The organism is Pseudomonas sp. SLFW (assembly GCF_009905615.1).
GTDB lineage: Bacteria > Pseudomonadota > Gammaproteobacteria > Pseudomonadales > Pseudomonadaceae > Aquipseudomonas > Aquipseudomonas bambusae.
The window spans coordinates 56,055-111,887 of the sequence record NZ_JAAAKW010000017.1; the positions used below are offsets into that span (position 1 = coordinate 56,055).

The 55,833-nt window shown below is 61.0% G+C and carries 46 protein-coding genes and 2 pseudogenes (1 of these 48 cut by a window edge); 19 read left to right on the forward strand and 29 right to left on the reverse strand.

All coding sequences use genetic code 11. The features are described 5' to 3' along the window. The 6 genes and pseudogenes from glgX to glgA form a co-directional block, all read right to left on the reverse strand. On the reverse strand, positions 1-1,177 hold the 5' portion of the coding sequence (gene glgX, locus GVN17_RS23740) for a glycogen debranching protein GlgX (protein WP_166597706.1). It extends 1,010 nt beyond the left edge of the window; only the first 1,177 of its 2,187 coding nucleotides appear in the window; the start codon lies at positions 1,175-1,177; its stop codon lies beyond the left edge, outside the window. Between the two features lie 174 nt (positions 1,178-1,351). After that, positions 1,352-1,756, reverse strand: coding sequence for a DUF2934 domain-containing protein (locus GVN17_RS23745; RefSeq protein ID WP_166597707.1), 405 nt, complete (start codon positions 1,754-1,756; stop codon positions 1,352-1,354). A 17-nt stretch (positions 1,757-1,773) separates the two neighbouring features. After that, entirely contained in the window at positions 1,774-4,572 is a 2,799-nt protein-coding gene (locus GVN17_RS23750) for a malto-oligosyltrehalose synthase (RefSeq protein WP_166597708.1), read from the reverse strand. Then, positions 4,569-6,641, reverse strand: a complete 2,073-nt coding sequence (gene malQ / locus GVN17_RS23755) for a 4-alpha-glucanotransferase (protein ID WP_166597709.1) — start codon at positions 6,639-6,641, stop codon at positions 4,569-4,571. The genes GVN17_RS23750 and malQ overlap by 4 nt, the downstream gene beginning before the upstream one ends. Next, positions 6,631-8,443, reverse strand: a pseudogene (gene treZ / locus GVN17_RS23760) (malto-oligosyltrehalose trehalohydrolase). The gene malQ and the pseudogene treZ overlap by 11 nt, the downstream one beginning before the upstream one ends. Before the next feature lie 26 nt (positions 8,444-8,469). Continuing rightward, positions 8,470-10,056 (reverse strand): glycogen synthase GlgA, encoded by a 1,587-nt coding sequence (gene glgA, locus GVN17_RS23765; RefSeq protein ID WP_166597711.1) that lies wholly within the window; start codon positions 10,054-10,056, stop codon positions 8,470-8,472. A 603-nt stretch (positions 10,057-10,659) separates the two neighbouring features. On the opposite strand from glgA, the gene GVN17_RS23770 reads away from it, so the two are divergent. Both GVN17_RS23770 and GVN17_RS23775 read left to right on the forward strand, forming a co-directional pair. After that, a complete protein-coding gene (locus tag GVN17_RS23770) occupies positions 10,660-11,151 on the forward strand; it encodes a GNAT family N-acetyltransferase (RefSeq protein WP_166597712.1) in 492 nt (163 codons plus the stop codon). Between the two features lie 463 nt (positions 11,152-11,614). Continuing rightward, a complete protein-coding gene (locus tag GVN17_RS23775; protein WP_166597713.1) occupies positions 11,615-13,174 on the forward strand; it encodes a TerC family protein in 1,560 nt (519 codons plus the stop codon). Between the two features lie 78 nt (positions 13,175-13,252). Here GVN17_RS23775 and GVN17_RS23780 read toward each other — a convergent pair whose 3' ends face one another. Together GVN17_RS23780 and GVN17_RS23785 are read right to left on the reverse strand one after the other, a co-directional pair. After that, complete coding sequence (locus GVN17_RS23780) at positions 13,253-14,998, reverse strand: phosphoethanolamine transferase CptA (RefSeq protein ID WP_166597714.1); 1,746 nt, start codon at positions 14,996-14,998, stop codon at positions 13,253-13,255. Between the two features lie 344 nt (positions 14,999-15,342). Then, positions 15,343-15,513 carry a DUF6026 family protein gene (locus tag GVN17_RS23785; RefSeq protein ID WP_166597715.1) on the reverse strand — a complete coding sequence of 57 codons (171 nt, stop codon included), beginning with the start codon at positions 15,511-15,513 and terminating at the stop codon, positions 15,343-15,345. Between the two features lie 314 nt (positions 15,514-15,827). Here GVN17_RS23785 and gnd point away from each other — a divergent pair, with 314 nt between their 5' ends. The 4 genes from gnd (at position 15,828) to GVN17_RS23805 (ending at position 21,053) form a co-directional block, all read left to right on the forward strand. Beyond that, on the forward strand, positions 15,828-16,805 hold the full coding sequence (gnd, locus tag GVN17_RS23790) for a phosphogluconate dehydrogenase (NAD(+)-dependent, decarboxylating) (protein WP_166597716.1): 978 nt from the start codon (positions 15,828-15,830) through the stop codon (positions 16,803-16,805). Then, on the forward strand, positions 16,805-18,328 hold the full coding sequence (zwf, locus tag GVN17_RS23795) for a glucose-6-phosphate dehydrogenase (RefSeq protein WP_166597717.1): 1,524 nt from the start codon (positions 16,805-16,807) through the stop codon (positions 18,326-18,328). Before gnd ends, zwf begins: the two co-directional genes overlap by 1 nt. Further along, positions 18,325-19,143, forward strand: a complete 819-nt coding sequence (locus tag GVN17_RS23800; protein ID WP_166597718.1) for an HAD family hydrolase — start codon at positions 18,325-18,327, stop codon at positions 19,141-19,143. The genes zwf and GVN17_RS23800 overlap by 4 nt, the downstream gene beginning before the upstream one ends. Positions 19,144-19,232: 89 nt before the next feature. Beyond that, a complete protein-coding gene (locus tag GVN17_RS23805) occupies positions 19,233-21,053 on the forward strand; it encodes a glycoside hydrolase family 15 protein (protein ID WP_166597719.1) in 1,821 nt (606 codons plus the stop codon). A 98-nt stretch (positions 21,054-21,151) separates the two neighbouring features. Here the strand turns inward: GVN17_RS23805 and alkB are convergent, their stop codons facing one another. From alkB to GVN17_RS23820, 3 genes are all read right to left on the reverse strand, one after another. Next, entirely contained in the window at positions 21,152-21,829 is a 678-nt protein-coding gene (gene alkB, locus GVN17_RS23810; protein ID WP_166597752.1) for a DNA oxidative demethylase AlkB, read from the reverse strand. A 16-nt stretch (positions 21,830-21,845) separates the two neighbouring features. Then, complete coding sequence (locus GVN17_RS23815; RefSeq protein WP_166597720.1) at positions 21,846-22,025, reverse strand: hypothetical protein; 180 nt, start codon at positions 22,023-22,025, stop codon at positions 21,846-21,848. Positions 22,026-22,106: 81 nt separating this feature from the next. Beyond that, positions 22,107-22,412: a DUF1883 domain-containing protein gene (locus tag GVN17_RS23820; RefSeq protein WP_166597721.1), complete on the reverse strand. Its 306-nt coding sequence runs from the start codon at positions 22,410-22,412 to the stop codon at positions 22,107-22,109. Between the two features lie 170 nt (positions 22,413-22,582). On the opposite strand from GVN17_RS23820, the gene GVN17_RS23825 reads away from it, so the two are divergent. Further along, a complete protein-coding gene (locus tag GVN17_RS23825; RefSeq protein ID WP_166597722.1) occupies positions 22,583-22,939 on the forward strand; it encodes a hypothetical protein in 357 nt (118 codons plus the stop codon). 39 nt (positions 22,940-22,978) lie between these two features. Here GVN17_RS23825 and GVN17_RS23830 read toward each other — a convergent pair whose 3' ends face one another. Continuing rightward, the gene (locus GVN17_RS23830; RefSeq protein ID WP_166597723.1) at positions 22,979-23,260 is read right to left on the reverse strand and encodes a hypothetical protein; all 282 of its coding nucleotides are present in this window, start codon (positions 23,258-23,260) and stop codon (positions 22,979-22,981) included. A 161-nt stretch (positions 23,261-23,421) separates the two neighbouring features. After that, positions 23,422-23,607 (reverse strand): hypothetical protein, encoded by a 186-nt coding sequence (locus GVN17_RS23835; protein WP_166597724.1) that lies wholly within the window; start codon positions 23,605-23,607, stop codon positions 23,422-23,424. A 362-nt stretch (positions 23,608-23,969) separates the two neighbouring features. Between GVN17_RS23835 and galU the strand changes: the two genes are divergently transcribed. The 3 genes and pseudogenes from galU to GVN17_RS23850 all read left to right on the forward strand — a co-directional run. Further along, a complete protein-coding gene (gene galU / locus GVN17_RS23840) occupies positions 23,970-24,839 on the forward strand; it encodes a UTP--glucose-1-phosphate uridylyltransferase GalU (RefSeq protein WP_166597725.1) in 870 nt (289 codons plus the stop codon). Between the two features lie 109 nt (positions 24,840-24,948). Then, the gene (gene gorA / locus GVN17_RS23845) at positions 24,949-26,304 is read left to right on the forward strand and encodes a glutathione-disulfide reductase (RefSeq protein WP_166597726.1); all 1,356 of its coding nucleotides are present in this window, start codon (positions 24,949-24,951) and stop codon (positions 26,302-26,304) included. 170 nt (positions 26,305-26,474) lie between these two features. After that, positions 26,475-28,109, forward strand: a pseudogene (locus GVN17_RS23850) (response regulator); the annotation flags it as partial. Here GVN17_RS23850 and GVN17_RS23855 read toward each other — a convergent pair. Then, positions 28,106-28,822: a DNA-binding protein gene (locus GVN17_RS23855; protein ID WP_166597728.1), complete on the reverse strand. Its 717-nt coding sequence runs from the start codon at positions 28,820-28,822 to the stop codon at positions 28,106-28,108. The pseudogene GVN17_RS23850 and the gene GVN17_RS23855 sit on opposite strands and share 4 nt — an antisense overlap. A 313-nt stretch (positions 28,823-29,135) precedes the next feature. Here GVN17_RS23855 and ahpC point away from each other — a divergent pair, with 313 nt between their 5' ends. Beyond that, complete coding sequence (gene ahpC / locus GVN17_RS23860) at positions 29,136-29,699, forward strand: alkyl hydroperoxide reductase subunit C (protein ID WP_166597729.1); 564 nt, start codon at positions 29,136-29,138, stop codon at positions 29,697-29,699. A gap of 146 nt (positions 29,700-29,845) precedes the next feature. Continuing rightward, positions 29,846-31,408 carry an alkyl hydroperoxide reductase subunit F gene (ahpF, locus tag GVN17_RS23865; RefSeq protein WP_166597730.1) on the forward strand — a complete coding sequence of 521 codons (1,563 nt, stop codon included), beginning with the start codon at positions 29,846-29,848 and terminating at the stop codon, positions 31,406-31,408. A gap of 205 nt (positions 31,409-31,613) precedes the next feature. Here ahpF and gloA read toward each other — a convergent pair whose 3' ends face one another. Further along, positions 31,614-32,135, reverse strand: coding sequence for a lactoylglutathione lyase (gloA, locus tag GVN17_RS23870; RefSeq protein WP_166597731.1), 522 nt, complete (start codon positions 32,133-32,135; stop codon positions 31,614-31,616). Between the two features lie 157 nt (positions 32,136-32,292). Between gloA and GVN17_RS23875 the strand changes: the two genes are divergently transcribed. Next, positions 32,293-32,835: a DUF4946 domain-containing protein gene (locus tag GVN17_RS23875; RefSeq protein WP_371928608.1), complete on the forward strand. Its 543-nt coding sequence runs from the start codon at positions 32,293-32,295 to the stop codon at positions 32,833-32,835. A 471-nt stretch (positions 32,836-33,306) separates the two neighbouring features. Here the strand turns inward: GVN17_RS23875 and GVN17_RS23880 are convergent, their stop codons facing one another. Continuing rightward, positions 33,307-33,669, reverse strand: coding sequence for a histone-like nucleoid-structuring protein, MvaT/MvaU family (locus tag GVN17_RS23880; protein WP_166597733.1), 363 nt, complete (start codon positions 33,667-33,669; stop codon positions 33,307-33,309). A gap of 370 nt (positions 33,670-34,039) precedes the next feature. Further along, positions 34,040-35,137: a hypothetical protein gene (locus GVN17_RS23885; protein WP_256665360.1), complete on the reverse strand. Its 1,098-nt coding sequence runs from the start codon at positions 35,135-35,137 to the stop codon at positions 34,040-34,042. Between the two features lie 395 nt (positions 35,138-35,532). Between GVN17_RS23885 and GVN17_RS23890 the strand changes: the two genes are divergently transcribed. Next, positions 35,533-36,819 (forward strand): nitrate regulatory protein, encoded by a 1,287-nt coding sequence (locus GVN17_RS23890; protein WP_256665361.1) that lies wholly within the window; start codon positions 35,533-35,535, stop codon positions 36,817-36,819. Here the strand turns inward: GVN17_RS23890 and moaA are convergent. The 9 genes from moaA to GVN17_RS23935 form a co-directional block, all read right to left on the reverse strand. After that, positions 36,816-37,814, reverse strand: a complete 999-nt coding sequence (moaA, locus tag GVN17_RS23895; protein ID WP_166597734.1) for a GTP 3',8-cyclase MoaA — start codon at positions 37,812-37,814, stop codon at positions 36,816-36,818. The two genes, GVN17_RS23890 and moaA, sit on opposite strands and share 4 nt — an antisense overlap. A gap of 415 nt (positions 37,815-38,229) precedes the next feature. Then, on the reverse strand, positions 38,230-39,579 hold the full coding sequence (locus tag GVN17_RS23900) for a sodium:proton antiporter (protein WP_166597735.1): 1,350 nt from the start codon (positions 39,577-39,579) through the stop codon (positions 38,230-38,232). A 325-nt stretch (positions 39,580-39,904) separates the two neighbouring features. Further along, entirely contained in the window at positions 39,905-40,957 is a 1,053-nt protein-coding gene (locus tag GVN17_RS23905) for an ABC transporter substrate-binding protein (RefSeq protein WP_166597755.1), read from the reverse strand. A 5-nt stretch (positions 40,958-40,962) separates the two neighbouring features. Continuing rightward, positions 40,963-42,159, reverse strand: a complete 1,197-nt coding sequence (locus tag GVN17_RS23910; protein ID WP_166597736.1) for an FAD-binding oxidoreductase — start codon at positions 42,157-42,159, stop codon at positions 40,963-40,965. After that, complete coding sequence (locus tag GVN17_RS23915) at positions 42,156-43,517, reverse strand: NAD(P)/FAD-dependent oxidoreductase (protein WP_166597737.1); 1,362 nt, start codon at positions 43,515-43,517, stop codon at positions 42,156-42,158. Before GVN17_RS23915 ends, GVN17_RS23910 begins: the two co-directional genes overlap by 4 nt. Next, on the reverse strand, positions 43,514-43,804 hold the full coding sequence (locus tag GVN17_RS23920) for a (2Fe-2S)-binding protein (protein WP_166597738.1): 291 nt from the start codon (positions 43,802-43,804) through the stop codon (positions 43,514-43,516). Before GVN17_RS23920 ends, GVN17_RS23915 begins: the two co-directional genes overlap by 4 nt. Positions 43,805-43,847: 43 nt before the next feature. Continuing rightward, positions 43,848-44,642, reverse strand: coding sequence for an ABC transporter permease (locus GVN17_RS23925; protein ID WP_166597739.1), 795 nt, complete (start codon positions 44,640-44,642; stop codon positions 43,848-43,850). A 3-nt stretch (positions 44,643-44,645) separates the two neighbouring features. After that, positions 44,646-45,509, reverse strand: coding sequence for an ABC transporter permease (locus GVN17_RS23930; protein WP_166597740.1), 864 nt, complete (start codon positions 45,507-45,509; stop codon positions 44,646-44,648). Then, entirely contained in the window at positions 45,506-46,546 is a 1,041-nt protein-coding gene (locus tag GVN17_RS23935) for an ABC transporter ATP-binding protein (RefSeq protein ID WP_166597741.1), read from the reverse strand. Before GVN17_RS23935 ends, GVN17_RS23930 begins: the two co-directional genes overlap by 4 nt. A gap of 262 nt (positions 46,547-46,808) precedes the next feature. Here GVN17_RS23935 and GVN17_RS23940 point away from each other — a divergent pair, with 262 nt between their 5' ends. Together GVN17_RS23940 and GVN17_RS23945 are read left to right on the forward strand one after the other, a co-directional pair. Next, positions 46,809-47,648, forward strand: coding sequence for an IclR family transcriptional regulator (locus GVN17_RS23940; RefSeq protein WP_166597742.1), 840 nt, complete (start codon positions 46,809-46,811; stop codon positions 47,646-47,648). Between the two features lie 298 nt (positions 47,649-47,946). Further along, complete coding sequence (locus tag GVN17_RS23945) at positions 47,947-49,566, forward strand: methyl-accepting chemotaxis protein (protein ID WP_166597743.1); 1,620 nt, start codon at positions 47,947-47,949, stop codon at positions 49,564-49,566. 86 nt (positions 49,567-49,652) lie between these two features. On the opposite strand, the gene GVN17_RS23950 is transcribed toward GVN17_RS23945, so the two are convergent. Next, a complete protein-coding gene (locus GVN17_RS23950) occupies positions 49,653-50,591 on the reverse strand; it encodes a class I SAM-dependent methyltransferase (RefSeq protein ID WP_166597744.1) in 939 nt (312 codons plus the stop codon). 106 nt (positions 50,592-50,697) lie between these two features. Here GVN17_RS23950 and GVN17_RS23955 point away from each other — a divergent pair, with 106 nt between their 5' ends. Then, positions 50,698-51,228 carry an N-acetyltransferase family protein gene (locus GVN17_RS23955; protein ID WP_371928606.1) on the forward strand — a complete coding sequence of 177 codons (531 nt, stop codon included), beginning with the start codon at positions 50,698-50,700 and terminating at the stop codon, positions 51,226-51,228. A gap of 6 nt (positions 51,229-51,234) precedes the next feature. On the opposite strand, the gene GVN17_RS23960 is transcribed toward GVN17_RS23955, so the two are convergent. After that, positions 51,235-52,491, reverse strand: a complete 1,257-nt coding sequence (locus GVN17_RS23960; RefSeq protein ID WP_166597745.1) for an MFS transporter — start codon at positions 52,489-52,491, stop codon at positions 51,235-51,237. Positions 52,492-52,723: 232 nt separating this feature from the next. Here GVN17_RS23960 and hemB point away from each other — a divergent pair, with 232 nt between their 5' ends. After that, the gene (gene hemB, locus GVN17_RS23965) at positions 52,724-53,698 is read left to right on the forward strand and encodes a porphobilinogen synthase (RefSeq protein ID WP_166597746.1); all 975 of its coding nucleotides are present in this window, start codon (positions 52,724-52,726) and stop codon (positions 53,696-53,698) included. Positions 53,699-54,150: 452 nt separating this feature from the next. Here hemB and GVN17_RS23970 read toward each other — a convergent pair whose 3' ends face one another. After that, on the reverse strand, positions 54,151-55,056 hold the full coding sequence (locus GVN17_RS23970; protein ID WP_166597747.1) for a LysR substrate-binding domain-containing protein: 906 nt from the start codon (positions 55,054-55,056) through the stop codon (positions 54,151-54,153). A 219-nt stretch (positions 55,057-55,275) separates the two neighbouring features. Here GVN17_RS23970 and GVN17_RS23975 point away from each other — a divergent pair. Next, a partial coding sequence (locus GVN17_RS23975) for a transporter substrate-binding domain-containing protein (protein WP_166597748.1) occupies positions 55,276-55,833 on the forward strand: 558 nt, incomplete at its 3' end.

Here is a 55,833-nt window from a genome sequence, read left to right on the forward strand (position 1 = left end):
CCTGACGGCAGGCGACGAGGAAACTGTGACGCTCTTCGAACCCATCGTGGTAACGACCGAGAATGGTCGCGAGGTCGAAACGGAAACCATCGACGTGCATCTCGCTGGCCCAGTAGCGCAGGGAGTCGGTGACCATTTGCAGCACGCACGGGTGGCTTAGGTCCAGCGTATTGCCGGTACCGGAATCGTTGATGTAGAAACGTTTGTCATCGGGCATCAGGCGGTAGTACGACGCGTTGTCGATGCCACGCATAGACAGGGTCGGGCCGCGCTCGTTGCCTTCGGCGGTGTGGTTGTAGACCACGTCCAGAATCACTTCCAGACCGGCGTGGTGCATGTGCGCGACCATTTCCTTGAACTCGGCGATCTTGCCGTGGGCCAGGAAACGCGGATCAGGGGCAAAGAACGCGATGGTGTTGTAGCCCCAATAGTTGGTCATGCCTTTTTGCAGCAGGTGCTGGTCGTTGACGAAGGCGTGGATCGGCAGCAGCTCGATCGAGGTCACGCCCAGCCCTTTGATGTGCTGGATCACGTCATCGACCATGAGGCCTGAGAACGTGCCCTTCAGCTCATCGGGAACGGACGGGTGACGCATGGTGAAACCCCGAGTGTGGGTTTCGTAGAAAATGGTTTTCTCCCACGGCACGTTCACCCGCTGATCGCGGCCCCAGGTGTAAGCGGGGTCGATGACCTTGCACTTCGGCACGAAGGGCGCGCTGTCGCGCTCGTCGAAACTCAGGTCGTCATCGGGGTGGCCGATGGTGTAGCCGAACAGCGCTTCGGACCATTTCAGCTCGCCGACCAGTTGCTTGGCGTAGGGGTCGATCAGCAGTTTGTTGTGGTTGAAACGGTGACCGTTTTTCGGGTCGTACGGGCCGTACACGCGGTAGCCGTAGACCAGCCCGGGGTGGGCGTCGGGCAGGTAGCCGTGGAAGATTTCGTCGGTGTATTCGGGGAGTTCGATACGTTCCAGTTCGGTCTCGCCGGTGGAGTCGAACAGGCACAGCTCGACCTTTGTCGCGTTGGCGGAAAAGATCGCGAAGTTAACCCCCAGGCCGTCCCAGTTCGCACCGAGCGGGAAGGGCAGGCCTTCGCGGATGCGCGACGCGGTGACTTCCGGGCTGTCGGCCTTGCTGGATTCATTCTTGGGGGCGGTGGTGTTTTCTTGCTTGCTCATGGGGATTCCTGACGTTCGAATGATTTCCTGAAGGCGAACAAAGCCTTTGTCGCAGGCTGGGACTGCGCCATTGGTGAAAACAGGCAAAGGGGTTGCCGCAGGGGGAACATCGTTTTCAGGCGATCCCTGCGGTCGAGGTTTGCTACGCGACCAGTCTTCGGTATACCCGAAGACTCATGGCGCGGGTGGCTTGGCAGCCGCGGGTGTCTTCTTGGCCGCTGGTTTTGCGGCAGGCTTGGCAGCGGGCTTCGCAGCTGACGCGCCGTCAGCCGCAGCGGCTTTCGGTTTGGCTGGGGCCTTGGCCGCCGGTTTAGGCGCAGGCTTGGCCGCCGGTTTTTCAGCGGCTTTCGCAGCAGGCTTGGCGGCAGGCTTTGCAGCAGGTTTGGCTGCGGCGGCCTTGGGTTCAGCCTTGGGTTTGGCCGCTGCCTTGGGGGCAGCCGCTTTTTTAGGCGCCTTGGCTTCGGCGTCCGCCAGCTTGCGGGCCTGTTCCCAATGAACGGCGTCCTTTCCGTGAGGCTTGCCTTCAGATTCCCAGATCTGATGGGCGAGCTCTTTGATTCGTTTTTCGTCGGCACTCATCTCGACACTCCCGGGTATTACAAGGTTTGAATAAGCAGATTGACGGAAAATTCCTTGAGCGCTGCGCTGAGCGACAATTCCTTGTTGTCTGTGACTGTAGCTTGCGCGAAAAGTCCCTTCCAATTTGGATTTGAATCAGCGAACGGCAGGAGGATTCGTGTATCGCCCCAATGTGCTGCATTGATGAATGGAGTTTGCGCAGTGCCCAATAGTTCAGCCGGCAAACGTGGTATCACAACGATAGCCCGCAAATCCTCCTTTTCCCGGGCAAATGCAAGGACGTGTGCGGCGTGTTCGCCGACCACTTCCAACGGTTGATAGCGGCCCTCACTGAACAGTGTCGGATAGAGATTGCGCAACCTGAGCACCTGCGCGATCAACGCCTGTTTGATGCGACCGTCCTGCCACTGGGCAAGCAGCTCGGCGAGCGTCGTGAAGTCACTCAGCGCGCGTTGGCGAGCGGGGTAATCCACCGGACGACGGTTGTCCGGGTCCACCAGGCTGAAGTCCCAGAATTCAGTGCCCTGATACAGATCAGGAACACCGGGCACGGTCATGCGCAGCAAAGTTTGCGCCAGACTGTTTAACGCCCCGGCAGGCGCGATGCGGTTGGCGGTGGCACCGATGGACTGACGCAAGGCGACGGTGTCCGGGCTCAGCAGCAACTGCTGGAGAAACTCGCGGCAGGCGCTCTCATAGGGCTCGTTCGGCGCGCTCCAACTGCTCTGCAACTTGGCTTCGCGCAGGGCTTTTTCCTGCCATTGCGTGAGGCGTTTGGCGTAGTCCTCGAAGGCGTCTTCACCCTCCATGTTCAGCGGCCAGCTGCCCAGAATCGCTTGATAAAGCATGAGCTCGTCGCTGGGGCTGATCGCCTGATCACCCTGTTTCAGCGGTGTCGATAACTGCTGCCAGCGCTCCACCTGTTCGGCATACCAAGGCGCCACTTCGCTGAGCACCGCCAGACGAGTCCGGGTGTCTTCGCCGCGCTTGTGATCATGGGTCGCAGTGGTCAAGAGGTTGTCCGGAAAGCTTGCACCGCGAGTGATGCACACTTCGTGAAACGCCTCGGGCGGTGCACTGAAATGTTGCGGATGAAAGCCCACGTCGTTGCGCGACAAGAGCACGGCGGAGCGGTAGAACGAGGTGTCTTCCACCGACTTTGCAGCCACCGGCGAGGTCAGTTGCTGGAAGCGGTTGCACGCCTTGCGGCGCATCTCGCGCAATGGCCCGTTCGGGTAATCCCGCAGGCTCTCACCACCCAGCCAGCGGGCCAGATAATCCAGCACGGGCCAGTCGCCTTCGTTGAGCATTTCACGCGCACCGGTCATGGCTTGCTGGAAATACCGCTCGTCCTCGGCCGAGCGTCCACGCGCGGTGATGTAGGTGCGATAGACCGGGAAGTTGCCCACCAGCGCCAGCAGCGCACGGCGGATGGCATTGAGGGTCAGGTCGCGACTCATCACGTCGCTGCGGGCCACCTGTAACAGCGCTTGTGCCAGGTTCTCGAAATCGCCCGCCAGGGTGCCGTGCAGCACCAGGTCCCGCGCTTCGAGCACTTCCTGATTGAAGTCCGCGGTGCGGCCGCTGATGCGGCTCCACAGCTCGCCAAGGACTTCTTCGCCCTTCGGATCATGTTGAAGCAGCGACACCTGGTTCATGAATTCATAACCGGTGGTGCCGTCGACGTTCCAGTCTTTACGCACCTGCTCGTCGGAACCGAGAATCTTCTCGACGAAGATCGGCACATGGCTCAGCTCGGTGCCTGCCGGACGCTGGCTGAGCAGGCTTTCGACGCGGCGATGCAGCTTGCGGCAGTAACCCCGAGGGTCGGCCAGGCCATCGATGTGGTCGATGCGCAGGCCGTCCACCAGGCCCTCTGCGATCAGCTGGAAGATCTTGCCGTGGGTGGCCTCGAACACCTGCGAGCGCTCGACCTTGAGGCCGCCCAGCTCGTTGATGTCGAAGAAACGCCGCCAATTGATGTCGTCTCCCGCCGTACGCCAACTGGCGAGGCGATAGTCCTGGCGTTCCAGCAACTGATGAAGCCGTTTGAAACCTTCCGGGTCCTTGCCGTCGAACTGCTTCAGGCCGTGTTCGATGGCGTCAATCAGGTCGGGGTTGTCCTTCACACACTTGGTCAGTTCGGCCTTGGCAGCCACGGCCAGGTCGTAGGCGTCGGGACTTTCATCCAGTGCAGAGAAGCGGCTGGCCAGGGCGTCCAGTTCAGGGCGTTTGGCCGCCTTCAGCAGCGGCGCGTAGGTGCCCGGATTGATCGGGAAGTGATGCTGATAGTGCTCGACACGGAAGCTGCCGTGCTCTGCATCGAACAGCAGCGGCACGTCGCCGTTTTGCAGCACGGTGCCGTAATCGGTGCTGAGGAAGGGCAGCAGCAATTGGCCCTTGAGCAGCGGGTCGGGGGAATTCCACTGAATGTCGAAGAACTTGGCGTAGGGGCTGCGTTGGCCCCATTCGATCAGGTCCAGCCACCAAGGGTTATCGGCGCCACCAACGGCCATGTGGTTGGAGACGATGTCGAGAATCAGCCCCATGCCATGCTTGCGCAGCTCGGCCACCAAACGACGTAGCGCCGGTTCGCCACCCAGTTCAGGGTTGATGACGCGAGGGTCGACCACATCGTAGCCGTGCATCGAACCGGCGCGGGCCTTGAGCAGAGGGGAGGCGTAAACGTGGCTGATCCCCAGTTCGGCGAAGTAGGGGACCAGTGCGGTCGCGTCATCGAGGGTGAAGTCTTTGTGAAATTGCAGTCGCTGGGTCGCGCGCAGTGATTTGATGGGTGAGTTGACTGGGTGATTCATTGATCGCGCTCCGCGGCCTGTTGACGTGCTGCGGCAAGGATTTCCAGACGACGCGCCGCGTTGGCGTTGTCCAGCAATGAGGCGGTGTCGCCGGGTAAGCGCCGACGCCAGTTAGGGTGGCTGTCGATGGTGCCGGGAAAGTTGGCCTGCTCCTCGATACCCAAGGCGTCCTCAATGGGCAGCAGCACCAGTGGAGCGCGTGTATGGCCCAAGTAGCGCACGCTGCCATCGATCACGTCGCTTTCATTGCCGAGCGGGGCGTGCTCATAGTTAAGCTTCAACGCGGCACGCAATCCTTCGCGTTCACGCTCGCGCTCACCCCGCCAGCGGCGCTCGGCCTCGTCGTCGATATGGCCCAGGGTCTTGTTCCACTCGATGTCCAGTTCGCTGAGCCAGCCGGTCAGCGTCGGCAGGTCGTGGGTGCTGGTGGTGGCCAGGGCGTCGTCGGACCATTTGATGATGGGCTTGAAGTGCGCGTTGTCCTGTTCGAACAACAGCACGCGCATGCCGAGAATGCCGCGGGTCGAGAGTTTTTCGTGCAGGCCTTCAGGCACGGTGCCCAAGTCTTCGCCGAGGACCACGGCCTTGTGGCGCCACGATTCCAGGCACAACAGGCGCAGCATGTCGTCGATCGGATAATTCAGGTAGGCACCTTCACTGGGCGGAGAGCCTTCGGGCACGACCCACAGGCGTTGCAGCCCCATGACGTGGTCGATGCGCAGGCCACCGGCGTGGGCGAAGTTGGCGCGCAGCATTTCGATGAAGGCGCGGAAACCGTTGCGTTTCAAACCGGTGGGCGAAAACGCGGAAATACCCCAGCTTTGTCCTGCGCGGTTGAGGATGTCCGGGGGCGCACCGACGGTCAGCGACGACAGCAATTCATCTTGACGGCTCCAGGCCTGACTGCCCGTACCGTCGGCGCCCACGGCGAGATCACCGATCAGGCCGACACTCATGCCGCTGCTGCGTGCGGCCGTCTGGGCGCGTTCGAGACCACGGGCGATCAGCCATTGGGCGAAGGCGTGAAAGCCGATCTGTTCGCGATGGTCGGCGGCGAACGCCTCAATGACGCCACTGCGCGGATTCTTGTAATCGTCCGGCCAGTCATGCCAATTGCCGCTGATGCCAAGCACGTCGCACTGGTCGCGCAGGGCCTCGAAGCGGCAGTGGTTTTCCAGCGCTTCGCCACCCGCGTGGCGAAAGCTGTTGAAGTCCTGATGAAGCGGGTGGTCGCTGGCGATGAACGCTGCGTACAACGCTCGGTACAGTTTCCATTTGGCCGCCGCTGCGGCGGGCCAGTCGATCAGTGGCAAGTCTTCCAGACGCTTGAATTCATCCGCCAGCCCTGTTTCTTCCAGGGCTGCGCGCACGGCACGCTCGCCCAGAATCGTGCCCGGCGCGGCATACAGTGCGTTGAGAAACAGGCGGCTGGACGGCGAGTACGGACTGAAACGCTCGCTGTCGTTAGAGAACATCGCGTGCACCGGGCTGATGGCGATGGCTGCGGCGCCGCGCTCACCGGCCGAGCGGGCGAAGGTTTCAAGCGCCTGGGTGTCGCCGAAGCCGCCATCGCCTTCCCGGCGCAAGTAATACAGCTGCAAGGTCAGGCCCCAGGTGCGAGGGACGCTGACGTCCGCCGCCATGGCCAGGGTGTAGGCAGTTTTTGGCGCGACGGCGATCGTCAAGTGTTGGCCTGCAATCGCCAGCTGCTGATAACCCACTGTGGCCAGCGCGGGCAGTTCGGCCTTGGCGGTGAGCCTGGCGTCCAGACGCGATCCGTCTTCCAGCTCCAGCACGAACGGCGTTTCGGGCTTGAACCACGCCGAGAGGTCAAGATTGCTGCCGTGGTCGACGGTCAACAGCGGTGGCGGGGTGGTGGAGAGGCTTTGATCCTGCAAGCGTTCGAGGCTGGCAGCGATGTGTTCGTCGTTCTCGGCGGGGTAACCCAGCCCGTCGAGGACCTTGCGCAGGACCTCGGGGCTGACGCGCTGCGGGCGTGCGTTGGCGTCCTTCCAATCGACTGACAGCCCGGCTTCGGCTGCCAGCATTTCCAGTTGCTCATTGCTCATCCTGTTCCTCCAACGTCACTCGATATCAGGCTGACAATGGCCGTGTAGGGATTGAGGGTGCCGCGCGAGGAAAGTTCTGCCGATTTTGGGTGGGACTCATGCAGCACGTGCTGCACGCTGTGTTCGTCGACCTGCACCGCGTGCTCGCTCAGGTTCAGGTCGATGCGCAAGACCTGTCCGTCGCCCATCTCCCAGCGTGCGCTGACGGCCTTATCGGCGAGCACGTCTGCACCCAGGGCTTTGGCGCCCTCCAGCCGAGGCACGATGTGCTCGCGACGAATCGCCAACAACTCGCGGTACAGGGCCAGCCAACTGCGATGATCCTGGCCGAGGTCGGTTTCCAGCAGCAAGGCGTCGAAAGCCGGGCGAGAGGCCTCGAAAGTCTTCAGCGCATTCGGATCAGGGATCTGCTCACGCTTGGCCGGGTCGGCGAACGCCGCGAAATCCGCGAATTCCCCCCGGCGACCTTCGCGCACGGCGTCGGCCAGTTCGTCATGGAAGTCGGTGAAGAACAGGAACGGCTCACTTGCGCCCCATTCATCGCCCATGAACATCAGCGGGATCATCGGCGACAACAGCAACAGCGCCGTGGCCGCTCGCAGCGCGTGAGGCGGGCTCAACTGAACGAGGCGCTCGCCCAGCGCACGGTTGCCGATCTGGTCGTGGTTCTGCAGGAACAACACGAACGAAGTCGGCGACAAATGCGCGCTCGGTTCGCCCCGGGCGTGGCCGTGACGGGTGGACTCGCCCTGATAGACGAAGCCTTCGCCCAGCAGGCGTGCCAACTTGTGGGTTGGCTGTTCGGCGAAGTCGGTGTAGTACGCGTCGGTTTCGCCGGTCAGCAACACGTGCAAGGTGTTGTGGCCGTCGTCGTTCCACTGCGCGTCGTAGCCCTGATCCATGCGATGGGCTTCGTTGAATTCGTTTTCCAGCATCAGCCACACGTGACGGTCAGGCGCGGTTGCCTGACGCACCCGTTCGGCCAGTTCCTTGAGGAAGGTCGGGTCTTCGATGGCATGCACAGCGTCGAAGCGCAGACCGTCGAAGCGGTAGTCCTGCAGCCACATCAGCGTGTTGTCGATAAAGAAGTCCCGGACTTCGCGGCGCCGGAAATCGATGGCGTCGCCCCACGGGGTCTTCTTGTCGCTGCGGAAAAAATGCTTGGCGTACGCACCCAGATAGTTGCCATCCGGACCGAAGTGGTTGTAGACCACGTCCAGAATCACGGCCAGACCCAGACCGTGGGCCGTGTCGATCAAGTGCTTGAGTTGTTCCGGTGTGCCATAGGACGACTGGGGTGCGTAGGGCAACACGCCGTCATAGCCCCAGTTACGATTGCCGGGAAACTGCGCGATGGGCATCAGCTCGACGGCGGTGACGCCGGTGTCGGCCAGATGCTGCAAGCGTTGTTCGACGCCCGCGAAGCCGCCGAGTGCGCCAACATGCAGTTCATAAATGACGGCTTCGTGCCAGGGCCGTCCGCGCCAGGCATCGTGCTGCCAGCGGTAGGCATTCTGGTCCACCACTTGGCTGTAACCATGCACCTCGCTGACCTGAGCCCGGGAGGCCGGGTCAGGCACATGAAGGTCTTCGTCGATGGTGTAGCGATAGCGCGTGCCCGCCGGGCATCGAGCTTCGAGGACGAACCAACCGTCCTCTTGAGGCAGCAGGGCCAGTGACGGCCCATCCTCGATCTCGACGCTGACGTAATAGGCATCCGGAGCCCAAAGGGCAAACCGAGTGTGTTCGGGATCTAGCAGGACGGCGCCGTGGCGCCAGTTCTCATCCGTGCGCGAAGGCATCCGTTACCCCTTTTTCAATTCATCGATCAGTACTGCAGTGCAGCGCCCACGTTTTTCTTCAACAACTCCTGATAGAGGTCGGCGTAAGGTTCGACCGCTTTGTGCCAGTCGAACGGCGCAGCCATCGCACGGCAGCGCATCGCGTTAAGCAATGTAGGGCTGGCGAAGACGTTGAAGGCGCGGGTGAGCGCTTCGGTGTAGCTTTCCACCGTGGATTCGTCGAACAGGAAACCGGTGCATCCGTCTTCGATGGTGTCTGCCAGGCCGCCGGTACGACGTGCCACCGGCAACGAACCGAAGCGCTGCGCGTACATCTGACTCAGACCGCACGGCTCATAGCGCGACGGCATCAGCAGGAAGTCGCTGCCCGCGAACATGCGACGAGCGTCGGTTTCATTGAAGCCGACCCGGACGCTGACCTGGCCCGGGAAGCGGGCGGCGAGGGCGCGCATGGCGTCTTCTTCATCCGGTTCGCCGCGACCAATGATCGCGATCTGTCCACCGTTGTTGACGATGTATTCGGCCACGCCGATGGTCAGGTCCAGACCCTTCTGATACACGAGACGCGAGACCACAGCGAAAAGTGGGCCCGTGGACGGCTCAAGCTCGAACAGCTCGCGGACGTAGTCGGCATTGATCTCCTTGCGCGTCCATTCGTTCGGGGCGAAGCGGCAGATCAAGTGTTCATCGGTGGCCGCATCCCAGCTTTCATCGATGCCGTTGGGAATCCCACTGAGCTGGCCGCGATTGGCCTTGCTTTGTAGGAAGCCTTCCAGACCGCAACCGAAATCCGGGGTGGTGATTTCCTTGGCGTAGGTCGCGCTCACGGTGGTGATGTGGCTTGAATACGCCATGCCCGCCTTGATGAACGACAGCTGGCCGTAAAACTCCATGCCGTCCGGACCCAGCGCGGAATCGGGAATGCCCAGCTCGCGGCTCGACGCCACGCTGACGAAACCCTGATACGCGAGGTTGTGAATCGTGAAAATGCTCGGCGTGGTCTGGCCGCGCCACTTCATATACGCCGGTGCCAGACCCGCAGGCCAGTCGTGGGCGTGGACCAGTTCCGGGCACCACTGGGTTTTCACTGCGCCCGCCGCGAAATCGGCAGCAGCCAGGCCCAGACGGGCAAAGCGAATGTGGTTGTCGGACCAGTCGCGCCCGTGATTGTCGCCATAAGGCGTGCCTTCGCGCTCGTACAGCTCCGGGCAAATCAATACATAAATGACCAGACCGTCTTTCATGTCCATCCGGCCGATCTTGCAAGGCGGGAGCGCGGCGTGCCCGCTGAGTTCGCTGATGATGTGAATCGGGTTACCGCTATTGATGACCTGTGGATAGCCGGGAATCAGCACGCGTACATCGTGAAGGTGGCGCATGGCGCGCGGCAGTGCAGCAGACACATCGCCCAGACCGCCGGTTTTCACCAAGTCGGCCATTTCCGACGTCACGAACAGGATCTTTTTCCTGTTCGCCATGGAGATCCCGGGTTGTACAGGGGGCAGTTGCAGCACAGGTGCGCTCGTCGTTGCGAAGACCGGCAGATGGGTCAGCTCGCTGGCCGGCTGATTAAAACTCTCTCCCTTCTGGGTTTTGACAGCGGCACTAATCATCGTTTTCTCCCATTCGATACGCAGTGTTGGTACAGCACTTGAGTTGTAAAAGGCCATGTCCTATGGCCAGGCACACAAGACCTACGCAAAATCGATACCCATTTACCGACTGCATAAGTAAGGACAGGGTGAAAGCGGCCTCTGTTTGGGCTTCATCCGGTAGCATAGGCGCTCTAATCAGCTGACCCAGGGCATTTGTAGAAGTTTCGACTTTTTTTCCGGGAAATGTCTGGCCTGCGGGATGGCAGCTTTTTGTAGGAAAAATTTCACCTCGCTACAGAAATTCCCTGACCGCGGAATGCGCCGTTCTGGCGCACATTTTTCTCCTGAACAGTACCGACGACCGCTGGTCGGATTGTTCGACAATCCCTCTGCAGCGGCTTGGGAAGCATAGCCGCGCGGTGATTTTTAGCGACCGGCGCTTCATGAAGTTTTTGTTGTCGCCATTTCTCGGTGCAACACAGCCCGAATCTCGTGCGTAATTGAGAAAAATCCTACTTTTGTATCGGGAATTTTTGGTGCGCTGCACGGTAGAATCCAACCCACGCGGCAGAGGGGCCTTCGGTCTTCTGTCTGTTCCCCCCTGAGTTGTAGAGGAAGTCAATGCAAGCCCCTGAGGTTCTGGTCCTGCAAGCCAGCTATACCAATCCGGTCCACGCAGAAGCCATCGGTTTCCTGATCAATCAATACGCCGAAGACGCCATGGGCGGCGGCGAGTCGCTGTCTCAGGACGCTCGTGGACAGTTGGCGCTCGAACTGGCCAAGCGTCCTCACGCGTTCAGCGTGTTGGCGTTCATCTCCGGCGAGCCGGTTGGGCTGGTCAACTGCTTCGAGGGGTTTTCCACCTTCGCCTGCCGTCCGCTGGTGAACATTCACGATGTGGTGGTCATCGCGTCCGCCCGTGGTCTGGGCATCAGCCAGAAGATGCTGGCCAAGGTCGAGGAAATCGCCCGCCAGCGCGGTTGCTGCAAAATGACGCTGGAAGTGCTGGAAGGCAATGAAGTCGCCCAGGGTGCTTACCGCAAGCTGGGTTTCTCGGACTATCAGCTCGATCCGAAGATGGGCAAGGCGCTGTTTTGGCAGAAGGCGTTGTAGGCACCTGCAAGCCCTCGCCGGACACCCATCTGTAGGAGCGAATTTATTCGCGATAGGCCGGTACATCCAATACGGGTGTATCGGCTGTATCAACGTTTCGCGAATGAATTCGCTCCCACAGGTCGACGGTGACCAGCCGATGTCAATCTGATCGCAGGTTGAAACCGTGTATGAGCTGTTGCCCACGCAACACCATCCAAAACATTTGTAACAGTTCTATCCTGTAAGACAATTCAGCGAGCGATGTAGGATCGCCTCCCGTATTGATTTCAGGACACCCATGTCACTCTCACTGGAACCTCCCAGTTGCCGATCCCGTTCCCTGAACCCGGATCTTCGTCACATGTTTCTCTGCGTCGACAGGCGCGTGTTTTCAAAGACCTTCATTTGTCTCGGCTCCCTCACGGTGACGCCGGGTGTCGTCGTGTCCGGCGCTCAGCCGCTGAAAAGGAACCCTTGACCCATGGAATGGCTTGCGGACCCCACGGCCTGGCTGGGCCTGTTGACCCTGATCGTCCTTGAACTGGTATTGGGCATCGACAATCTCGTGTTCATTGCCATCCTGGCCGACAAATTGCCCCCCGAGCAGCGTGACAAGGCGCGGGTGTTGGGGTTGTCCCTGGCGTTGATCATGCGCCTGGGGCTGCTGGCGAGTATTTCGTGGATGGTGACGCTCACCGAGCCGCTGCTCGATGTGTTCGGCAAAAGCTTCTCCGGCCGCGACCTGATCATGCTGTTCGGCGGGGTGTTCCTGCTGTTCAAGGCGACCATGGAACTGCACGAACGACTGGAAGGCCATGTCGCTCAGCATTCGGGCAGCACGACGTACGCACTGTTCTGGCCCATCGTCGCGCAGATCGTCGTGCTCGACGCCGTCTTCTCCCTGGACGCGGTGATCACGGCGGTCGGCATGGTGGATGAGTTGTCGGTGATGATGATCGCGGTGGTGTTCTCCATCGGCATCATGATCATTGCCAGCAAGCCGCTGACGGCCTTCGTCAACGCACACCCGACGGTGATCATGCTGTGCCTGGGTTTCCTGATGATGATCGGCTTCAGCCTGACCGCCGACGGCCTTGGGTTTCATATCCCGAAAGGCTACCTGTACGCGGCGATTGGCTTCTCGATCCTTATCGAGGTGTTCAACCAGGTCGCGCGTTCGCGTCGCAAACGCAGCCTGAAAGGCAACTTGCCGCGCCGCCAGCGCATGGCCCACGCCGTGCTGAGGCTGTTGGGCGGCCGCAAACCCGCTGCCGAGGACGTGGGGGAGGACATCGCCGACATGCTGGACGGTGATGGCGATGCCGACGAAGCCGTGTTCGACCGGCGTGAGCGGGTGATGATCAGCGGCGTGTTGCAGCTGGCGCAAAAGCCGGTCCGCAGCGCCATGACCGCCCGCAACGATGTTGACGTGATCGATCTGTCAGATGACGAAGCGACCATCCGTCAACGTCTGATGGCGTCGTCCTACTCGCGCCTACCGCTGATTCGTGAGGGGCGCGTAGAAGAACCTCTCGGCTTCGTGCACAAAAAGGAACTGCTTAACGCGTTGCTCGCCGAAGCAGTGCCGAACCTGGAACACGCGGCACGCCAGGCCCTCAGCGTGCTCGACAGTTTTTCGGTCCTCAACGCGCTGGATCAGATGCGTGCGCAATCGACTCACATTGCATTCGTGGTCAACGAGTTCGGCGACTTCGTCGGCATCCTGACCATGACCGACATTCTGGAGTCGATTGCGGGCGAGTTGCCGGACGCGACCGAGGCCGAGGGGCCAGGTCTGGTCGAGGAGGGCGAGGGCGTGTTGGTGAACGCCGCCATGAACCTGACTCACCTGCGCGAACGCACCGGTTTCAAGGCACGTGCTACCGAGGAATATCAGACGCTGGCCGGGCTGATCATGAGCCTGCTTGACCGGTTGCCGGTCATGGGCGACGAGGTGCAGTGGGAGGGGTGGAATCTCAAGGTGGTTGAGGTGCAAGAGCGGCGCGTGACCCGCGTGCTGATGCGCAAGACGTCCGTCTGATCAGGGCGTTTGAATCGACGATTATAACGCTTATAAAAAGAAGGCCTGCATTGCGCAGGCCTTTTTTCTGAACGGTGGTTACTTGTTCGCCACTTCCGGCATCGGCGCCTCTTGAGTCGCGGCCTTTTCCATGCCGGCGAAGTCACTCAAGCCTTTCTGCGCATAAGGGTCGCCAATCAGTCGAGGGCGCGCCTTGAAGTCCAGGCTCACCAGGCTCTTCGTCGAGTCCAGCTCGTCGAAGCTCAGGCCCGCCAGTTGCGCCCAGGTGTGGATCAGGTTCGAGCTGGAGTAAGGACGGCTGTGGATGCTGTCGAAGCTCCAGTTGTGGGTTCCACGCCATTTTGGCGACGCATAGGCAATGAACGGCACCGTGTACATTGGAATCGTCGGTTTGCCCTCGTTGCGGCCCAGCGTGTTGTGCCCTGGCGAGTCGTAAACGTCTTCGCCGTGGTCGGACAGGTACAGCAGGAAGCCGTTCGGGTCCGCCTTGCTGTAGGTCTTGATCAGGCTCGACACCACGAAATCGTTGTACAGCACCGCGTTGTCGTAGCTGTTGTACATCTCCAGCTTGCTGTCATCGATGGCCGCAGGCACGCCGTCACGACCGGTGAATTTCTCGTAGGTTTCCGGGTAGCGGTACTGATAGGCCATGTGCGTGCCCAGCAAGTGAACGACGATCAGCTTGCGCGGCGCGGCATCGGTCAGGGCCTTGGCGAACGGCTCCAGCACGTCGCCGTCGTACTGGCGAGCGTTTTGATTGCGGTTGTTGTTCAGGTAGACCTGCTCGTCCGCCTGCTCGGAGAACGTGGTGAGCATGGTGTTGCGCTTGGTCATCGTCTGCTGGTTGGTGATCCAGAAGGTCTTGTAACCCGCCTGCTTCATCACGCTGACGATGGACGGGGTCTTCAGGTACAGGTCCGGGTTTTCCTCGTCGGCGAAGGTCAGCACTTGCTGCAATGCTTCGATCGTGTACGGACGCGGGGTGATGACGTTATCGAAGACCTGCAGCTCGCTTTTCATGGCGTCCAGGTTCGGCGTGGTCTGCCGTGGGTAGCCATACAGATGCATGCGGCCACGGTTGGTCGATTCACCGATGACCAGCACCAGCGTGGTCGGCAGGCCGGCCTGTTGATCCTTGAGGTTTTTCAGCGGCGGAATATTGCTGCTGGTGGTGAGCATGTCCTGCATGCTGTCCAGTTGCTGGGTGTAGCGGTGGTACGCCACCAGCATCTGCCAGGGCACGGCGGGTTCGATGCGTGATTCGAAGGCTTCAAGGCCCGCAGCCGTCGTGTCGAAGCGTGACATCTGTTTCGCCAGCGGGTAGCCGATGATCGCCACCAACAGCGCAGTGGCCACGACCCAGGCACGGCCGCGGGGCATGTACACCGGGCGCAGGCGGGTCCAGAGGAAAATCGCAAAGGCGGTGTGGGCGATGAACGCCAGTACGATCCACCAGGCGAAGTACTGCGTCATGTACTCGCCCGCCTCAGAGATGTTCGACTCGAACATGATGAAAATGACGCTTTGCGAGAATTCTTGCTGATAAATGAAGAAGTAGCCCAGGCTCGCCATGGAGCAGGCCCACAGCACCACACCGATGACGGCAGCCATAACACGGGTCTTGCCAGGGAACAGGAACATCGGCGCCAGCCAGATACCGCTCATCAGGAACGCCTGGCGAAACCCCGCGAAGCCAGTGATGCCGGTCAGTTGGATCAGCAGTTGGGTGATTCCGGAAAAGTACCAGAAGAACAGGAACAGCCAGGCCACGCCGGCCCAATCAAAACCCTTCGGAGTGGGGGTGCTCCGTTTCATCGTTGCCATCAGGCGCTCCAGCTATGGATCTGTCGAGCGGCGCGATGGGCCGCCTCGTTTTTGCAGCGGGGCGTCGCGCAGGCCATGAGCGACCCGGCATACGTTCCGCAGAGGTGCGGGAGTATGGTGAGGGTGAGGTGAAAAAAATGTGAGACAGCGGGAGACGACGTGTAAACGCGGTCAGGACGGGGATTTTTAGCAGGGTTGGAACGTTACGGAATGTGTCGGGTCGGAAAAATGACGGAAAGTTCGTCGACTGAGAAGACGTAAGGCGGGGAAGGGTCAGGCGAAGGGATGAAGCGTGAAGGCAAGCCAGCAAATCGGGCTTGCCTTATTGGGTGAAGCGCGGGGGATCAGGCGTGAAGGGCCGTGCCGCTGGCGAGCTGAGCGTGTTGCAGCATCAGGGCCATCTGGGCGACTTTCTTTTGCAGCTGGTCACGTTCTTCGCGGAGCTGACGCAGCTCATCGCGACGGACGGTAACGTACAGAGTCTGTGGAACGCTTGCCGGTAGTACTGTGCCCATTGCTCACCTCGCAAATGGCGGATTCAACTTCGTAAGGTTCAAGCAATGACGCGATCGCTACCCGACTTGTCCATGCTTCCTACCTTTGTCGGCGCGGATTCTGATTTCTTTTCAAAAAAATTGGAACTTTTTTATTTTTAATTGTCACTGTCGTTTCGTCTTGGCGACGAACGGCGTAAAAAGCCCGTCCTTGACGCACCAACATGAAACTATTTTCACCGGGAAACCTTCGTTTGCCTCCCCGGACTAACCCTACAAGCGGCACTGGGCTATAAAATGGGGCACCCTGTTTACGAATTAAGGAGCACCTCTACATGCAACTCGGGATTGTTGGACTAGGCCGCATGGGCGGCAACATCGCACGTCGACTGATGCTCAATGGCCACACGACAGTCGTCTACGATCGCGATGAGCAGTCTCGCACCGTGCTCGCCAACGAAGGTTCGACGCCGGCCACCGACCTCAAGTCACTGGTCGCTGCGCTGGACAAGCCGCGAGCCGTCTGGGTGATGCTGCCAGCGGGCGCTCCGACCGAAGACACCATCAATGTGCTGGCTGACCTGCTCGATAAAGACGACGTGATCATCGACGGCGGCAACACCTTTTATAAGGACGACGTGCGTCGCTCCCACGCACTGAAAGAGAAGGGCCTGCACTACGTTGATGTCGGCACGTCTGGCGGCGTCTGGGGCCTGGAGCGCGGTTACTGCATGATGATCGGCGGTGAAACCGAGGTGGTGAACCGCCTTGATCCGCTGTTCAAGACCCTGGCCCCCGGCATCGGCAACATCCCCCGCACCAAGGACCGCGCCAAGGACGCCGACCCTCGCGCCGAGCAGGGCTACATCCATGCTGGCCCGCCGGGCGCCGGTCACTTCGTGAAGATGATCCACAACGGCATCGAATACGGAATGATGCAGGCCTTTGCCGAAGGCTTTGACATCCTCAAGACCAAAAACTCGGAAAACCTGCCGGAAGACCAGCGCTTCGACCTGAACATGGGCGACATCGCCGAAGTATGGCGTCGCGGCAGTGTCGTCTCCTCCTGGCTGCTGGACCTGACCGCCGACGCACTGGCGACCGATCCTCAGCTTAATGCCTATTCCGGCTCCGTGGCCGACAGCGGTGAAGGCCGCTGGACCATTGAAGCCGCGATGGAGCAGGCCGTACCGGTCCCGGTGCTGTCCACTTCTCTGTTTGCCCGCTTCCGCTCCCGTCAACAAAGCACGTACGGCGACAAGATGCTCTCCGCCATGCGTTTCGGTTTTGGTGGTCATAAGGAACCAAAATAATGGGTTTAACCCGAAGCAAGCAAAAGGCTGCGGTCGCTCCGGCGACCACTCTGTTCCTGTTTGGCGCCCACGGCGACCTGGTCAAGCGGTTGTTGATGCCAGCCCTCTACAACCTGTTCCGTGACGGACTGGTCGGTGAGGACCTGCACATCGTCGGCGTTGACCACAACACCGTCAGCGACGCCGACTTCGCCAAGAAGCTGGAGGATTTCATTCGCCAAGAGGCGGCCAGCAAGGTCGCCGAAGGCGGAAAAGAGCCTCTGGACCCGGCGTTGTGGGGCAGTCTGGCCAAGCGCATCACCTACATCACTGGCGATTTTCTCGACGACGGCACCTACGCGGCCATCGACGACAAGATCAAGAGCACCGGCACCCAAAACGCTGTGTTCTATCTGGCCACTGCGCCGCGTTTCTTCAGTGAGGTGACCAAGCGCCTGGGATCGTCCGGACTGATGACGGAAGGCGACGATCATTTCCGTCGCGTGGTGATCGAGAAGCCGTTCGGGCACGACCTGCCCAGTGCGGTGGCGCTGAATGCGTGCTTGCTGAAGGTGATGAGCGAGAAGCAGATCTACCGGATCGACCACTATCTGGGCAAGGAAACGGTGCAGAACATTCTGGTCAGCCGTTTCTCCAACGGCCTGTTCGAGTCGTTCTGGAACAACCATTACATCGATCACGTGCAGATCACGGCGGCGGAGACCGTGGGCGTCGAAACCCGTGGCGGTTTCTATGAAACCACCGGCGCACTGCGCGACATGGTGCCCAATCACTTGTTCCAGTTGCTGGCGATGGTGGCCATGGAACCGCCCGCGGCGTTTGGCGCGGATGCGGTACGCGGTGAAAAGGCCAAGGTCATCGGCGCCATTCGGCCATGGTCGGAAATGGAAGCGCTGGCCAACTCCGTGCGCGGGCAATACACCGAGGGCACCGTGGGCGACAAAAAAGTCCCCGGTTACCGCCAGGAAGACCGTGTGGCCGAAGACAGCACCACGGAAACCTACGTCGCGCTCAAGGTCATGGTTGATAACTGGCGTTGGGTCGGCGTGCCGTTTTACCTGCGTACAGGCAAGCGCATGAGCGTGCGTGACACCGAAATCGCCATCTGTTTCAAACCCGCGCCGTACGCCCAGTTTCGGGACACCGACGTGGACAAGGTTGAGCCGAACTTCTTGAAAATCCAGATTCAGCCGGACGAAGGCATGTGGTTCGACCTGCAAGCCAAGAAACCTGGGCCAACCCTGGACATGCAGACCATCGAGTTGGGGTTTGCCTACAAGGACTTCTTCGAGATGCAGCCGTCGACCGGGTATGAAACCCTGATCTACGACTGCCTGACCGGCGACCAGACCTTGTTCCAGCGCGCCGATAACATCGAAAACGGCTGGCGGGCCGTGCAGCCCTTCATCGATGCATGGGCCAAGGACGCGCATGTCGAGACGTATCAGGCGGGTGAAGACGGTCCGGCGGCGGCCGATGAGCTGCTGGCTCGCGATGGTCACAGCTGGCAACGCCTCGGATGAGTGAAGCCTCGCTCCCCCTCATCCGTTTCATGTTGTCGGACATCGATGGCACGCTGCTGCGGCCCGATCACAGCTTGAGCCAAGCTAATATCGACGCCGTTCATCAATTGCAGGCCGCCGGGATTCGCTTCTCGGTGGCCAGCAGCCGTCCGCCCCGTGCCATGCGTCAGCAGATCGAGGCCCTCGGCATCGATCTGCCAACCGTGGCGTTCAATGGGGCGAACATCATCAACCCGGACGGCAGTCTGCTAAAAGCCCACCGCATCGACCCTGAGGCCGCGCGCATCAGCCTTGAGCTGTTCGCCGGAGAGAAGGTGTCAGTGTGGGTGTTCGCGGACGATCAGTGGCTGCTTGTCGACCCGCAAGGGGATTACGTCGAGCACGAGCGCAACACGCTGGGTTACGACTTCGTAAAGGTCGATCACTTCGATGATTACATCGACCGGATCGACAAGATCGTCGCCGCGAGCAAGGATTTCGAGCTGCTCAAGCGGCTGGAAGTCCAGCTCAACCCGCTGATCGCTGAGACAGCAAGGGCGGCGCGTTCGCAGTCCTACTACCTCGACGTCACGGCGCTCGACGCCAATAAGGGCACGGCGCTGGAAACCCTCGCGGAAACGCTGGGGGTCGAGTTGGCCCAGACGGCCGCCATCGGCGATGCCGGCAACGACGTGGCGATGTTCCTGCGCGCAGGGCTGTCGATCGCGATGGGGCAGGCTGAAACCGGGGTCAAGACCCACGCTCATTATGTGACGGGCAGCAATCTGGAGGACGGCCTGGCAACGGCCATCGAACGTTACATCCTGCCGCGCTGATTTGGCGTTGCATGGCCCCTTGGCGGGCAGATTCATCGTCCGCCAGGCGGGTTCATTACCTCTAAGACACCAGAAGGGACCTGCACCCCATGGCTGTACTGATTGAAGATTACGCGCTGCTCGGCAACTGCCGCACCGCAGCGCTGGTGGCCCGCGACGGGTCGCTGGACTGGCTGTGTTTCCCGCGCTTCGACGCCCCCGCCTGTTTCTCCGCCTTGTTGGGCGACAGCGATAACGGTCGCTGGAAGATTGCCCCCACTGACCCCAATGCCACCTCGCGACGCCGCTACCGCGAAGGCACGCTGATCCTTGAAACCACCTTCACCACTGCCACCGGCTCGGCGCTACTGGTGGACTTCATGCCGATGGCCGAAGAGAGCAGCGTGGTGCGCATGGTGATCGGTCTGGAAGGCCGTGTCGATTTCGCCATGGACCTGGCCATTCGCTTCGATTACGGCAGTACCGTGCCGTGGGTCGAAAAGCGCGAGCCCCATGTGCTGACTGCCGTGGCAGGGCCGGAGATGCTGGTGCTGCACACGCCCTCCGAGTTACACCCGCTGGACCATCACACCGAAAGCCAATTCACTGTGCAAGCTGGCCAGCGGCTGGGGTTCGGGTTGTCATGGCAGGCGTCCCATGAGCCGGTTCGGGAGGCGTTCGACATTGAGGAGGCGCTGGAACAGACCGAAAATTTCTGGCGTGAGTTTTCGGACCGCTGCCCTGATGTTGGTCCCTGGACCGCTCAGGTCAAGCGCTCGCTGGTCACGCTCAAAGCGATGACCTATGCGCCCACGGGAGGCATCGTCGCTGCCGTCACCACCTCGCTGCCCGAGCAGCTGGGCGGCGAGCGCAACTGGGATTACCGCTTCTGCTGGCTGCGTGACGCCACCATGACCCTGCTGGCGTTCATGAACCTCGGTTATTACGAAGAAGCGACGGCCTGGCGCAACTGGCTGCTGCGCTCGGTGGCGGGCAATCCTGAGCAAGTGCAGATCATGTATGGCTTGGGTGGCGAGCGGCGGCTGCCGGAATATCAATTGCCCTGGCTGAGCGGCTATGAAAACTCCCGTCCCGTGCGCATTGGCAACGCGGCGGCGACGCAGATGCAACTGGACGTCTACGGCGAAGTCGCGGACGCCATGACCCAGGCCCTGAAAAGCGGCCTGCCGCGACTGCCTCGCAGCACGGAAATCCAGAAGGTGATCATGCCGTTTCTGGAAAAGGTCTGGCATCTGCCTGATGCCGGTATTTGGGAAATTCGCTCCGAGCCCCGGCACTTCACCCACTCCAAAGTCATGGCGTGGGTGTCCTTTGACCGCAATGCGGGGGTGTTGGCCAAGAGCGACCACCCGGAAGACCGCGAGCGCGGGCGTCACTACCGGGACATCGCCGATGAAATTCACGCGGACGTCTGCGCCCACGGTTATGACGCTGATCTGGGGAGCTTTGTGCAGACCTACGGCGGCAAGGAGCTGGACGCCAGCCTGTTGCAGATCGCGCTGACGGGATTCCTGCCAGTAGACGACCCGCGCGTGACGGGCACCGTGGCGCAGATTGAAAAAGCCTTGATGCAGGATGGCTTGCTGCTGCGCTACGACAGCGAGCGCAGCACCGACGGGGTATCAGGGAGTGAAGGGACGTTTCTGGTCTGCTCGTTCTGGCTGGCCGATGTGTACGTGCTGCAGGGGCGCGATCAGGAGGCCAGCGACCTGTTCGACCGGTTGTGTGGTCTGTGCAATGACGTGGGTCTGTTGGCGGAGCAATACGACCCACGGGCCGGACGCATGCTGGGCAACTTTCCGCAGGCGTTCAGTCACATTGGCATCATCAATACCGCGCTGAACCTGCACCGGGTCGTGTGTCCGGTCAAAACCCGCGCGGCGTCGGAACCGGATGCGGTGGTGGGTTGACTTGGAACTGTCAGATCACAATTTGCTTTGGATATCCCATGGCGTCCGGGTTTGTTGCCACGCAGCGGCAGCAAACCGGTGGTCGCGGTCTTTCTAAGTCAGCGCGCCTTGCGGAACGTGAAATTGATCCGTTGTTCACCAAGTTGTGGATGCTCGGCCTGCTTGATCGGCATCACACCATGAAAACGCAAACGGTCTTCGCCGCCCCAGACCACGACATCCCCATGAAAAAGCGGCACCCGCTGCGTGGCGTCGCTGCGCGCGTGTCCACCAAACAGAAACATCGCCGGGATGCCCAGCGATACTGAGACCACCGGCCATTCATACCCCCGTTCGTTCCTGTCCTGATGCAGCGACATTTTCGCGCCGGGGATATAGCGGTTGATCAGGCAGGTGTCAGGTACGAAATCCTGAAAACCCGCTGCGTCCGCTGCTTGTTGCGCCAGTTCGAGAAAGACCTCGGGCAAAGCAGGCCAGGGTTGGCCGGTTTGCGGGTCGATGGGGGAATAGGCGTAGCCCTGATGATCGGTGATCCAGCCGTAACGCCCGCAACTGCTCAACGCCGCCGACATTACGTGCCCACCGGGGGTGACCATCTGGCGAAAGGGCGCCTGGGTCAGCACGCTGTCGAGCGCCGGCAGCAGCCGGTTCACCCAGGGCAGGGCGAAACCGCGAAGGACCCACGAACGAGGGCCGATCTGTTCGTTGGCCTGCGGTTGTGGTGTGTCCTCCGCGAACAGGTCCAGCGTCGCGGGGGTAGTGCCCTTGCGGTGCATCATCACGGTCTTCCGGTCACAGCGCCTTGCTGACTTTCACATCGCTGATCACATCATCGCTGCCACTGTGCATTTTCTGCAGCGCGGCCAGCGCTTCTTCAGCGGACGGGGATTGCAGCAGGGCGAACTCGAAGCGGCGTTCGCCGTTGAGCTTGTAACTGATGGCATATTTCACGACGGGCGCGGACGTACTCACGATAGAATTCCTTGAAAACGGCAAAGGTCACAGGCGGCTGCACGAAAGCACGAAACGTTCACGCAGCCTGTGATGGAGTGATCAGCTCAAGCGCGAGGAAGTGCGTCGCACGATCTTGATCGAATGGGTGAATGTGGTCTTGCGACCGCCGTGGCTGTCCATCTTGCGTCCAGCGGTGTCGATGGTGATGTTCCAGAAACCGGTGCTGGGCACAGTGATCTTGGCCGGGAAGCGGTCGAATGCGCCGCCGTGGTAGGTGTGGCGGCCGCCGTTTTTGAAGCTGCGGAAATTCGCATCGCTCATCAGACGGATGTTGCAGAGCTGGGAGCACTCGATGACGACCATGTCGTCTTCGTTGAGGTGCTCGCGCTGGTGTACGAATTTCATGGATGTCTCCGGAGACAGGGCATTCTCGAAAACCCGAAACGATAGCACGGACGACCCCTGGGTTGATGGCCGTGCGGATTTTTATTGCTGGGTGCGTGACGAAAAAAAGCGCGAGCGTCGGGATTTAATCGAACGTCGACGTGTCGTAGCACCTTTACTGGAGGGATTGTATGAAACTGGCTGTTGTAATGCTGGCGCTGGCGATGACAGGTTGCGCCAGTGTCGCTGACATCGAACACTCGCCCGCGACCATGAGCGTGATGTCAGGGAAAAACCCGCAGGAGTATGCCGAGTGCTTCGTTGCCAGAATCGATGACAGTCGCATGCCGCCCCAGATTGAACCGCACAAGGAAGGCTTGCGTGTGATCGTGCCCCAGAAATTCTCCAGCGGGACGCCGACCGCCATTGTCGTCATCGAGAAACGTTCAGGCGGCAGCTCCATCAAGCTGTTCGAGAGCGGTGGCAACAACCCTTTGCGGCCCAAGGACATTCAGCACGCCGTCACGGCCTGTATCTCGGGTGAGTAAGAAGCAGGCGAGTGACGGGGGAAAGGCAGGGGAGCGCGTTTATTTACACATCACCAGCACCGTGCGGGTCTTGTAGTTGCCGACATCGACACCCAGGGTCTTGTCGGCTTCCTTGGGTTGCGGTGTGCCGTTGGTGCTGACGATGTTGTAGCCGGTGCCCGCGCAGGAGGCGTCGGCCTTTTCGTAACAGGCGGCCCACGACATGGCCTCGCCCGAGCAATCGATGCTCAGGGCCTGGTTGCCATTCTTCAGGTAAGTGCTTTGCGCGGTCGCGCAGCCAGTCAGGCCCAGTACGACGAGGACGAACAGGATCTTGGTCATTTCGAATGCTTCACGATAAGGGCCGGGGTTGAATAATCAGCCTTTCTGAGACTGAGCTGCTGTGCAATCGTTCCGGCATCACTGAACCTTTTTTTCAGGGCGCCTGAGCGGTTCAGTAAAGATTCAGGCCCCATTGCGAAGGCCTGAACCTGGTCACGAAGTCAGGACTTCTTGTCGGCGCGACGACGGGGTGCTGGGGTGTCCTGAAAGACCGATGCGACTTCAATGGCGCTGCTTTCGCTGGTGAAAGGCCCTGCCACGGCTTCCTCATCGTGACCAACCAGCCACCATTGGCCATCCTGCAGTTTCTTGATCTGGTAACCGTTTACGCTTTTGACTTCCGACATCGATCCATCTCGACAAGTGATTCAGGCGGCCATGATACGGCGTAATAGCATTATTTTCCTACGCAAACGAATGATCGCGGCTACGCTTGAGTCTGTCATTTAACGGTCGTTTCGCGGGACCGGATGCCCGCGTACGGATGACATATCAGAGGGAGAGCGGAGCGCCTTGCGGTTGATTGTTTGCGCGACATCCACGATAAGCCTCAGGACGTTCGGTGGTCGCAATATCGAAAACTGTACGGAACTATCTCAGCGGCTGTTCCTCTACCAAGACATCGAATCGGCCAGTGGCGGGGCATTGTAAGGTGATCGCCTCCTGATTAGACTGCGCCGCAACACCCCCAGCCCCATCAAGGACTTATATGATCAAGAAATGCTTGTTCCCTGCAGCCGGTTACGGCACTCGCTTTTTGCCAGCGACCAAAGCCATGCCCAAAGAGATGCTGGCCGTTGTCAACAAGCCGCTGATCCAATATGGCGTGGAAGAAGCACTGGCTGCGGGTCTGAACGAAATTTCCATCGTGACCGGTCGCGGCAAGCGCGCGCTGGAAGACCACTTCGACATCAGCTACGAGCTGGAACACCAGATCAAAGGCACCGACAAAGAGAAATACCTCGTTGGTATTCGTCAATTGATCGATGAGTGCAGTTTCTCCTACACCCGTCAGACTGAAATGAAGGGCCTGGGCCATGCGATCCTGAGTGGTCGTCCGCTGATCGGTAACGAGGCGTTTGCTGTGGTACTCGCGGACGACCTGTGCGTGAACCTGGAAGGCGACGGTGTGCTGGCGCAGATGGTCAAGCTGCACCAGCAGTACAAGTGCTCGATCGTGGCGATTCAGGAAGTCGATCCGAACGAAACCAACAAGTACGGCGTGATCGCCGGTGAAGAAATCAAGCCGGGCCTGTTCCGCGTTACCGACATGGTCGAGAAGCCAAAACCGGAAGACGCGCCTTCCAACCTGGCGATCATCGGTCGTTACATCCTGACCCCGGACATCTTCGAGAAAATCGAACAGACCGAGCCAGGCAAAGGCGGCGAAATCCAGATTACCGACGCGCTGATGAAGCAGGCTGCCGAAGGTAATGTGCTGGCCTACAAGTTCAAGGGTCGTCGTTTTGACTGTGGTGGTGCAGAAGGCTACGTCGAAGCCACCAACTTCTGCTTCGAGCACTTCTACAAGACGGGCACGTCCCTGGATCCAGTGGCTGTGCCTGCCAAGGCCAAGTAACTGTATCGCAGCACAAAGCCACCTTCGGGTGGCTTTGTCGTTTCTGCGCGCCAACCCTTGCCGAGCGCGTCGAAGTGGTTATGCTAGCCCTCCTGCCAAGGAGAAATTAATGAGCTACGACTTCGACCTTTTCGTCATCGGTGCCGGTTCCGGTGGTGTGCGCGCCGCGCGTTTTTCAGCAGGTTTCGGGGCCCGTGTTGCGGTCGCCGAGAGCCGCTATCTGGGTGGCACCTGCGTCAACGTCGGCTGCGTGCCCAAGAAACTGTTGGTGTACGGCGCGCATTTTTCCGAGGACTTCGAAAACGCCAAAGCCTTCGGCTGGACGTTGGGCGAGCCCGAATTCGACTGGGCCAGCCTGATCGCCAACAAGAATCAGGAAATCAGCCGCCTCAATGGCATCTATCGCAACCTGCTGAACAACAGCGGCGTGACGCTGATGGAAGGGCACGCGAAACTGCGCGGGCCCCATGAGGTGGAAATCAACGGCCAGGTGCACACCGCCGAACACATCATGATCGCCACCGGTGGCTGGCCGCAGATTCCGGACATTCCAGGCCGTGAACACGCCATCACTTCCAACGAAGCGTTCTTCCTCGACACACTGCCCAAGCGCGTAGTGGTGGTCGGTGGCGGCTACATCGCCGTCGAGTTCGGTTCCATCTTCAATGGCATGGGCAGCGACGTCACGCTGATGTACCGCGGCGAGCTGTTCCTGCGCGGCTTCGACGGCGGCGTGCGCGAGCATCTGCGCGAGGAACTGACCAAGCACGGCATGGCGCTGCGCTTCAATTCGCAGATCGAAAAGATCGAGAAGCTCGCCGACGGCACGCTGGACTTGACCCTCAACGATGGCAGCACGTTCAACGCCGATTGCGTGTTCTACGCCACCGGCCGGCGCCCGATGCTCGACAATCTGGGCATGGAGACGGTCAGCGTCGAGCTCGACGACAAAGGCTTCATCAAGGTTGATGACAACTACCAGACCAGCGAGCCGTCGATCATCGCCATCGGTGACATCATCGGCCGCGTACAGCTGACGCCGGTGGCCCTGGCCGAAGGCATGGCAGTGGCTCGGCGCCTGTTCAAGCCGGAGCAATACCGCCCGGTCGATTACCGTCACATACCCACGGCCGTCTTCAGCTTGCCCAATATCGGCACAGTCGGGCTGACCGAGGAAGAAGCGAAAAAAGGCGGCTACGATGTGCAGATCTTCGAGAGCCGTTTCCGTCCGATGAAGCTGACCCTCACCGACAATCAGGAGCGTACGCTGATGAAGCTGGTGGTCGATGCCAAGACGGACCGCGTGCTGGGCTGCCACATGGTCGGGCCGGATGCTGGCGAGATCATTCAGAGCATGGCCATCGCCATCAAGGCTGGCGCCACCAAGCAGATTTTTGACGACACCATCGGTGTACACCCGACGGCCGCCGAAGAGTTCGTCACGATGCGCACCGTCACCCGTTAGTGTTTGATTCCCGGCCTCATGGATGAGGCACGGACCTGCAATCGTTGAAGGATGGACCCGTTTTGACCAGCAAGAGTTTTCCGGCATCCATGCCCCTGAATCCCATCGCGCCTGACGGCCAAACCACTGACGACCAAGGCCCTCACGATCAGGCGTCGACCCGCCCTGATGCGCTGGGCGAGAGCGAGCGTCAGTTCCGTACCCTCGCCGACAACATGAGCCAGTTGGCCTGGATCGCCGACCCCAGCGGCAAGATCTATTGGTACAACGCTCGCTGGTACAGCTACACCGGCACCTCACACGAAGCGATGATGGCCCTCGGTTGGCGTTCACTGCATCACCCTGACCATCTGGAACGCGTGGACACCCGCATGCGCCGCTGCTTCGCCACGGGCTCAATCTGGGAAGACACCTTTCCACTGCGGGGCAAGGACGGGTTGTACCGCTGGTTTCTGTGCCGCGCCCTGCCGATCCGCGACGAGCAGGGCAACATCACCTATTGGCTCGGGACCAGCACCGACATCACCGCGCAGGTCAGCGCCGAAGACGCGTTGCGCGAGTTGAACGAAAGCCTGGAGCGGCGCGTGGCAGAGCGCACCCGTGAGCTGGCGGAGATCAACGAGCGCCTGCAAGTGGAAATCAGTGAACGGGCGCAGGCCGAAGAAGCCTTGCGTCATGCACAAAAAATGGACGCCATCGGCCAGTTGACCGGTGGCATCGCCCATGACTTCAACAACATGTTGACCGGTGTGCTTGGCGCGCTGGACCTGATTCAGCGTCGGGTAGCGGCGGGGCGGGTGTCGGAAATCGACCGCTATATCGAAGCGGCCATGAGTTCGGCGAACCGTGCCGCGTCCTTGACCCATCGGCTGCTGGCGTTCGCCCGTCGCCAGTCGCTGGACCCGCGCCCCGTGGACGTCAACCAGATGGTGGTGTCGATGGAGGAACTGGTGCGCCGGACGGTGGGCGAGAGCATCGAGCTGGAAATCGACCTGAACAGCGCGCTGCGATTGACCAACACCGATGAGCACCAGCTGGAAAACGCCTTGTTGAACCTGGTGATCAATGCACGGGATGCCATGCCCGAGGGTGGGCGTTTGCTGATCCAGACCGAGGTCATTCATGTCGCTGTCTTGCATGACGCTCTGACGCCGGGGGACTACGTGCGGCTGAGCGTGCAGGACACCGGCACTGGCATGTCGGCCGAGGTCATCGCCAGGGCGTTCGACCCGTTCTTTACCACCAAGCCGATCGGGCAGGGCACGGGGCTGGGCTTGTCGATGGTGTATGGCTTTATCAACCAGACCGGCGGGCAGGTCCAGATCGACAGTGTCGAAGGTCGGGGCACGCGGATCGATTTGTACTTGCCGTGCCATTTTGAATCGGCCGGGCGGCACCTGCCGCCGACTGAGGATGCCGCGACGCCAAGGGCCGGCCAGGGTGAGCGGGTCTTGGTGGTCGAAGACGAGCCCGACGTACGCATGCTGGTGGTCGATGTGTTGCGTGAGTTGGGTTACTCGGTGGAGGTCGCCGCTGACGGCCCCTCGGCATTGCCGTATCTGCAGGACGCGGGGCGCATTGATCTGCTGGTCACCGACGTCGGCTTGCCCGGCATGAACGGCCGGCAGCTGGCCGAAATCGCTCGCCAGCACCGGCCGCAGTTACGTGTGCTGTTCATGACCGGTTACGCTCGAAACGCCCAGGTGCGTGGCGATTTTCTGGAGCAGGGCATGGACATGTTGACCAAGCCGTTCAGCATCGATGACCTGGCCCAGCGGGTTCGCGGGCTGATCGAAGCGCCTTAGGTCTGCGGCGTCTCCTGTCCGTCTGGACGCCCTGCGCGCGAGTTCTCCAGCGCGACCTCGGTCTTGATCAGAATCAGCTCCAGCACGCGATTCTGTTGATCGCGCTCGGTCAGGCGCGACTGAATCTTCTCGCCCTCGCTCAGGGCATTCTGCAGACGCTCCTGTAACAGCGCGCATTGAGTGTGGGCTTGCAAGTGCTGGTCTTTCAGCGCCTGGATCTGATCGTCCTTGTCCTGCAGCCTGGCAGCGCTGTCGTGGGCTGCCTGGCTCAGTCGCGCGTTCTCTTTCTGTTCCGTTTGCAGGGCTTTCTGAGTCGCCAGCAGGGTCGCGGTCTGCGTGCCGAGCTTCGTCGTTTGGGCCGCGTGTCGCTCGATCAAGTCGGCAAGGCGGCGCTCGACACTGCTCAAGTCGTCCTGCATGGCTTTCTTTTCAGCGTCGAGTCGGGCCTGCGCTTCGTCGAGCTGTTCCTGCGCCTGCGCTCGCAAACGTTGCGCCAGCCGTGCGACAAGGCTGTTCAGCTCGTCATCGATCGGTGCCGGAGAAGGTACGTTTGTCGGTCCGTCGAGCTCACGCATCAGGCGATGGATGGTGGATTTGGAGCCGGTGTTACCGAGTTCGATACGTATTGCATCGATGCTGGGGTGTTCGCCCCGAGCGATGATCGAAAGACGTGCAGCCTGCACATCAGCCTTGTTAATGCCGCTTCGGGACATGACAACTCCTGAAAGATGACGCAGGTACGTATCACGGATTACATACCATCAAAACGCGGCATTTTGCGTCATTCTGTGAAGCTTGTCTGCACTGGCTTGAACATCTAAGGAGGAACTGGTTAGGCTGGGGTGGAATCCATGACCGAGGGTTCGCGAAGGTGTCACTGATTTCTTCTATTTATAGTGTGCCTTCATAGCGAAAACCAATCGCCGACATCAGGTTTGCCAATGAGCCTTAATCGGTGGTTGTGCGTAAGATCCCTCCCATCGAATTCAAATGCAGTTATTCAACAACCCTAAGGAGATCCACCCGATGCCTATCATTAACAGCCAAGTAAAACCGTTCAAAGCTACTGCTTTCAAAAACGGCGCTTTCGTTGAAGTTTCGGATGCTGACCTGAAAGGCAAATGGTCTGTGGTGTTCTTCTACCCAGCCGACTTCACCTTCGTCTGCCCGACTGAACTGGAAGACCTGGCTGACAACTACGACGCGTTCCAGAAACTGGGCGTTGAAATCTACTCTGTGTCCACCGACACCCACTTTGCTCACGCTGCCTGGCACAACACCTCGCCAGCCATCGGCAAAATCCAGTACACCATGATCGGTGACCCAACCCTGACCATCTCCCGCAACTTCGACGTGCTGATCGAAGAAGCAGGCCTGGCTGACCGCGGTACTTTCGTGATCAACCCAGAAGGTCAGGTCAAGATCGTTGAACTGAACGACGGCGGCGTTGGCCGTGACGCTTCCGAGCTGCTGCGCAAAATCAAGGCCGCTCAGTACGTCGCTGCTCACCCAGGCGAAGTCTGCCCAGCCAAGTGGCAAGAAGGCGAGGCCACTCTTGCACCTTCGCTGGACCTGGTCGGCAAGATCTAAGCCCTCATGTCAGGACCGGGGGCGATGAGCCCATAAGCACGTAAACCGCATCGCCCCCAAAAAACGCCCGGGCGGTCATCGCCTGGGCGTTTTTATTTCAAGCACTGCAGTTCAGACCCTGAATGTGAAGAAAAGGAAGCCGAATCATGTTGGACGCCAATCTTAAAGCTCAATTGAAATCGTACCTGGAGCGTATCACTCGCCCAATCGAGATCGTCGCGTCCCTCGATGACGGCGCTAAATCCCAGGAAATGCTGGCCCTGCTGAACGACGTCGTCAGCAGCTCCAATCAGATCACCCTCGACACCAATGGCAGCGATGCCCGCACGCCGTCCTTCGCCCTGAACAGCCCGGGCCAGGACATCAAGCTGCGTTTTGCCGGCTTGCCAATGGGTCACGAATTCACCTCGCTGGTGCTGGCGCTGCTGCAAGTCGGCGGCTACCCGTCAAAGGCCACCGAGGAAACCATCGAACAGGCCCGTGCCCTGACCGGTGACTTCAAGTTTGAAACGTACTTCTCGCTGACCTGCCAGAACTGCCCAGACGTGGTTCAGGCGCTGAACCTCCTGGCCGTGCTGAATCCAAACGTGCAGCACGTGGCCATCGAAGGCAGTCTGTTTCAGCAAGAAGTCACTGACCGTCAGATCATGTCGGTGCCGAGCATCTACCTGAACGGCGAACTGTTCGCCCAAGGCCGTATGAATCTGGAAGAGATTCTGGCCAAGATCGACACCAGTGCCGGTGACCGTCAGGCCGAGAAGCTGAACGCCAAAGACGCTTTCGACGTGCTCGTGGTTGGTGGTGGCCCGGCCGGTTCCGCAGCAGCGATCTACGCCGCGCGCAAAGGCATCCGCACCGGTGTGGCCGCCGAGCGTTTCGGCGGTCAGGTGCTGGACACCATGGCCATCGAGAACTTCATCTCGGTCCAACACACCGAAGGTCCGAAACTGGCTGTTGCCCTTGAAGAACACGTCAAGGAATACGAAGTCGACATCATGAACCTGCAACGCGGCGATCAGTTGATTCCGGGCAAGGATGGCGCGCTGCACCAAGTCAAGTTCGCCAGCGGCGGTGTGCTGAAATCCAAAACCGTGATTCTGGCGACCGGCGCTCGCTGGCGCGAAATGAACGTGCCGGGTGAGCAGCAGTACCGCAACAAAGGCGTGGCGTACTGCCCGCACTGCGACGGCCCGCTGTTCAAAGGCAAGCGCGTAGCGGTAATTGGCGGTGGTAACTCCGGTGTGGAAGCGGCGATTGACCTGGCCGGGATCGTGTCTCACGTGACCTTGCTGGAATTCGACAGCTCGCTGCGTGCGGACGCCGTGCTGCAACGCAAACTGCACAGCCTGCCGAATGTGACCGTTTTGACCAGCGCGTTGACCAGTGAAGTGACCGGCGATGGGCAGAAGGTCAACGGCCTGCGCTACAAAAACCGCATCACTGGCGAAGAGATCAATGTCGAGCTGGAAGGGATCTTCGTGCAGATCGGTTTGCTGCCGAACACCGAATGGCTGAAAGGCACCATCGAGTTGTCGCCCCGTGGCGAGATCGTGGTCGACAACCGCGGCGAAACCTCGATTCCGGGTATCTTCGCTGCAGGTGACGTCACCACCGTGCCGTACAAGCAGATCGTGATCGCCTTGGGTGAGGGTGCCAAAGCTTCGCTGAGCGCTTTCGACCATTTGATCCGTACCAGCGCTCCGGCGTGATGGCTGACTGAATCACCCGCAAAACCAAAAAAACCTCATGAGCGATCATGAGGTTTTTTTCGACCCACTGCATGGCGTGAAGCGCTCCGTGGGAGCGAACTCACTGGCGAAGCGGCGTTCCAGGCGGCACGTATGCAGCGACCGAACCGACGTCTCGCGAACGAATTCGCTCCCACAGGGGATCAGGCGTTCACCGGGATTTCATTCAAACCGGCGTCGGCTGGATGACTTCAACCCAATAGCCATCCGGGTCTTTGATGAACGCCAGGCTTTTCATGCGGCCATCGGTCAGGCGCTTCTGGAAGTCCACGCCCAGCGCTTCGAAACGGGCGCAGGCCACGTGAACGTCAGGTACGGAAATGCAAATGTGGCCGAAACCGCGCGGGTCAGTATTGCCGTTGTGATAGGCAAAAGCGGGGTCGTTTTCGGTGCCGTGGTTGTGGGTCAATTCAAGAATGCCGGGAATGCCTTTCATCCAGACCGTGCGGGCAGCGGCGTCGGCCGGGATCTGCGCCTTGTCCACCAGAGCGAGGAAGTACAGGCTGAATTCGGCTTCGGGAAAGTCGCGCTTCTCCACCAGACTGAAACCCAGAACGCGGGTATAGAAGTCCAGCGAAGCGGTGATGTCCTTGACCCGCAACATGGTGTGATTGAACACGAATTGGGCCGTGGCGGCGTCCGGCTGAGCAGTGACGCCGGGAAATGTGTTCAGTTCGTGCAGACTCATGATGACTCCGGGTAATCCTGTAAATGTTGCACCATGATACGGGACGCAGACGCCGAGCCAAACCCGAAAGTGCGTCTTCAGTGTCGCGGGCCTTGTCGGCATGGCGAGGGTGGCTCAAACTTTCGGGCTCGACGTTCAGGTATCGCTCATGTTTTCCATGTTCCGTATGTTTGCTTTGACAGGTCTGTGTCTGGCCTTGGGTGCGAACGCCGCGCTGGCCGCCGATGCCATGATCGTCTGGCCTAGTGACTGGGAGGTCGAAGCCCTGCCACAGCCGGAATCCAGCCCTGACCGGCCGTCGGTCCAAATCCGCCAGCGCGCGGTGAAAAACGATGACAACGGTGATCCGGCCATGGTCGTCGAGTTGACTCAGACCCGCTTGCAACCCGGACACGAAGTCAACGTTGAAGGCGTGCTGCTGGAGATGCGCAAGGCGGTTCAGGTCAATTTTGTGCGGGGTGGCTTTCAGAGCGTTTGCACGAAGATGAAAGACACCACCTTGAGCGACGTTCCGGCCATGGAAACGACCTGCACCATTACCCAAAACGGTGCCCATGTCATGACGCAGACGCTGGTGGCGGCGGCCAATAAAGAAATGGCGTGGTCGTTGTCCTACGCTGGTTCGGCCGATGGCTATGCCGCGAACAAGGCCGAAGTCCTGCGTATCAGGGACAGCTTGCGACTCAACGCGGTGCCATGAGGCCCCCCTCCTAACGAAAATGGCGGGCATAAATGACAGGCATAAAGAAGCCCGCCGAAGCGGGCATGGGGCGCTAATCCTTTAGCAGTCTTCATCCTGTAGAAGTGGGTGTGAAAAAAACGTGAAGGCATTTACACCCTGCAGCCTCCTGCCCGATCTTTTGAGAATAGATTGATCTGAATCCTGTACAGGCTTAGTTCAGCTTGTACTATCGATGTCAGTAATAACACTCACGCATTACTCTTTTATATCGATGTCGGCAGGGGCACAGGGCAGAGTGCCCGATGTATGTAATCGTCTCGGCGATTATCGCGCGTTGGTACGATATTGAACGATGTCAGGCACGGCTGCAGTGTTCACGGTATTCACACTGAATCCGACAGCAATGCCGGCTTCGGTGCAACGGTCGGCCCATAAAAAAAGCCCCTGGGAAGGGGCTTCTTATAAGGCAACGGCTGAGTGCGTTATCGATCAACCCCGCAGCCAGCTGTCCACGGTTTCGGCACCGTATTGCTCTTTCCAGGATTTGAGTCCCCGGTGATTGCCGCCCTTGGTTTCAATCAATTCGCCGGTGTGCGGGTTTTGGTAAACCTTGACTACGCGGGCACGGCGGCGTTTAGGGCCCGCAGGTGCGGCGGCGGTAGCAGACGGATTTGGATCGAGAATGGCAATGACGTCACGCAGGCTCTTGTCGTAGGTGCTCATCAAGGCCTGGAGCTTCTGCTCGAATTCGATCTCTTTTTTCAGCCCGGCGTCATTCTTCAGGTTCTCCAGCTGAGCCAGTTGCTCCTGAAGGGCTTTTTCTGCTGCGCGAAACTCGGCAAGTCTGGACAAAAAATAGTACTCCGGCGGTAAATGGCTGTTGTCAGCCCGACGCAAGCAACATAGACGTTATTAAAGGCCTTGTGCTCATTGTGTGACTACCCCTCTGCGCCTTGACAATGTCTGCGGATGAAGAAACTAACGTTGATCAGTCAGCGTTCCGTGGACCACGGGGTAGTTGTGATTCGCTACGGGGTAAATAATGCACGTTTTTTCCGAGTTGGAAAATAGGCAGCGTGCATTTGTTATATGAAACTTGAGGCTCACTACAATCACGTCTGACAATTGACGCGCGAGCGACGCTTATCTTTGTAAGTAATTTCTCAAACTACGCGGCTATTGGAAACAGTCTGGCAGCGACGGCCACAAGTGGCCCTGTTCGCTATAACCCCTGTTGAAGCGCCGGATCATCAGGGTTCAACTGCTCCAGCTCGGCGAGCAATACCTGTACTTTCTGCAATTGCCCCGTTTCCTTCCAGTAGCGGATGAGCAATATCCTCGCGCTGCGATTCGCGGGCTGCCGTTGCAGGATGTCTTCCAGTTGTCGTTGCGCGGGTTCGACCTGCTGTAAGTCGTGCAGCGCGACCGCGAGTTCGAACCGATAAGCGGTGTTTTCGGGTTCCAGCTCCACCGCTTTGGCCAATGCCAGCAATGCGTACTCATTTTGGTGGTGACGCAACAGCCACTGGCCCAGTGCATGCTGCAACAGCGAGGATTGCGGGTGTTTTTCTTGCAGCGTCGCCAACAGCTGCCGGGATCGGTCCGCTTCCCCTTGTTGGTCCAGCAGTTGCACTTGGGCGAGGCCCGCCTGAAGGTTATTGGGTTCCAGTTTCAATGCCAGATCGAGGGCGTCTGCGGCCCGACGAACTTCGCCCCGATTGATCAACAGTTTCGCCAGTTGCAACTGGCTCTGGCCGCTGGGCGGCTGAGAGGCGAGGGTGCTTTCGTATTGCTCGGCGGCTTCCTGGAGTGCACCGTAATAAAGCCCGATATCGTCAGGCGTCAGGCCCTGCAAGGCGCGAACGGCGCTGAAGCGAACGCCTTGGTCGGGGTCGTCCAGCAAAGGGCCGATCAGCAGGCTGCGCTGGGCCTCGGGGACGATGGCGGTGACCGTGTCGATGGCGGCCTGCTGGACCAGTGGCACCTGACGTTTCAGGTCCGCATCGAGAATTTTCAACGCCTGTGCGCTGGGGTAATTCGCCAGCTCAACGAGCAGACCCGCCCTGCGAATGTCGGACAGGTCAGTGCGGCTGAATTGCTGATAAAGGACGCGAGCTGCACCGGGCTTGCCGTCATGGGCCTGTTCAAGGGCTTCGGCGTAACTGTGATTGACGACGGGCGGCGGGGGCGGCGCATGCCATGCGCGCACGAGCCATCCCAGGGCGACTACGGTCGCGACGATGACGGCTGTAATCGCTATCTTCCATCGGCGCCGGGCGTTCGGATGCCGTGGAGAGTGCTGCGAAGACGCTTTTGACATACCGATTTCCGTTTCTGCGTGGACAGCAGCTTCGGGGAGTCGTGGGCGGGTGTCAAACGGGAATGGTGTTAACCCCGGTCTTTCCCGACTGCGACTTCCGTGATCGCCATCGTCGGCAAGCGGGGCGGCTGCGAGATTCGCGTCATTCGCAGAACCCAAGCAACCCACGCACTTCTGTGAGAGCGAATTTATTCGCGAAAATGGGTAAGTCGATAGAGATGTATGGCCTGCACTGGCCTTCGCGCATGAATTCGCTCCCACAGTGGCCGCGGCGTACCGACGCCTTTCGAATAACGCTCCTTTCATATTAGGAATGTACGCCCGAAGCACCGTATTACCTCGAAGGCCCCGGTCTTGCATACCCCCTTCATCGTCCTCTCAAGACCCCGATGCCCATGACCGACACCCACATGCCTCCCGCCCTGCGTTTCATGCTGGCTGCCCGACGCAGTGAGCTGGCGGGGCTTGAAGGGTTGGCGCAGACCTGCGAGCTGGTGACGTCCATCAGCAGGCTGGTCCATGTGCTTCAACGCGAGCGCGGGTATTCGAATGTGTATCTCGGGTGCCCTGACGCGCACCATCTGCCCCAACTTGATGCGCTGAGTGCCGAAGCGCGAGCGATCGAGCACCAAGTGGTGACGTTTTTTCAAGGTATCGACCTGGAGCCGCATGCGGCGTCTGATCGCGCGCGGTTGTTCAACCGGCTGGCGTTCGTGATGCATGCGCTGGATGAGTTGCCCGGTTTGCGTCGACGTATTCGTGATCAACGGTTGACGGCGGTGGACGCCACGACGGCGTTGACCCGGCTGATCGGCGGCTTGCTGGCCGTGGTGTTCGAAGCGGCAGACACGGCGGTCGATCCGCAGATCACACGGGTGCTGGTGGCATTGTTCAACTTCATGCAGGGCAAGGAGCTGGCTGGACAAGAACGGGCAGCCGGGGTGGCCGGGTTCTCCGCTGGCTTCTTCGACGCGACGTTACGGGGGCGGATCGAGCACTTGGTGCACGGTCAGGAACGGTGTTTCCAGACGTTCATCGAGTTTGGCGAGAATGACGCCGCGACGTTGTGGCGCAACCAACAGGCGGGTGAGACCACTGCTCAGCTGTCTCGTTTGCGAGGCGTGGCGCTGAAAACATCGGAAAGCCAACGCGTTGACCCCGCGCTGTCGCCGATGTGGTTTGAGCTCGCGACCTTGCGCATCGATGCCATGCGCGCCGTGGAGACCCGCCTGGCGGAGGTCCTGTTGCAGAGTTGTCAGGCGAGCATCAAGCAAGCCCGCGCTGATCTGGAGAATCACCGGACCTTGCTCAACCGCTTGATCAGCCTGGAAACGGCCGGTTGCCTGGATCAGGCCGTGCTGTTCAACGTACAGGCGGTTGAGCTGGACAGCCCGCCGCAAGACGGCTTGGGGCATCACGTCGGGCGTTCGGTCCTCGATATGCTGCAGACCCAGACCCAACGGTTGATGAGTGCCAACGACGAGCGCGACGAGGCCCGTAAAGCGTTGAGCGAGCGGAAAGTGGTGGAGCGGGCCAAGCGTTTATTGATGGATGAATTCCAGTTGACCGAGAACGATGCGTACGAGCGCTTGCGCTTGTCGTCCATGGATCGCGGGCAGCGCATGGTCGATGTGGCGCAGGCATTGCTGGATCGGGTAGCCGCTCGGTCGGTAAGGCGTTAGCCGCCGGTCATGTTCATGAACCGGACCACCTGCACGTCATCGTTGATTTCGAAATTGTGCTGATACGGTTTGAGTTTCATCGCTTCGACGATGGCTCTTTCGAGCTTTTCCGGCTGGCCGGGATTGGCACGCAGGACGGCCTTGAGGTCGGCGGAATGTTCGTTGCCCAGGCACAGCAACAAGCGGCCTTCCACGGTCACCCGCACGCGGTTGCAGGTGGCGCAGAAATTGTGGCTGTGAGGGGAGATGAAGCCGACGCGGATATCCGGGGCTTCAGCCAGGCGCCAATAGCGCGAAGGGCCTTGGGTCGATTCCGTGGAGTTGATCAGGGTGTAGCGTTCGGCAATCCGCTCGCGCACCTGATCACTGGAGAAAAACGACTCGGCGCGGCTGTGTTCGCTGATGATGCCCAGCGGCATTTCTTCGATGAAGGTGATGTCCAGGCCGCGATCGATGGCGAAGGCCACCAGGTCATTGATTTCGCGATCGTTGCGCCCTTGCATCACCACGCAGTTCAACTTGGTGTGGGTGAACCCGGCTGCGTTGGCCGCATCAATGCCAGCAATGACTTTACTCAAGTCGCCGGTACGGGTCAGTTCCTTGAAGCGCGCAGGGTCGAGGCTGTCGAGGCTGATATTGAGGCGTTTGAGTCCGGCTTCGAACAGCGGCGCCGCCAGCTTGTCCAGCTGCGAGCCGTTGGTGGTCATGCACAGTTCACGCAGGCCGGGCAGGGCGGCGATGTTCTTGCACAAACCGACGATGCCCGCACGCACCAGCGGCTCGCCACCGGTCAGGCGAATTTTTTTGGTGCCCAGCTCGACGAAGCGTTCGGCGATCTGCAGGATTTCTTCCAGCGAGAGAATCTGCTGACGGGGCAGGAAGGTCATGTCCTCGGCCATGCAATACACGCAGCGGAAATCGCAGCGATCCGTCACCGACATTCGAACGTAATCGACCTTGCGTGAAAACCCGTCCAGCAGAACCCGATCAGACATTGCGTTTCTCGACAGCGTGTGGCGTGGCAGAAGCAAAACGTGCGTCAGTCCATTCGGATCGTCGCACGCAGGAATCGTTAAATTTTCTGGCTGGCCGGTTGTTCAAGGCGAGTGGCCTTGGCATCCGTCGCCGGAGGCTTCAGTGACCTTCGAGTAAGACACGTAATACGCCAGCCCGACGAAAATTGCACCCCCCACCGCGTTGCCGAGCAAGTCAGGGCACTGTTCAAGCCTCCGGTCTTGATGCGTCAGGTCTCGGGGGACGGGCGCCAGTCCTCGGAGGGCAACGGTGCAACGCCAGGCCGCATGGCAGAATCGCCAGGACGGACGTATTCAGTTGATGAGCAAGCTACCGATGCGATGCCAGAGCGTCCAATCGCTTGTTCCGATGACTTGATCGACCGGCTCTATCGCGTCACCGATCAGCGGTTTGCGCCATGCTGCGCTCGTAGCGTTCGAGCAGCGGTTGAATGCTGATGCCGTGTACCAGAATGCTCAGCGCCACGACCGAGAGCGTAAGCCCTATGGTGGTAGGCACCGCGTCCATCGGCAGGCCGTGGGAAAGGGCGTAGCACAGGTAGTACAGCGTACCGATGCCGCGAATGCCGAACCAGCCCACCAGCGCCTTTTGCGGACGGCTCAGCAGGCGTCGACTGATCAGCAGCCAGACGCTCAACGGCCTGATCACACAGAACAATGCCAGGCCCAACACCAGCGCGCGCCAGTCCCAATAAAAAGCGATGGCGGCGCCGAGCAGGGTAATCAGCAGCACCTCCATGGCACGCTCCACCAGGCTGCCGAACGCGAGCATATCGCCCATCATCACCCCGGCCGCCAGTTGCGATTCGGACAGTTCTTCGTGGTCGGTCACCGTGGCGGCCTGGGGGTCGCTGTCCATGTGCCCGAGCACCGGTTTGGCGACGTGCTCGGACGGGACTTCCGACTGAGTGATGCGCACCTCGGCCCGTCGCAGGCCCAATCCGGCGGCGAACACGGCCAGGAACCCATACGCGCCCAATGCTTCTGCGATGGCGTAGGCCATGGCGATCAGCGCCAGCGCGAGAAAATCGTTCGGCGAGGTGGTGCTGTCGGCGTTTTTGATGCGCAAGTAGATCATCAGGTGACCGACGCCGCGCCCCAATCCGTAGCCCAGCAACAGGCCCACAGGCACGCCCCACAGAATGTTTTTCAGCAGCCAGCCCTGCACCCAGTTGAAATCGGCGGTGCCGTGGGTGAGGAACAGCAGGGCGAAGATCACGAAGGGGAACGCGCTGCCGTCGTTAAGCCCGGCTTCCCCCGAGAGACCGAAGCGCACGCGATCAAAATCCTGAGCGTTGTTGACCTGCACCAGACCGGCGAGCACCGGGTCGGTCGGCGAGAGCATGGCGCCCAGCAGCAGCGACACGGCCCAAGGCAGGTCCAACAGGAAGTGCGCGGCAAGGCAGACGCCGACGATGGTCGCCAGCATCACCGGCACCGCCAGCAGGTAGGCCGAATGCCAGGCCGAGCGGTGCAGCGGCAAGCGCAGTTTGATGCCGGTATTGAAGAGCGAAAACAGCACCGCGACTTCGGTCAGGCGCTCCAGCCAGTGCCGGGATTCACGGACGTCCAGCTGCACCAGATCCAGCCCCCACGGGCCGATGCACGCCCCGAACGCCAGACACACCGCCGAGGTGGTGACGGGCAGCCAGCGCAGGTACGAAGAGGTCAACGCCAGGAGCATCAGAAGGACGCCCAGCACGGTCATGCAAAGAATAAAACTCATCCGGCCTCATCGAGCGTAAAGAAGTGGGTTCCTTGTGTGACTGTGCGGGGTGGGGATAGTTATAAAGAATGTTAAGGGGCAGAAGATGGGGTTGGCCTGATGCTGGACGTTGCCAGACCCAACGTCTTCGCTGCCGTCGTCCCTCCGGCGTCTCCCACAGGTTTTGTAGCGTTTCGCCATGCAGTGATCGCCTTGAGCCCTCATGTCGAAAGGGGGCATGCACCACGATCCTGAAGACTTGAACGTACCTTGTGGGAGACGCCGGAGGGACGACGGCAGGGAAAGCGATGGGTCAGGCTGAACATCGCTCCGCTGTCAGCCCGTTTTACCGCTCGATCGTCCGGCTCCAGCGTGCGTTCCACTCCGGCCGGATCAGGTTGACCTTGTCCCAGTCGATGGTCACGGCCGTTTCCAGGTATTTGTTCATCGCTTCGACCTGGCCACGGGTGCGGTCGCTGGTCGGGGTTTTCGGGTTGGACGGGATCTGGTCGCCCAATTCCAGCGCCGGGGCCTGGGCTTCCGGGGTCAGCAGGAATTCCGCCAGTTTCTGCGCCAGTTCCGGCTGGTCGTTGTTGGCGAGGGTGCATTCAGCCACGTTCAACACCACGGCGCCTTCTTTCGGCGGGGCGTATTCAACCGGGATGCCCTTCAGTTTCAGTGCTGTCACCTGGGTTGGCGTCAGCGGAAACAACGCGGCTTCGCCGGTCTGCACCATCTCGGAAATTTTCGCCGAGCTGGCGATGTACTCAAGCACGTTCGGGCCGACGGTTTTTGGCCAGGCCTTGAAGCCCGGTTCGACGTTGGTCTCGTCACCGCCCTGTAAACGGTTGAACATCAGGAAGCCATGCAGACCGAAGGTCGAGGACGCCAGGGACTGGAACACCAGCTTGTCCTTGTAGCGTTTGTCGGCCATGTCTCCCCATGACGTCGGGGCGCTCCAGCCGTTCTCCTGGAACATTTTGGTGTTGTACGCTAGGCCGGTGACGCCGAGGCTCACGGCCACCGCTTCGTCCTTGATCTTGCCCTTGTCCGGAATGTCCGCCAGCGTCGCGCTGGGCTTCAGCTTGCCGCACAGCCCCATGGAAATGGCCCGGTACATGATCCCGTCATCGAGAAACATCACGTGCATCTGCGGGTTGTCCTTGCTCGCCTGCACCTTGGCCAGAATGTCGGACGACGTCCCGGGTACGATCACCACTTTGACGTTGTTGGCCTTCTCGAACGCGGGCAGCACCTGATCGGCATACAAGCGCTCCATGGTGCCGCCGTTCATGCCGAGGTATAGCGTGGTTTCAGCCTGTGCGCTGCCCGACGCCAATAACGCGGCGAGCGGGACGCAAGACAGCCCGGTGAGGGCAAAACGTTTGACGCTGTTCATGGTTTTCATGGGTGTGATCTTCCTCTGAACAAAGGGATAACGTTGACCGCGCCCTTGGGCACGGCGATGGCGGGCTGTACAGGCTGTGAAGCGGGTTGAAAACGGCGGATGGAAAAAACGTCGAGAGCAATGGCCGGTGCGCCGTGACAGACGATCTGCGCCAGCGCTTCCCCGGCGGCGGGGCCGATCTGGAAGCCGGACCCCGCAAAGCCGAACCCGTGCAACAGGCCCGGTTGGGTCGAGCTTGCGCCGAGCACCGGTTCGCGGTCCGGCAGATAACCTTCAGTGCCGCTCCACGTGCGGATCGCCTGTGCACCGGCCAGCGGCGGGTACAGTTCGACGGCGTTGCGCAGGATGTCGAGGATCGCGGCCTGACCGGGACGCGCGGTGGTCGGGTCGAGGGGGAAGCCCTGTCCGCCGCCCAGCACGCAGTTGCCCCGTGCGACCTGACGGGCATAAATCCCGCCGCCTTCGACGCCGGTGCTGACGTCCATGAACATGGGCAGTGGCTCGGTCACCAGCATCGCCGGGTGTCCGGCGCGCATCGGCACCGGCTCGCCAAACTGTTCGGCCAGCGCCGCTGCCCAGGCCCCGGCGCAGTTCAGCAGCCACGGCGCTTGAAACCGGTGGCCTTCGGCGGTCTGTACGTCGAAGGCCTGGCCGTCGTGGCTCACCTGGGTGACCTGCGCCTGTTCGAACACCTCGGCGCCGGCGCGGCGGGCGGCAAACGCGAACGCCGGAGAGACCAGCCGCGGATTTGCGTGGCCGTCGTCGGCGCACAGCGAGGCGCCCACCGCGACATCCCCCGCCCACGGAAAACGGGCGCGCAGTTGCGCACGGTCGAGCAATTGCAGGTCCAGACCAAAACCTCGGGAGGCCTGTTCGTAGGCCACCAGCGCGGTCATGTCCTGATCGCTGCGGGCCAGTTTCAGATGACCGGAGCGCAGGTATTCGCCGTCGATGCCAATGAGGTTTTTCAGGTCGCTCCAGATCCCGTGGGCCCGCTGCGACAATGGCAATTGCGACAGGGGGCGGCCTTGACGTCGCACACCTCCGTAGTTGACGCCACTGGAATGCGAGCCGAAAAAATCCCGCTCCAGCAGCGCCACACGTTTACCCGCCCTGGCCAGAAACAGCGCGGCGGAAGCACCGACGATGCCGCCGCCGATGACCACGGCATCCACTTCGACAGGCAGGCTCATGGCTCGATCTCCACACCGAAGGGCAGGGGTTTGATCGGTGCTTGACCCCGCAACCGGCCAACGCTGGCAATGTCGCGACCTGAGGCGTGCGCGACGAGTTCGGTCGCCGCCAGCCCGCACATGCGGCCCTGACAGCGTCCCATGCCGACCCGGCACATGGCCTTGACCCGGTTGATCTCCCAGTGCCCCTCGGCGACGGTCTGGCGAATGTCCCCCGCGCTGACTTCCTCGCAGCGGCAGACGGTCATTTCGTCTGGCGCGGTGGCAGCCCAGTGTTCGGGGAATGGAAACGCCGTTTCCAGGCCGTGTCGGAAGCGTTGAATGCCTCCGAGTTTGCGTTGCAGCTCGCCACTGCGGTTCGGATCAACCTGATGCCCGGTGTCGCTTAGCAGCGTCAAAGCCGCGAGTTCTCCGGCCATTTCTGCCGCGTCGGCACCCATGATTCCAGCGCCGTCGCCCGCGAGATACACACCCTCGACAGAGCTACGACCGCTGGCGTCCCGAACCGGCAGCCAGGCGCGGTTGAGCGCGCTCCAGTCGAACTCGCAGCCGAGCAGGTCGGCCAATTGGGTTTCGCTGCGCAAGGCGTGGGCGAAAGCGACGGCGTCGCAGTCGAGCCGCTTGAGGTGCGCACCGTCGCGCCACTGCACGCTGCCCACCCGTTGCTGGCCGTGGATGCTGTCCAGCGCGACGCCCTGATGCACGGGAATGCCACGGGCCGTTAGCCAGCCCCGGTAAAACATCCCTTTGGCCAGGGTGGCAGGCTGACCGAGCAAGGCGGGCAGGGCGCGGGTCTGGGCCGACAGCGGCGCGCTGTCGAGCACGGCCAGCACCTTCGCCCCGGCCTTCGCGTACTGATAAGCCACCAGATACAGCAACGGCCCGCTTCCCGCAAAAACGACGCGCTCGCCGATGGCGCAGCCCTGAAACTTCAACGCAATCTGCGCGGCGCCCAGGCTGTACACACCGGGCAATGTCCAGCCGGGCACGGGCAGAATCCGGTCCGTGGCGCCGGTCGCGACGATCAAGTGCTTGTACCGAACCTGCGCCGCCACGCCGTTGGACAGGGTGTCCAGCGTGTGCGATTCCGCGTTCCAGACCAGGGTTTCCGGGCGGTAATCGATGTCGGCTGTCAGGCGATCCAGCGTTGAATGCACGGCCTGGGCTTTCGAGGCTTCAAAGCCATACAAGACCTTCGCCGAGCGCTTGAAGTTCTCCGGCTGACGACGATAAATCTGCCCGCCTCCCCGCAGGCTTTCGTCGATCAGGCAGGGTTGCAGCCCGTAGGCCACCAGGGTTTGCGCGGCACGGATACCGGCAGGCCCTGCGCCCACGATGACAATGTCGTTCTGTTTCATAGGCTGCGCCCTGGCTCGCGGCTGACGTTCAGGCCCGGCTCCAGCAGCGTCGCGCAGGCCCGCACCCGGCGCCCGTCGCCCAGCTTGACCCAGCAATCCTGGCAGGCGCCCATCAGGCAGAAACCGGCGCGGGGTTCGGCGCTGAAATCGCTGCCGCGCAGGTGGTCCGAGGTGGTCAGCACCGCCGTGAGCAGGGTGTCGCCCGCGAGGCCGCTGGCGGGCTGGCCGTCAAGCGTGAAGGGCAGAACCTCGCGGTCGTGTTCGGCCAGTCGTTTCAGCAAAGCCATGGTGCGTTCCCTGAAAGGCGTTGGGTAATTGAAATCAAAGGCATCAGTGGCGCCCCACCAGCACGCGGTCCAGGCCGTAAACCCGGTCGAGAATGATCATGGTGATGGCCGTCAGCGCGATCACCAGTGCCGACACGGCCGCCATCATCGGGTCGATGGATTCGGTGGCGTAGACGTACATGCGCACGGGCAGGGTCTGCGTTGAGGGCGAGGTGACGAAGATCGACAGCGTCACTTCGTCGAAGCTGTTGATGAACGCCAGCAGCCAGCCTCCGGCGACCCCCGGCAGGATCATCGGCAGGGTGATCTGGCGAAACAGCGTGAAGCGGCTGGCGCCCAGGGATTCCGCGGCCTGCTCGGCGCTGCGATCCACGCCAATCGCCGCTGCAATGACCAGTCGCAGCACGTACGGCGTGATCACCACCACGTGGGCGAACATCAGCCAGACGAAGCTGCCGTTGACCCCCATCAGCGCGAACAGGCGTAGCATCGCCACCCCGAGCACCAGGTGCGGAATGATGATCGGCGACAGGAACAGGCCGTTGAGGAAGTTGCGCCCCGGAAACTGATAGCGGGTGATCGCCAGCGCGGCGGGCACGGCGATCAGAGTCGCCAGCGTCGCAGCAACGACCGCCAGAATCAGGCTGTTATAGAAAGACTGAATGAAGTCGGCGCGCTCGAACACGGCCGTGAACCAGCGCAGGGAAAAACCGTGCCACGGCAGGCTCAGGGTGTTTTCCGGCGTGAACGCCACCATGCACACAACCACCAGCGGCGCCAGCATGAACACCACGATCAGGGCGTGAAACGACAGGGCCAGAGGACCATTCTTGGACATCGATCATTCCCCCAGGGATTTTTTATAGCGGCCTTCGACCAGCCGGTTCCACGACAGCATCACCAGCAGGTTGATCAGCAACAGCGCGACGGCAATGGCGGCGCCCATGGGCCAGTTGAGTTCCGAGAGGTACTGGTCGTAGACCGTGGTGGCGACCATTTTCAGGCGGCGTCCGCCCAGCAGGCCGGGGATGGCGAACGAACTGGCCGACAGCCCAAAGACGATCAAGGTGCCGGACAGCACGCCGGGCATGACTTGCGGTAGCACCACCAGACGCATGACCTTGGCCTGACTTGCCCCCAGCGACAGCGCGGCCTGTTCAGCGGAGCGGTCGAGCTTTTGCAACGAGGTCCACACCGGGATGATCATGAACGGCAGCATCACGTGGACCAGCGCCAGCACCACCGCGAACGGGGTGTAGAGCATTTTGATCGGCCGGCCACCGAGGGCCTGGATCGCCTGATTCACCAGCCCGTCGGCGCCGAGCAGCAGGCTCCAGCCGAAGGCCCGCACCACCACCGAAATCAGCAGCGGCGTGAGGATCAGGATCAGAAAAATCGAGCGCCACGGCGTGCCCATGCGGCTCAAGATGTAGGCTTCGGGCACCCCAATCACCACGCACAACAGGGTGACCAGCGCGCTGATCCAGAAGGTGCGAAAGAAGATTTCGTAGAAGTACGAATCGGTGACCAGATTCACGTATTGGGCGAAGGTCCAGCTGCCGCTTTTGACGCCCACGGTGTAGTCGAACACGTTGAACGACAGCACCAGCGTCAACAGCAGCGGCACCACCAGCAGGCCGACGAACAACACCAAGGCCGGGGTCGAGAGCAGATAACCGCGACCGCTGTCGCGCAGCACACTCATGCCAACACCTCGTCAGCGGCCAGCACGCGCAGCAATTCAGACGGCCAGTCCAGCCCCACCGCCGTGCCTTCGTTCATCGGCGCATCGCCGTTGTTACGGCGCACGACGGTCAACTCGCCAATCGGCGTTTCGATGCGGTACAGCCACTGACTGCCGAGGAAATAACGGGTGATGATCCGGCCTTGCAGACGGCCTTCACCGGCGGTCACCAGGTCGATCTTTTCCGGGCGCAGGCTGAGGGTCAGTTCGCCGTCGCCCTCGCCCTGACTCTGGCCTTGGCGCACCTGAGCCACGCCGCTCGGATCACGGTCGCCGCGCAACAGGTTGGCCTTGCCGACGAACCCGGAAATGAAACGGGTGCGCGGGTGTTCGTAGAGCTTGTACGGTTCGTCGATCTGGGTGATGCGCCCGGCCTGCATGACCACCACGCGGTCGCTGATGGACAGGGCTTCGGCCTGGTCGTGGGTGACCATCAGGGTGGTGATGCCGACTTCGCGCTGGATGCGGCGAATCTCGAACTGCATCTCTTCGCGCAGATTGGCGTCGAGGTTGGACAGCGGTTCGTCGAGCAGCAGGACCGGCGGTTCGATGACCAAGGCCCGGGCCAGGGCCACACGCTGTCGCTGGCCGCCGGAGAGTTCACGCGGGTAGCGCTCGGCGTGCTGATGCAGGCGCACCAGCTCCAGCACGCGGGCGACGCGGCGCTGAATGTCGTCGGCGGCGACTTTGCGCATCTTCAGGCCGAAGGCCACGTTGTCGCGCACGGTCATGTGGGGGAACAGCGCGTAGGACTGAAACACCACACCGAGGCCGCGACTGGCGGGTTTGGCGTGGGTGATGTCGCGTCCATCAAGGAGGATCTTGCCCGAGGTGACGTCAACGAACCCGGCGATCATTTGCAGGGTGGTGGTCTTGCCGCAGCCGGACGGGCCGAGCAGGGACACGAATTCGCCTTTTTCCACCGACAGGTCAGTGGCGACCACCGCATCGACCGGGCCGTAACGTTTGCAAAGTGCCTGGAGTTGAAGAAATGCCATGGCTGCGTTCCACCTTTTTTCATGCACGCCGGGGGCATGCGTTTTTTATGGGCAGATGCGAAGAGAGACGGCGTGCCGATGCATGTCGGCATGCTCAATGGACGCTGGCGCTCGATCGGTGTCGGCTGCCGCTGTTATTCAAATCGCCCTGGTGGACTGATCCTAGGCCGAAGACTAGGATGGGCTCAACGATGAATTTCATTGAGCGATTAGTATTTTCAGATTTATTCGATCAGTGAATGCAGACAGGAAAATATCGAAAATGGATTCCACTGAGCGGAATGATTCGACAAAAGAAACAGGCGTTGGCGCTGTGTCTCGATTGTTTGCGGTGCTGCGCTGTCTGGGGGAATGCCCCGAAGGCGGTGAGCGGGTGACGCAACTGGCGCAGCAAGTGGGCTTGTCGCAGCCGACGACTCACCGGTTGCTGCGCAGCCTGATGGACGAGGGCATGGTCGAGCAGGACGCACGCAGCAAACGCTACCGGCTGAGCCTGGAGTTCTTCGCGCTGGCAGCGAAGGCGGGACAGACCGGAAACCTGCGCGACGTGGTGCGGCCGAGCCTGCTGCGGTTGTCGGCGTCGCTGGGGGATTCGCTGTTTTTGCTGGCGCGCAGCGGTTTTGACGCGGTGTGCCTGGACCGCAGCGAAGGGCCGTACCCGATCCGGACGTTCACCGGTGACATTGGCGGCCGCGTGGCGTTGGGTGTGGGGCAGGGGAGTCTGGCGATTCTGGCGTTCTTGCCGGAAGACGAGCGCGACACGGTGATCCGTTACAACCTGCCGCGCCTGCGGGATTTTCATCTGTACGACGAAGTGATGCTGCGCTCGGAGATCGACAACGTCAGGCGCCTGGGTTATGCCGCTCGCAACACCGGTGTGCTGGAAGGCATGGCCGGTCTCGCGGTGCCGATCCTCGACCGCGAAGGCCGGGCGGTTGCGGCCCTCAGCGTCGCCACCATCAGCGACCGCCTCAACGCCGAACGCATGCCCACCGTGGTGGACATGCTCAAGCGCGAAGCGGCTGCCATCGGCCAAAGGATCAACCCTTTCGACCCGGTGTTGCGCAGGCCTTCGCAGGTGTTTGGGCAGAAAGAGGGATGAGGGGTGTCCCAGGGATGGCATTTAGAGATGTGGTCAACTGAATGCGTATGCAGAAAAAACACGGACATTCAAAGGGTTAGGGAGCTGTTCGCCAGTTTATTGACCCGTCTTTTCGCCACGGGATTGACGTTTTCTGACCGCTCGTCGGCCTGCTTGCGTCGCGTTTAAAGATGCGCTCGGCGGGGTCGAATCAGGCTGTGTAAGCCCTCCGTTTTTGACACGGCGGCACAGGGATGTGGCAAGCAGGCATTTTCGGGCAATCCCGAAAACCGCAGTCCCCCCTGATGAGATTTCCCGTATGTCCAAATCCCTGAGATTGCAGATCCTGGCACTGCTTGGCGGCAGCCTGGCGTTGGTGCTGCTGATCGCACTGGCCTGTTTCCAGTTCCTCTCCAGCAACGTTCACGCGTACCGCGGCCTTTTGGACGGCCCGCTGCAGGCCTCGCAACGGGTCGATCAGGCCAACCTTCAATTCAAGATTCAGGTTCAGGAATGGAAAAACGTTCTGCTGCGCGGCAAACAGCCTGCGGACCGGGACAAGTTCTGGGGCCAGTTCGAGGAGCAGGAGCGTCTGGTGCAGACCACGCTGGGTCAGCTCAGCGGGATGGCCGGTCTGGATGCGGCGAGCAAGGCCCAGGTCGACAAGCTGCGTGACGAGCACCGTGCGCTGGGCGTGGCTTATCGCAAGGGCCGCGACGCATTCGTGGCGGCGGGCGGCGATCCGGTGGCCGGTGATCAGGCGGTGAAGGGCGTGGACCGCGCCGCCAGCGAGCAGATGAGCGAACTGGTGGGCAACCTGCGCACCCTCAGTGACGAGCAATCGAAGGTGATCAGCAGCACGGCCGATCGGACCATTCTCATCGGCACTCTCGTCATGCTGGCGTCGGCGTTGCTGGTGGGTGTGTTGGCGTTGTGGATGGTCAACCGCAACATCGTCGGCCCGATCAGCCTGTTGATCGAATACGTCGCGCAACTGAGCCACGGGCGCTTCAGCGACCGGGTCAGCGTGACCCGCCAGGATGAACTCGGACGTCTGGCGGTGGCGGCGAACACCTTGCGTGATTTCCTCGCGGACACCTTCACCCGCCTGAAACGCAGCACCACCGACCTGGACAGCGCGGGCGGTGAGTTGAAAGCCATTGCGTCGCTGATGGCTCAAGGCACCCACGAGCAATTCGAGCGCACCGATCAGGTGGCCACGGCGATGACCGAGATGTCGGCCACGGCCCAGGAAGTTGCGCGCCATGCGGCACAAGCGGCTCATGCCGCTGATGAAGCGGATCGCAGCTCTCAGGACGGCGGCAAGGTGATGAGCGCGACCATTACCGCGATCACCCAGATGCGCACCGAGATCAGCAACACCGCCGACGTGATTCGTCGTCTGGAAAGCGACAGCGGGCGCATCGGCAAGGTGCTGGAAGTGATTCGCGGCATCGCCGAGCAGACCAACCTACTGGCCCTGAACGCGGCCATCGAAGCGGCGCGGGCCGGGGATGCCGGGCGTGGGTTCGCGGTCGTGGCGGATGAAGTGCGCACGCTGGCCCAGCGCACGGCGGCGTCGACGGCTGAGATCAACCAGATCATCAATTCGGTGCAGACCGGCGCCATCGACGCGGCGCAGGCCATCGAGAGCGGTCAGGCGCGGAGTCAGGAGAGCGTCGATCAGGTCGCCCTGGCCAGTTCGTCGCTGACCCGCATCACCACCGCCGTGGAAGCGATTCGCGACATGAACCGCCAGATCGCCACGGCCGCCGAAGAACAGACCTCCGTGGCCGAAGACATCTCGCGCAACCTGACCGAAATCACCGCGATTGCCACCACCAACCAGAGCAATGTGCAGCGCACCCAGACGGCGAGCCAGGACCTGCATGAGTTGTCAGTGGGGTTGAACGACGTGATTTCGCGCTTGAGCGCCTAGAAGCAGCGGCGAGTCACGAGCGTCAAGCCGCAAGTGGGCGTGGGCATCTCGCGACCGGGTGAGGTGCCGATTTTCTTAGGTGTGCGTCAGACCTGGCGGAACACCAGGGCTTTGAGGCCGCCGTCCGGGTCAATGTCGGCAAACTCTGGCGGATTCTCCAGCCGCTGTTCAAAGCGTAACCCCGGCGCTTCTCGCGTCACGCCCTCGATCAGGAAATCCGCGCCCAGCGCCGGGTCGTTCATGCAGGCCAGCACGGTGCCGTCGGTTGTCAGCAGCTCGGGGAGTTTGCGCAGCACGCGCTGGTAGTCCTTGGTCAGCAAAAAACTGCCTTTCTGAAACGACGGCGGGTCGATGATCACCAGATCGTACGGCCCGCTGCTCTTCACCTTGCCCCAGGATTTGAACAGCTCGTGGCCGAGAAAGCTGACCTTGCTCAGGTCGTGGCCATTCAAGCGATGGTTGTCGCGCCCCCGGCTCAGCGCCGCCCGCGACATGTCCAGATTGACCACGAACGCCGCGCCACCCTCGATGGCCGCGACCGAAAAACCGCAGGTGTAGGCGAACAGGTTCAAGATCCGCTTGCCACTCGCGTTCGCCCGCACCCAGTCGCGACCGTAGCGCATGTCGAGAAACAGCCCGGTGTTCTGCTTCTTGCCGAAATCCACGAGGTAGCGCAGGCCGCCTTCGGTCAGTGTCCACTCGTCCGGCATCTCGCCGAGCAGGGTTTCGGTGTGGCTGTCGGGCAGATAGCGGTGTTGCAGGAGCAGGGTGTGGGCCAGGCTGTCTTTCCAGACGGAGGTCTGAATCAGCTCCGCCAACAGACGCTTCAAACCCTCCAGCTCGTCAGCCGCCGGTTCCTTGAACAGCGACACCAGCACCACGCCCTGCATCCAGTCCACCGTCAGTTGCTCAAGGCCCGGCCAACGGCGGCCACGGCCATGGAACAGCCGACGGGTTTCCGAGGGCGCAGGGGCGAGGGCGGTGAGGAGGTGCTCGTTGAGGGTGTTCAGCGCGTCGGGATTCATCGGGTGGCGGCGGGTCGGCAGTGGAAAGGGGTGGCATTCTAAACCCAAAAGGCGGCCATGAATGATTATCCTGTGCCGCACACCGTATGAGCCAAGAAGACTGCTGATGACCGACCTGATCCTGCGCGACGCCCGCGACGACGACATGCCTGCCGTGCAGGCCATTTACGCCCATCACGTGCTGCATGGCACCGCCAGTTTCGAGCTGGAGCCGCCGACCCTGGAACAGATGCTCCAGCGGCGTGCCGACATCCGCGCCAACGGCCTGCCGTATCGGGTCGCCGAGCACGAAGGCGAAATCGTGGGTTACGCCTATGCCACGTTGTACCGGCCACGCCCGGCGTATCGCTTCACCGTCGAAGATTCGGTGTACGTGCGCGAAGGCATGGCCGGGTTGGGGATTGGCCAGCAGTTGCTGGAAACGGTGATTCAGCAGTGCACCGATGACGGCCGACGGCAGATGGTTGCGATCATCGGCAACAGCGAAAACGAGGCCTCGATCCGGCTTCATGAGCGCCTGGGGTTTCGCAAGGTCGGGGTGTTCGAATCGGTGGGCTTCAAGCACGGCCGCTGGCTCGACACCGTGATCATGCAGCGCGAGCTGGGAGAGGGTGCGAGGAGCACGCCTCACCGGTAGCCTCTTTCAAACGCTCGGGTTAGTCCCGGGTAACGGGGTTTCGACCGGGCGGTCGGAAATCTCCGAGGTCTCTGGCACCGCCACCCACAACAGCACGAATGCCACCGCCGCAATCGCCGCCAACGTCAGGAACGCCGCGTTGTAACCGGCTTCGCGAACCACCCAACCGGCGAGGCCATTGCTCAGCGCGGCGCCTAGGCCGAACACCGTTGAGATCGCCCCCAGGCTGACGTTGAAGCGGCCCGTGCCTTGGGTCAGGTCCTTGACCACCAACGGCATCAGCGCCCCGAACGCCCCGGCGCCGATGCCGTCGAGCAGTTGCACGCCCACCAGCCAGTAAGGGTTGTCCGACAGCACGTAAAGCAGGCCCCGCAGCGGCAGGATGACAAAGCCCGCCAGGAGCAACGGTTTGCGCCCCCAACTGTCGGCCTTGGTGCCCACCAGCCAGGCCACCGGCACCATCACCAGTTGCGCGGCGACGATGCAGGCCGAGGTCAGAGGCGTCGCGAGGTTGAGGTCGATCTGCGAAAGCTTCTGGCTGACCAGCGGCAGCATCGCGGCATTCGCCAAATGAAACAGGCCACAGCAAATGGCAAAGACCAGCAGGGGGCGGTTGTGGATCAGCACGGACACGCCGCTGGGCTGTTCGGCGCCGTTCTCCTGTCGAGGGTCGAAACCCCGTGCCACTTCATGATCGATGGCCGACCCATCGACGAAGCTGACGGCGACCACGCTGGCGATCGCCATGAACGCCATCAGATAGAACACGGCAATCGGCCCGAACGCCCACGACAGGCCGCCCGCCAGCAGCGCGGCACAGGCATTGCCCGCGTGGTTCCAGGTTTCGTTGCGGCCCGTTCGGCGAGTGAAGGCTTTCGGACCGGTGATGCCCAGAGAGATCGCCGCAATGGCGGGGGCGAACACAGAACCGGCAATCGCGCCCAGCCCTTGGGTGATCGCCACCCAAGTAAAGCTGTGAATGAACGGCAGGATCACGCAACTGGCGGTCACCAGCAGCGCGGCGATGACCACGACCAGGCGCTTGCTGCGGGTGCGGTCAATCAGCGCACCCGCTGGCGTCTGGGTGACCAAAGCGGCTATACCGGCGAGCGTCATGACCAGGCCGATGCTGGCCGGGTCCCATTTGTGTACCGCCAGCAGGTAGATCGCGAGGTATGGACCGAGTCCGTCGCGCACGTCGGCCAGAAAGAAATTGAGGCCGTCCAGCGAGCGGTTGTTACGAAGATCGGAAGGGGTGTTCAAGGCTGGCCTCGCCAAGTGGGTCGCGCAGCCTTAAGTACGCGCTGCTCCCGATTAATGACCTGTCGAGCGCTGAATTCGTTCGACCCAAGGTGCCGGACTGTTGCACGCACGACAATTGTCTTTATCGCCCCGATATTTGAATCCGCAGCGAGGCAGGCATAAGCTTCGCGCCATTGATGACGGTCACGCCTGGCTGTGTGCCGTTTTTCGCCATTTTTGTTCAGGAACCGCCATGTCCAGTCTGTTTCCCGCCGCCCGTCCACGTCGCCTGCGCAGCCACGCAAACTTCCGCGCGCTGTTTCAGGAAACCGAATTCACGCTGAACGATCTGGTGCTGCCGATCTTCGTCGAAGAAGAAGTCGATGACTTCGTGCCGATCAACAGCATGCCGGGCGTCAGCCGCATTCCAGAGTCGAAGCTGGCCCAGGAAGTCGAGCGCTATGCTCGCGCCGGGATCAAGTCGGTGATGACCTTTGGTGTTTCCCACCATCTGGACGCCAGCGGCAGCGACACCTGGCAGGAAAACGGCCTGGTGTCGCGCATCTCGCGCACGATCAAAGACGCGGTGCCGGAAATGATCGTGATGTCCGACACCTGCTTCTGCGAATACACCGACCACGGCCACTGCGGCGTGATGCACAACGGCCACGTCGATAACGACGCGACCATCGAAAACCTCGGCCGACAAGCGGTGATGGCCGCTCGCGCCGGTGCCGACGTGATTGCGCCGTCGGCGGCGATGGACGGGCAAGTGCGGGCGATTCGTGCTGCACTGGATGCTGCCGGGTTCACGAATACGCCGATCATGGCCTATTCGACCAAATTCGCGTCGTCGCTCTACGGCCCGTTCCGTGAAGCGGGCGGCTCGGCGCTGAAAGGTGACCGCAAGACCTACCAGATGAACCCGATGAACCGCCGCGAAGCCCTGCGCGAGTCGCTGCTGGACGAAGCCGAAGGCGCTGATGCGCTGATGGTCAAGCCGGCGGGCGCGTACCTCGACATCATCCGTGACATCCGCGAAGCCTCGAACCTGCCGCTGGCGGCGTATCAGGTGAGCGGCGAATACGCGATGATCAAGTTCGGCGCCCAGGCCGGGGCCATCGACGAAGGCCGCGTGGTGCGCGAAACCCTCGGCGCGATCAAGCGGGCAGGCGCGGATCTGATCTTCACGTATTTCGCGATGGATTTGGCGTTGCAAGGGATTTGATCCGGCGGGTTCACAGATACGTCTGACGTGTACGCCACCTTGTGGGAGCGCCGCATGAGGTGCGGTACGGCACGGTTCAAACTGTGGGAGCGAATTCATTCGCGAAGGGTCGGTACGGGCGATACTTCTCTATCGCCTAGACTATTTTTCGCGAATGAATTCGCTCCTACAGTTGAAATGCGTGCAGCCGATACCTTTTTGGTGGGTGTACTGCCGCCTCAGTTACCTGATTGCGCCAGCGCTTTGCGTGTACGCCACCTTGTGGGAGCCCGCGTAAGGTGCGGTACGGCACGGTTCAAACTGTGGGGGCGAATTCATTCGCGAAGGGTCGGGCCGGGCGATACACCTCTATCGCCTGGACTATTTTTCGCGAATGAATTCGCTCCCACAGGTGCGCGGTGGTGCCGCGAAGGGTGCGTCTTGATACGGCTTCAGCCGTGCGGGCCTTTCATTCACACCTGCCACGCCTTGCTCGCTTCGGTGAGCATCTCTTCGATCAGCACGCTGAATCGCTGGCTCAACACACTCTGTGGCCGGTCTTCGGGCAGCAGCAGGTAGGTGGAAAACCGGATCTGCGGCGCGAAGGGCCGGGTGTCGATGCCCATGTGCAGGTATTCCTGCGCCACCATCGGGCTGACGATGCTCACCCCCAGTCCCAAGGCCACCAGCGAGCAGACCGTCGCAGCATACGGCGTCTCCAGGTTCAGCTTGCGATGCTCCTTGTCCCCCGCGAACGCCCGGTCCACGCGGGTGCGCGAACCATCGTTCAACGACAGTGAAATGAACTCTTCGCCGTACAGGTCTTGAGGCCTGACCGCCGCCAGCGCCGAAAGCCGATGCCCCTTTGGAAACACGCACACCCCCGGCACGTCGCAGATTTTGCGCGTGCGCACCCCCGGCATGTCATCGCCGACATAAGACGCCAAGCCGACGTGACAAAACTGCGAGGCCGCCCAATGCGCGACCATCGGCGAATCGTTGGTGTGGATGGAAATCGCCGCCTCGGGGTTTTCCTGACGAAAGCGTTGAATGACCCTCGGCAACAGTGTCAACGACAGCGATGGCACCGCCGCAATCCGCAATTGCCCCGTGCCGCCGCGACGGATGTTCTGCGCCGAATGCTCCAGGCTTTGCAGCCCGACGAACGCTCGCTCCACGTCGACAAACAGCGCCGCGCCTTCATCCGTAGGCAACAGACGGCCTCCCACGCGTTCGAATAATTTGAAACCACTGGCCCGCTCCAGTTGCGCGATCAAGCGGCTGATGTTGGGTTGTGAGGTGTGCAGCGACTCGGCGGCAGCGGTCATCGAACCGCTCAACATCACGGCGCGGAAGGCTTCGACTTGTTTGAAGTTCATGGCGGACCATATCAATTCGGTATGGACGACCACTGTATTGTCATTTGTTGGCATGAGCCAGAGGCTTTATAACTGTTTTCGACATCGACAGTTCGCGCAGACGGACACGATGCCCCGGCGTCCTCAGGCGCCGCATTCTCGCTGAATCCTCTGCCCTTGAAATCGTTGCGTGGTGACGTCTTCGTTCGTCCCTGCGCTGGTAGTTAACCAGGAGGCAATATGTCGTTTTCGTTGAAATCCCTCGTTCGTGTCATGGCTCTTTCGTGTGTCTCGCTGGCAGGGATGGCGCAGGTCCATGCCGCTGAATTGCCGCCGGTGCCCGATGAAATCAAAGCGGCCGGTCAATTGCGTGCCGGGGTCCGTTGCGACCAGCCACCGTATGGCTTCCAGAACAACAACGGCGACTTCGCGGGCGTCGAAGTCGAGATGTCCAGGCAGATTGCCCTGTGGGCGCTGGGCTCCAAGGACAAAGTGACGTTCACCTGCGTCACCGCTGAAAACCGCGTGCCGCAGCTGCTGGGGCGCAAGGTCGACTTCCTCATCGCGACCCTCGGCGTCACCCCTGAGCGTCAGCGCGTCATCGACTTCACCACCCCGTATCGCTGGGGCGCCAGCGACGTGGTGGTGAAGAAGGACAGCCCGATCAAGTCGATCAAGGACCTCAACGGCAAGACCCTCGCCACGCTCAAAGGCTCGGTGCAGGCCAAGTGGTTCGAGGACCACATGCCCGAGGTCAAGACCCTGCGCATGAACAGCGCCGCCGACGCCTTGCAGACC

Excerpts from the sequence above, each read along its gene's own strand:
- GVN17_RS23745 (WP_166597707.1), bottom strand. The coding sequence starts at position 1,756 with ATGAGTGCCGACGAAAAACGAATCAAAGAGCTCGCCCATCAGATCTGG.
- GVN17_RS23750 (WP_166597708.1), bottom strand. The coding sequence starts at position 4,572 with ATGAATCACCCAGTCAACTCACCCATCAAATCACTGCGCGCGACCCAG.
- malQ (WP_166597709.1), bottom strand. The coding sequence starts at position 6,641 with ATGAGCAATGAGCAACTGGAAATGCTGGCAGCCGAAGCCGGGCTGTCA.
- glgA (WP_166597711.1), bottom strand. The coding sequence starts at position 10,056 with ATGATTAGTGCCGCTGTCAAAACCCAGAAGGGAGAGAGTTTTAATCAG.
- GVN17_RS23770 (WP_166597712.1), top strand. The coding sequence starts at position 10,660 with ATGCAAGCCCCTGAGGTTCTGGTCCTGCAAGCCAGCTATACCAATCCG.
- GVN17_RS23775 (WP_166597713.1), top strand. The coding sequence starts at position 11,615 with ATGGAATGGCTTGCGGACCCCACGGCCTGGCTGGGCCTGTTGACCCTG.
- GVN17_RS23780 (WP_166597714.1), bottom strand. The coding sequence starts at position 14,998 with ATGGCAACGATGAAACGGAGCACCCCCACTCCGAAGGGTTTTGATTGG.
- GVN17_RS23785 (WP_166597715.1), bottom strand. The coding sequence starts at position 15,513 with ATGGGCACAGTACTACCGGCAAGCGTTCCACAGACTCTGTACGTTACC.
- gnd (WP_166597716.1), top strand. The coding sequence starts at position 15,828 with ATGCAACTCGGGATTGTTGGACTAGGCCGCATGGGCGGCAACATCGCA.
- zwf (WP_166597717.1), top strand. The coding sequence starts at position 16,805 with ATGGGTTTAACCCGAAGCAAGCAAAAGGCTGCGGTCGCTCCGGCGACC.
- GVN17_RS23800 (WP_166597718.1), top strand. The coding sequence starts at position 18,325 with ATGAGTGAAGCCTCGCTCCCCCTCATCCGTTTCATGTTGTCGGACATC.
- GVN17_RS23805 (WP_166597719.1), top strand. The coding sequence starts at position 19,233 with ATGGCTGTACTGATTGAAGATTACGCGCTGCTCGGCAACTGCCGCACC.
- alkB (WP_166597752.1), bottom strand. The coding sequence starts at position 21,829 with ATGCACCGCAAGGGCACTACCCCCGCGACGCTGGACCTGTTCGCGGAG.
- GVN17_RS23820 (WP_166597721.1), bottom strand. The coding sequence starts at position 22,412 with ATGAAATTCGTACACCAGCGCGAGCACCTCAACGAAGACGACATGGTC.
- GVN17_RS23825 (WP_166597722.1), top strand. The coding sequence starts at position 22,583 with ATGAAACTGGCTGTTGTAATGCTGGCGCTGGCGATGACAGGTTGCGCC.
- GVN17_RS23830 (WP_166597723.1), bottom strand. The coding sequence starts at position 23,260 with ATGACCAAGATCCTGTTCGTCCTCGTCGTACTGGGCCTGACTGGCTGC.
- GVN17_RS23835 (WP_166597724.1), bottom strand. The coding sequence starts at position 23,607 with ATGTCGGAAGTCAAAAGCGTAAACGGTTACCAGATCAAGAAACTGCAG.
- galU (WP_166597725.1), top strand. The coding sequence starts at position 23,970 with ATGATCAAGAAATGCTTGTTCCCTGCAGCCGGTTACGGCACTCGCTTT.
- gorA (WP_166597726.1), top strand. The coding sequence starts at position 24,949 with ATGAGCTACGACTTCGACCTTTTCGTCATCGGTGCCGGTTCCGGTGGT.
- GVN17_RS23855 (WP_166597728.1), bottom strand. The coding sequence starts at position 28,822 with ATGTCCCGAAGCGGCATTAACAAGGCTGATGTGCAGGCTGCACGTCTT.
- ahpC (WP_166597729.1), top strand. The coding sequence starts at position 29,136 with ATGCCTATCATTAACAGCCAAGTAAAACCGTTCAAAGCTACTGCTTTC.
- ahpF (WP_166597730.1), top strand. The coding sequence starts at position 29,846 with ATGTTGGACGCCAATCTTAAAGCTCAATTGAAATCGTACCTGGAGCGT.
- gloA (WP_166597731.1), bottom strand. The coding sequence starts at position 32,135 with ATGAGTCTGCACGAACTGAACACATTTCCCGGCGTCACTGCTCAGCCG.
- GVN17_RS23875 (WP_371928608.1), top strand. The coding sequence starts at position 32,293 with ATGTTCCGTATGTTTGCTTTGACAGGTCTGTGTCTGGCCTTGGGTGCG.
- GVN17_RS23885 (WP_256665360.1), bottom strand. The coding sequence starts at position 35,137 with ATGTCAAAAGCGTCTTCGCAGCACTCTCCACGGCATCCGAACGCCCGG.
- GVN17_RS23890 (WP_256665361.1), top strand. The coding sequence starts at position 35,533 with ATGACCGACACCCACATGCCTCCCGCCCTGCGTTTCATGCTGGCTGCC.
- moaA (WP_166597734.1), bottom strand. The coding sequence starts at position 37,814 with ATGTCTGATCGGGTTCTGCTGGACGGGTTTTCACGCAAGGTCGATTAC.
- GVN17_RS23900 (WP_166597735.1), bottom strand. The coding sequence starts at position 39,579 with ATGAGTTTTATTCTTTGCATGACCGTGCTGGGCGTCCTTCTGATGCTC.
- GVN17_RS23905 (WP_166597755.1), bottom strand. The coding sequence starts at position 40,957 with ATGAACAGCGTCAAACGTTTTGCCCTCACCGGGCTGTCTTGCGTCCCG.
- GVN17_RS23910 (WP_166597736.1), bottom strand. The coding sequence starts at position 42,159 with ATGAGCCTGCCTGTCGAAGTGGATGCCGTGGTCATCGGCGGCGGCATC.
- GVN17_RS23915 (WP_166597737.1), bottom strand. The coding sequence starts at position 43,517 with ATGAAACAGAACGACATTGTCATCGTGGGCGCAGGGCCTGCCGGTATC.
- GVN17_RS23920 (WP_166597738.1), bottom strand. The coding sequence starts at position 43,804 with ATGGCTTTGCTGAAACGACTGGCCGAACACGACCGCGAGGTTCTGCCC.
- GVN17_RS23925 (WP_166597739.1), bottom strand. The coding sequence starts at position 44,642 with ATGTCCAAGAATGGTCCTCTGGCCCTGTCGTTTCACGCCCTGATCGTG.
- GVN17_RS23930 (WP_166597740.1), bottom strand. The coding sequence starts at position 45,509 with ATGAGTGTGCTGCGCGACAGCGGTCGCGGTTATCTGCTCTCGACCCCG.
- GVN17_RS23935 (WP_166597741.1), bottom strand. The coding sequence starts at position 46,546 with ATGGCATTTCTTCAACTCCAGGCACTTTGCAAACGTTACGGCCCGGTC.
- GVN17_RS23940 (WP_166597742.1), top strand. The coding sequence starts at position 46,809 with ATGGATTCCACTGAGCGGAATGATTCGACAAAAGAAACAGGCGTTGGC.
- GVN17_RS23945 (WP_166597743.1), top strand. The coding sequence starts at position 47,947 with ATGTCCAAATCCCTGAGATTGCAGATCCTGGCACTGCTTGGCGGCAGC.
- GVN17_RS23950 (WP_166597744.1), bottom strand. The coding sequence starts at position 50,591 with ATGAATCCCGACGCGCTGAACACCCTCAACGAGCACCTCCTCACCGCC.
- GVN17_RS23955 (WP_371928606.1), top strand. The coding sequence starts at position 50,698 with ATGACCGACCTGATCCTGCGCGACGCCCGCGACGACGACATGCCTGCC.
- hemB (WP_166597746.1), top strand. The coding sequence starts at position 52,724 with ATGTCCAGTCTGTTTCCCGCCGCCCGTCCACGTCGCCTGCGCAGCCAC.
- GVN17_RS23970 (WP_166597747.1), bottom strand. The coding sequence starts at position 55,056 with ATGAACTTCAAACAAGTCGAAGCCTTCCGCGCCGTGATGTTGAGCGGT.